Origin of the sequence: Variovorax robiniae (genome assembly GCF_037889955.1) — a bacterium.
GTDB lineage: Bacteria > Pseudomonadota > Gammaproteobacteria > Burkholderiales > Burkholderiaceae_C > Variovorax > Variovorax robiniae.
The window spans coordinates 452,184-506,873 of the sequence record NZ_JBBKZS010000003.1; the positions used below are offsets into that span (position 1 = coordinate 452,184).

Here is a 54,690-nt window from a genome sequence, read left to right on the forward strand (position 1 = left end):
ACGCCGATGAATTGCTTCGCAAATTTCCCGTTGATACACAGGTTTACAGGGAATATCGCGAGGGGTCAGCCGATGGTCAGTCGATAAGATCGCCGTTTTTGGCCATAGGGACACCCATGAAGCAACTGCTCGCCTTCACCGCCATCGCCGCCGCTGCGGTCACCGCCACCTTGCCCGCGCAAGCCCAGAACTTCCCCGATGGCAAGCCCATCACCATCATCGTGCCCTTCGCCGCCGGCGGCCCAACCGACCGTGTCGCACGCGACCTGGCCGAGGCCATGCGCAAGCCCCTCGATGGCGTCAGCATCATCGTGGACAACGCGGCCGGCGCCGGCAGCACCATCGGCAACGCCAAGGCCGCCCGCGCAAAAGCCGACGGCTACACCCTGCTGCTCACGCACGTGGCCATGGCCACGACACCGGTGCTCTACCGCAAGCTGCCCTACAACTACGAGACCGACTTCGAGTACCTGGGCATGATCAACGACGTGCCCATGACCGTCATCGGCAAGCCGCAACTGGAAGCGAAGAACTTCAAGGAACTGCGCGACTGGATCGGCAAGCAAGGCGGCAAGGTCAACCTGGGCAATGCCGGCATCGGCTCGGCCTCGCACCTGTGCGGCCTGCTGTTCCAGAGCGAGCTGAAGGCCGACATGACGCCCGTGCCGTACAAGGGCACCGCGCCAGCGATTGCCGACCTGATCGGCGGCCAGATCGACATCCTGTGCGACCAGACCACCAACACCACCAGCCAGATCGAGGCCAAGAAGGTCATTCCCTACGCCGTGACCACGTCCAAGCGACTGACCACCCCGGCGCTGAAGGACATCCCGACGCTGGACGAGTCGGGCATGAAGGGCTTCCAGGTCACGATCTGGCACGGCCTGTACGCACCCAAGGGCACGCCGGCCCCGGTGCTCAAGAAGATCAACGACGCACTGAAGGTGGCGTTGAAGGACCCCGAGTTCATCAAGAAGGAAGAAGGCCTGGGTGCCGTGGTCGTCAACGACAAGCGCATGGAACCGGCGGAGCACAAGAAGTTCGTGCAGGCGGAAGTGGCACGCTTCGGGCCGGTGATCAAGGCTGCCGGGCAGTACGCCGACTGATCGCCGTCGACACTCGCTGATCCATTGAAAAAGCCGCCGCAGCCCTCGGGCCGCGGCGGCTTTCTTGCGGGCAAGCCATGGGCCGCCCGCTGAAGCACCGGATGCTTACTTCGCCATCGAAGGCCTCACCGCATCCGCCGTGCCCTGGATGAATGCCTTGATGGCATCGATGTCCCCCATCGACAGCTTGCCCGTGAAGTCCGGCATGCCGCGGTCCGTCGCCGGGCCCTTCAGGATGAACTTGTCGAGGTTCTCGATGTACGCCGCGTCAAGGTAGGCGAGGTTGGGGATGGCGCCGCCGCGATCCACCGCAGGCACGCCGTGGCAGGCCAGGCAGTTGGCCACGTAGAGCAGCGTGCCGGCCTGGACCTTGGCAGGGTCGTACTTCACGCCCGCTACCAGCTTGTCGACCTTCTTCTGCACGTAGTCCGGGACCTTGGCCGTGCCGCCCACCGCAAAGGTGTAGACGGTGCCCGGCGCCTGCTGGTCGGTGTAACGCTGGACCATGCCGAAGTTCCCGCCCCAGCCCACCGCCACGGAGACGTACTGCTTGCCGTCGACCATGTAGGTCACGGGCGCGGCCAGCACGCCGGTGCCGACCGGTGAATCCCAGAGCTTCTCGCCGGTCTTGGCGTTGTAGGCGACCAGGCGGCCATCGACCGTGCCCTGGAACACCAGGTTGCCGGCCGTGGTGAGCGTGCCGCCGCTGCCCGGCCCCACATGCTCCACGCCCCAGGCTTCCTTCTGCGCGATCGGATCCCAGGCCACGAGGCGGCCTGACGGCTTGCTCTTCGGTTGCTCGACGTTCAGGAGTTCAGCCGTGTTCCAGCCCGTCCCGGATTGCGGACGGCCCGGCGCGGCCTCGTTGAACTTCCAGGTCTTGTCATCCATGATGTTCAGCGGGATGTTCTGCTGCGGGATGTAGGCCAGCCCGGTCTGCGGGTTGAACGACATCGAGTGCCAGTTGTGGCCGCCGTACGGGCCCGGGATGGAGTCGCGCGGCTTGCTGCCGTCGCGCGCGCCCGGGATGTCGATCGGCCGGCCGTTCTTGTCGTAGCCGGAGGCCCAGTTCACCTCGGTGAAGTTCTTCGCGGAAATGAACTTGCCGTTGGTCCGGTCGATGACGAAGAAGAAGCCGTTCTTCGGCGCGTGCAGGATCACCTTGCGCTGCTTGCCGTCGATCTTGAGGTCGGTGAGGATCATCGGCTGGGTCGAGGTGTAGTCCCAGTTGTCGCCCGGGGTTTCCTGGTAGTGCCAGACGTACTTGCCGGTGTCAGGGTTCAACGCGACGATGGACGCGAGGTAGAGGTTGTCCCCTCCCTTGGGGCTGCGCGCCTTGTGCGACCACGGCGAGCCGTTGCCGGTGCCCACGTACATCAGGTTGAGGTCCGGGTCGTAGGTGATCGAGTCCCATGCGGTGCCGCCGCCGCCATGTTCCCAGTACTTGGCCGAAGGATCCCAGGTCTTGGCGGCCTTGGCCATGGATGCGTCTTCGAAGGGCTTGGACGGATCGCCCGGCACCACGAACCAGCGCCACTTCTGCGCACCGGTCTTGGCGTCGTAGGCCGTCACGAAACCGCGCACGCCGAAATCGGCGCCGCTGTTGCCGATGACGACCTTGCCCTTGATCACGCGCGGCGCGCCGGTGATGGTGTAGTTGCCCTTCTGGCCTTCCACCGTGTTCTTTTCCCAGACCATCTTGCCGGTGGCCGCGTCGATCGCGATCAGGCGGCCATCGAAGGCGCCGAGGAAAATCTTGCCCTCGTACATCGCCACGCCACGGTTGACCGCGTCGCAGCAGCCCTTGTAGGCCTTGGTCTTGTCGACCTTGGGGTCGAAGGTCCAGAGCTTCTGGCCGGTGCGCGTGTCGATGGCGTGCACCACGCTCCAAGTGGCGGTGACGTACATGATGCCGTCGACGACCAGCGGCGTGGCTTCGACGCCGCGCGTGGATTCGAGGTTGTAGGTCCAGGCCAGGCCCAGTTGCTTGACGTTGCCGGCATTGACCTGGTCCAGCTTGCTGAAGCGGGCCTCGCTGTAGTCGAGGCCGTAGCTGGGCCAGTCGGCGGTCTTGCCCGCGCCGTTGGCGCGGATGAACTTGCTGTCGACACGCTTGGTGGCGTCGAGTCGGGCTTGCGTGCCTGGGTCTGTTGATTGCGCCTGGGCGATGGAAGCGCCCATGCCAAAGAACACCGCGAGTGACACCGCGGCGGCGAGTTTTTTCATCGATTGGTCTCCTGCATGAATCTCAAGGATCTTGAGATTTCGTTTCTTATTCACCTTCGGGTAATCCCGGAAGGCTCCCCTGTTCCAATTGGGAACATATCACAGAGTTTTTCGAGTCGATCGACGATGCCGCTATACATGCAATCAGCAACTACTGCGCCGTTGCAACTATTCACGAACACAAGGGTGCAGCGCGTGGCGCTGGCACGCAGGCAGTTCTTCGAGGAAGGGGTGCGTCCCTCCGGCTTGGTCGGCGAGGCCGTGCTCCAGTCGTGGATGCGTTGCAGCCGCAACCACAGCGACACGCATCGGCCGGTGCGGATCGAGCCGGTCAGCGGGAGCCGGCTGCATTCCGCGCTCAGGCGCAATCGCCAGTTGCTCGATGCCGCCCGTTCCGAGCTGTCGGCCATGGAAGACGCGCTGGGCGGCATCGACTGCCGCGTGGTCCTGACCGATCCCTCTGGCGTGGTGCTGCACGTCACCCATCGCCATGCGGGTGCGCACCAGGCGGTGCTGGGGCGCAACTCGCGCGTGGGGGTCAACATCTCCGAGCAGGTGATCGGCACCAGCGCGGCCGGCATCGTGGCCGCCACCGGCCAGGCCTGCGCCGTGGTGGGCGGGGAGCATTACTTCGAGGCGTTGAGCCAGATGCATTGCGCAGCCGCACCTGTGCGCGATGTCCATGGCCGCTTGGCAGGCGTGCTCGACCTCGTGACGGAAGTCCGGCATTTTCCTTTCGATGCGGCTTCGCTGGTGGCGCTGCATGCCACGACCATCGAGAACACCTTGCTCCAGGTGCAATCGAATGACCACCTGGTCCTGTGCTTCCAGGCCAGCCCGGCGCTGCTCGGCACGCCGCTCCAGGCGCTGGCCGGCATTTCCAGCGATGGCACTGTCGCCTGGCTCAACGATGCCGCCAGGCGGCTTGTCGGCGGGTCGGCGGAGGGCGAGCGCGATGTCGAACAGCTGTTCGGCCTGGACCTGGCGAGCCTGCTTCGGCTGGCTCGCCAACCCACGGCGCAATCGCTGCGGCTGGCCAACGGCCTGGGCGTCTGGGTGCGAGCCCGACTGTCGGCGGCGGACGGCATCGACTTCCGGCATGCCATCGCGCTTGGCGGGGAGTCTGCGGCACCGGGTGAGGCCGAATGCCCGAACGGGAACTCCGTCGCGCCTGCGCAGGAGCCGGAGGCGGTCGCGCAATTGGCGCACGAAGAAGCTGCGGCCAGCGACACCGGCAATTCCGGGACCTTGCTCGAACGCAATCGCAAGCTGATCGAGGCGACCCTGGCAAGTTGCGGCGGAAACCTGTCGGAAGCGGCCCGGCAATTGGGGGTGTCGCGCGGCACGCTGTATCGGCGCCTGCGGGGGACGGAGGCAACGCACGCGGCTCAGGGCCGGTAGACGCGACTGCCGGGTGCGGTCGCGTCTGGCGCGTCCCGCTTCGGCTCAAGCTCAGCGCACCGCCAGATGCGGGCTGGCCCGCTCGCGCCGCTCTACCGTGTTGGGATGCATCGGCCGCAGATAGTCGTGCAGGGCCAGTGCCGCCGCGCCCACGGCCGGCGCCAGCAGTCCACGCCGCGCGCCGCGCACCACGGGCGGCGGCATGCCGGCCGCATCGGCATAGCGATGCACCGTCTCGATGGCGCTCTGCAGGAACGCCGGATGATGGATGCAGGTGGAACCGCCGACCACGATCGCGCGCGGGTCGAAGGTGATCCACAGGTTCTGCAACAGCACGCCGAGCATCTCGCCCGCGCGACGGCCGTCGTCCGCCTTGTTGCCCAGCATGCGCGAGCCGAAGAAGGCCTCGGCGCAACCGCGCCGGCCGCAAGAGCACAGGGGCCCGTCGGCTTGCAGGATGGTGTGGCCGATCTCGCCGGCCATGCCCTGCGCACCGGTGAAGAGGCGATCGTTCAGCACGATGCCGGCGCCCACGCCCACATCGCAATCGACAAAGATCAGCGGGTCCTCGCCCTCGCCGTCGCAGAACTCGTATTCGCCGAGCGCGGCCACATCGGCTTCGTTCTGCAACTGCACCGGCACGCGCGGCAGGCCGGCCGCGGCGAAGGCCTCGGTGAGCAGCGGCAGCAGGTCGAGGCGGCGCCAGCCCAGGTTGGGCGCGAACAGAACGATGCCGGTCGCGTCATCGACCGCGCCTGGCACGCCCACGCCGATGCCGGTGATCTCGAGCCCGCGCGCCGCGATCTCGTGCCAGGCCTGTGCGCACATGGAGGCCGCTTGCGCGCAGGCGGCCGTCGGCTCCGTGCTGTGCAAGGGCTGCGCGTCCGACCGCAGCACCGTGCCGAGCAGCGATACACACACCACGCGCATCGTTTCCACGCCGATCTCGATGCCCACCAGCGCACGCACCTGGTCGTTGATGGACAAGGGCGTGGACGGCCGCCCGAGTCCGTCGACCACGGCCGCATCGGATTCGGTGAGCCAGCGGTCCTCGATCAGTTCGCGCACCAGGCCGCTCACCGTCGACTTGGTCAGCCCGCTCTCGCTGGCCAGCCGCGCCCGCGACAGCCCCGGTCGCGCACGCAGCAGCCGCAGCAGCACGCTGCGGTTGATGCGCTTGAGCAGTTGCTGGTCTCCGATCGTTTTCATATCCAGGTTGATCAAGCGTGTTCGGCCTGTGGTTTGCCCTCGGGCCGCTTGCCCGCAATGATCATCCCCAACACCTCGTCCTCGGTCACGTCCGCGGTGCGATACGTGCCCACCAGCTTCCCGTTCTTCATCACCGCCAGGCGATCACTCAGGCCGAACACATCGGGCATGTCGTGCGTGATCAGGAAGATGCCGACGCCATCGGCCTTGAGCTGCTTGACCAGCCCGCCGACCATCGCCGTTTCCTCCGGCCCGAGGGCCGCGCAAGGCTCGTCCATGATCAGGATGCGCGCATTGAAGTACAGCGCCCGCGAGATCGCCACCACCTGCCGCTGCCCACCCGAAAGCCCGCGCACCGGCACGCGGATGTTGGTGAAGTTCTTGTTGAGCCGGTTGAACACCTTGCGCGCCGCGCCTTCCATGAAGTGGTCGTCGAGCGTGCGCCACGGCGTGAGCTTCTCGCGGCCGAGGAACAGGTTCGACACCGAGTCCAGGTTGTCGGCCAGCGCCAGCGTCTGGTAGATGGTCTCGATGCCCTGTGCCTGCGCTTCGGACGGCGTGCGGATGTGGACCTTCTCGCCCGCGATGATGGTGTCGCCCGAGTCGATCGGATACGCGCCCGCGAGCATCTTCATCAGCGTGGACTTGCCCGCACCGTTGTGGCCCAGCAATGCCACCACTTCGCCGGGATAGAGGTTGACGCTGACATCGTCCACCGCATGCACGCCACCGAAGGCCTTGCGGATGTTCTTCAGCTCGACCAGCGGCTTGGATTTGTCGATCGATGCCATTTCAGCGGTCTCCGAATTTCTTGCGATAAAGGACGTCGAACACGACGGCAATGATCAGCACCTGCCCCACGATCACCATGCGCTTGCCGATCGCCACGTCCAGCAGCAGCATGCCGCTGTCGAGCGATTGCATGATCAGCGCGCCCAGCACCGAGCCGAAGATCGTGCCGCTGCCGCCGGCGAGCGCCGTGCCGCCGATGACGGCCGCCGCGATCACGTACAGCTCCATGCCCGTGCCCAGCGAATTGGTGCCCGCGTTGAGCCGCGCGATCGACACGATCGCCGCGATGGTCACCAGCACCGCCAGCAGCGCGAACAGCATCAGCGTGACGCGCTTGACCGGAATGCCCACCAGTTCCGCCGCATCCGGGTTGCCGCCCATCGCGAACACGTAGCGCCCGAAGCGGGTGCGGTGCACGAGGAAGGACAGCACGATCGCCACCGTCGCCCAGATCAGCACCGGGATCGGGATGCCCTGCGCCTCCGTCTTCGACGAGATCTGGTAGTTGTTCATCGCCCAGGCGAAGGCGGCCAGCACCAGGATCGGCACTGCGGTGAACATCAGGTCGATCGCGATCGGCTCGGTCGGCATCTCGTAGCGTTGCAGCGCCTTGCGCTTCTGGACCATGCGAAACAGCAGCACCAGCGCAACGATGCCCGTCAGCACCCAAGTCGCGCTGACGCCGATGCCGCCGTCATAGCCGCCGCCCAGCGTCTGGAAGAACTCGTCGTTGACCGGTTGCGTCTTGCCGTCGGCGACCAGGAAAGCCGCGCCGCGGAAAGACATCAGCCCGCCCAGCGTCACCACGAAGGACGGCACGCCCAGCACCGCCGTGAGCCAGCCCTGGTAGATCGACACCAACAATGCCACCGCCAGGCCCGCCAGGCATGCGGTGGGCCAGGACCAGCCCGAGGTGTATTGCAGGTAAGCGATCAGCACGCCCACGAAGCCCATCACCGAGCCCACCGACAGGTCGATGTGCCGCGCCACGATCACCAGCACCATCACCGTCGACACGATGCCCACCACCGCCGTCTGCTGCGCGATGTTGTAGAGGTTCTCGGGCGAGAGAAAGACCCCGCCCGACAGCACGTTGAAGACGACGCCCATGGCGATGAGAAGCACGCTCATGAGGATCAGCCGCAGGTCGACGCCGCTGCGGCGCCAGATCGGCAAAGGTTTGGTCATTTGGATTGACTCCCATCAAGAAGGATTGAGACCAGGGTCCGGGGACGGACGCTGCGCGGTATCGGCGGCAGGTGCTCGTTGCGAGGCCGTTGCCCTCACCCCAACCCTCTCCCAGGGGGGAGAGGGAGTGAAATCGCCAAAGCCCTGTGCCGAGTTAAATCGCGTGAAACACCGCGGAACCGGCTTTGCCGGGCCGCTGGTGTTGCCCCCTCGAGGGGGTGCGCCGCAGGCGCTTCAGGGGTGGGCGTTACTTACAGGCGGCAGGGGCCTTGTCGCCCGACACACCCTTGCACAACTCAGCCTTCTTGATCCAGCCAGCCTTCACCACCACGTCCAGGTTGTCCTTGGTGATCGGCACCGGCGTCAGGAAGCGCGATTGCAGCGCAATCTTCTTCTCGCCCTTGTCCCACGAGGTGGCCTTGTCGACCGGCTTGCCGGCGGCCAGCGCCAGGGCGGCATCGGCGGCTTCCTTGCCGAGTTCGCGCGAGTCTTTCCAGACCGACACCGTCTGCGTGCCCAGCGCCACACGGTTGAGCGCGGCGAAGTCGGCGTCCTGGCCCGACACCGGGATGCCCTTGATGCCCTTGGCGGTCAGCGCCGCGACCACGCCGCCGGCCGTGCCGTCGTTGGCCGCCACGACCGCGTCGACCTTGCCGCCGGCCTTGGTCAGGATCTGTTCCATGTTCTTCTGCGCGACTTCGGGCTTCCAGCCTTCGGTGTACTCGTCGCCGACGATCTTGATGTCGCCCTTCTTCACGGCGGCGTCGACCACCTCTTGCGCACCGGCGCGCAGGAAGTTGGCGTTCGGATCGGTCGGCGAGCCCTTGATGAACACGTAGTTGCCCTTGGGCGCGAGCTTGAACACTTCGCGGGCCTGCATGCGGCCGACTTCCACGTTGTCGAAGGTGATGTAGAACACGCCCGGCGCCTCGATCAGGCGGTCATAGGCGACGACCGGCACCTTCTGGCGCACGGCCTTGGTGACGGCCGGCAGGATCGCGTCCTTGTCCATGGCCAGCACGATCAGCGCCTTGGCGCCCTTGGCCATCAGGCCCTCGATGTCGCCGAGCTGCTTTTCCGGCGAGCCACCGGCATCCGCGCTGATGTACTTGGCGCCGTGCTTTTCAAGTTCCGCCTTGATGGCCGCCTCGTCGGTCTTCCAGCGCTCTTCCTGGAAGTTGGACCAGCTCACGCCGACCACGGTCTGGGCGCAGGCGCCGAAAGCAGCCAGGCCCAGGGCCACGGCTGTGAGAGTGCTCTTGAAGTGCATGTGGAAGTCTCCGCTTGAGGAAGTTGGTAAGTCACCGCTCAGTGATTAGTTCGGCTGACAAACTAACTATCCCATTGCCCGGACTTTTTGCACATCAGGGTATGCCCGAGGGCCGCCGTCCTCTCCGAAAGGGTGTCTCGCATGGCGCCGATCCGACCTCAGGCTCGGCGCGAGGGCGCCGCCGACCGATCCCGCCAGCGCCAACGCCCACCACTACTGCGGAAACTGGATCACCGGCCCCGCCGCCTTTGTGCCCGGCGGCACATACGCCGGTGCCGGCGCACCCGCCGTCCCCAGGGAACGGGTATAGGCGTAGATGGCCTTGAGGTCCGCATCGGTCATCGCGCGCACGTTGAACCACGGCATCGGCGGGCGAGGCTCCATGTTGCGGGCGTGCAGCAGCCATTGCTTCTCGCTCATGCCGGCCAGCAGCAGGCGCAGGTTGGTCGGATAGGTGGTGCCCCACGGGCCGGCCCAGCCCAGTGCATCCCCGGTGAGCCAGAGCTTCTCGTCAACCTTGCCGTTCTGCGGCGCGTAGCCGGGCGTGTGGCAATCGTTGCAGCCGCCGATCTGGACCAGGTAGCGTCCGCGCGCCAACTGGCCGGCCTTGGCCGACGCGGCGGTTTCGGCCAGGGCGACCGTGCAGGCGCTCGCGAGCAGCAGCGCAGCGATGGATGGCATGAGCGTCTTCATCATGGGGACTTCTCCTCTTTGGGGGTTGGCAAAGCAGCGTTGACCAGGGCACGAATGGCCCATCGGCGGACCTTGCGCGCCTCGGCATCGTCCAGGCGCAGCACGTCCTTGAAAACGATCATGGATTCCGTGCCCATCACCAGTGCCAGCGCGTGCTGGAGGTTGCGCAGGCCGGCGGGGCTGAAGCGCGCACGCGTGGGGCCGAGCGCCGCCTCGATCAGCGGCGAGCGGCGGTTCTGGCGCGCGGGCAACTGGGGGTCGACCTCCCCGCGCGCACTGCGCGCCAGCGACTGCGCCAGCATCATGCGCAAGGGCACTTCGTTGGCCGCCATCATCGCGTGCAGCGCGTCGTCAATGCGCTCCAGCCGCGCGATCGGATTGCCCGGCGGCACTCCGGCCAGCACCTGATCGGCCTGCGGCGTGTCGATGTCGATCGAGGCCTCCAGGTACAGCGTCTCAATCTTCGGAAAGTAGCGGTACGCCGTGGCGCGCGACACCAGCGCCTCTGCCGCGACCTCCTCCAGCGAGGGTCGGTCGCCCTGGCGCATGAGTTCCGATGCGGCTTGCAGCAAGGCCTGCCGGGTGCGCTGCTTCTGCTGGTGCCGCAGGTCCGGCGGCGTCATGCAGCGACGGCGGTTTCGTCCTGCGGCAGTTGCTGCAAAACGGCGGCCATGTCGATCCACACGTTCTCGCGCTTGATCTGGCCTGCATCGGTGAACTCGACCACGTGCAGCAGCCGGAAGCTCAGCGGCCGGCCGTGCCCGTCCAGGCCGAAGGGCCGCCCGGGCGCCTTGCCGCTCCACAGCGAATCGTCGACCATGAAGTTGTCGCCGTACAGGCGGCGCAGCGACTTCACCTTGCCGTCGGTGAGATCCGCGAACAGGGATTCATAGAAGGGCCGCGCGGCCTCGCGCCCATGGCTCGGGCCGGTGGGCCAGCCGACGATGTCGTGCTCGACGGTGGGCGCCAGCGTGGCCAGCACGCCGGCCACGTCGTCATGGGCCTCGAAACCGAAATGCTCGTCGAGCTTGCGGTCCATCTCTGCGGGGGTGAGCGACATGGGAACTCCTTTCAGGCTGGAAAGAGGCTCCCTGCTCGTGAGATCAAAATCTCATGACAAGAATGCTAGATCGCGAACATGCGTTTGCGAAGTGAACTGCGTCACTCCGGCGGGGCGCGAAATTCCACCTCGGGCTGGCAGTCGGATGCATGGACACCCGCTCAACAAACCGGCGCGAGCTACGATTTGTGGACACCTCCATTCACGTCACTTCAACGCGCCGGCCAGGCGCATCCGGGAAAGCGCCGCCATGTCACTCGTCACCTTCGATGTCGATGCAGGGATCTGCATTATCACGATCAACCGCCCGGAGAAGCGCAATGCCGTCGATGGCCCCACGGCCCTTGCGTTGCGCAACGCGTTCGAGCGCTTCGAGGCCGAGCCGGACCTGCGCGTGGCGATCCTGACGGGTGCCGGCGACAACTTCTGCGCTGGCGCCGATCTCACGGCGGTAGGCGACCCCGCGCTGCGCAACGAACTGGACCCGGACGGCGGCGGCAAGGGACCGATGGGCCCGTCGCGCATGGCACTGTCCAAGCCGCTGATCGCGGCCATCAGCGGCTACGCAGTGGCCGGCGGCCTGGAGCTCGCACTGCTGGCCGACCTGCGCGTGGCGGATCCGGACGCGGTCCTCGGCGTCTTCTGCCGGCGCTGGGGCTTCCCGCTGATCGACGGCGGCACGGTGCGCCTGCCGCGCATCGTCGGCATGGCGCGCGCACTCGACCTGATCCTCACGGGCCGCCCGGTGGACGCGCCGGAAGCGTTGGCCATGGGGCTGCTCAACCGCGTCAGCACCGCCGGCAAGGCGCTGGCCGAAGCCAAGGCACTGGCCCGCGACATTGCGGCCTTCCCGCAGCAATGCATGCTGACCGACCGCCACTCGGCTTACGCGCAATGGGACTTGCCGCTGGCGGAAGCGCTGCGGCAGGAAGGCGCGCGCGGCGTGCCGATCGTCGCGGCCGAAGGCAAAGCCGGCGCCGAGCGCTTCGCCAAGGGCGCAGGGCGCCACGGAAACTTCAGCGGCAATTGACTCAAGCCCCGAAGCCCCCGTCGATCGTCAGGCTCGCCCCCGTCACATAGCCCCCGTCCGGCCCGGCGAGGTACGCCACCATGCCGGCGATGTCTTCGCCCTTGCCGAAGTGCGGAATCGCCATCATCGAGCGCAGGCCATCCGCGTTCGGGCCGTCAGCCGGGTTCATGTCGGTGTCGACCGGGCCGGGCTGCACGTTGTTGATCGTGATGCCGCGCGGGCCAAGGTCGCGCGACAGGCCCTTCACCAGGCCGGTCAGCGCCGCCTTGCTCATCGCGTAGGCGCTGCCGCCGGCAAAGGGCATGCGATCGGCGTTCGTGCTGCCGATGTTGATCACCCTGCCGCCCTGCGCCATGTGCGCGGTCGCGGCCTTCGTGGCGACGAACACGGCCCGCACATTGACCGCCAGCGTACGGTCGAAATCTTCCACAGAGAACTGGTCGACCGTTCCGAGCAGCAGCACGCCGGCGCTGTTGACCAGGATGTCGAGGCGGCCGAGATCGGCGGCAACCTTGTCGATGCCTGCGGTGAGCGCAGCGGCATCGGCGCTGTCGATGCGCACGGCCTGGGCGCGACCGCCGGCGGCTTCGACGCTGCGCACCAGTTCATCGGCGGGCGCTTGCGACGCGGCATAGCTGAAGACGACGTTGGCGCCGTCGGCGGCCAGCCGGCGCACGATGGCGGCGCCGATGCCGCGCGATCCGCCGGTGACGAAGGCGACCTTGCCAGCGAGCGGGAGGGAGTTTGCAGAGGTGGTCATGAGGATCTTTCGAAGGGAATGTGTTGAACAGGCCTTCAGTTTCGGGATTTCCACCTGTTCCCGGTAGCCATCAAAAACATCAATGACTTGCAACCACGGGTTGAAAATGGCGGCCATGGAACCGCTCAGCCATCTCGAATCCTTCGTCCAGAGCGCCGAGTCCGGCAGCTTCTCCGCCGCCGCCCGGCGCCTGGGCCTGACGCCGGCCGCCGTCAGCAAGAACGTCGCGCGGCTGGAGGGCAGCCTGGGCGTGCGGCTGTTCCAGCGCAGCACGCGGCGCCTCGCGCTCACCGAGACTGGCGAGGCCTTCCTCCGCCAGGTGAGCGGCGGCCTGGCCACCCTGCAGGACGCACTGGCCAGCGTGGCCACCGTCGGCGGCCAGCCGGCCGGCACGCTCAAGGTCAGCATGGGCCAGGCTTTCGGCCGCGCCTACGTGGTGCCGCTGCTCGGCGAATTCCTCGCGCGCTACCCGGCCGTCGTCCCCGACTGGCATTTCGACAACCGCCAGGTCGACCTGATCGGCGAAGGCTTCGACGCGGCCATCGGCGGCGGCATCGAGCTCTCGCCGGGACTGGTGGCGCGGGAACTGGCGCGCGTCGACGTGGTGGCGGTGGCGTCGCCGCGCTACATGGCGGGTCGGGCCTCGCCAGTGCACCCCTCGGACTTGGCAGCCCTCGACGGCATCGTGCGGCGCTCGTCGCCGACCGGGCGTGTGCGCAGTTGGACCTTGCGCAACTCGGCCGGCGACGAAGGCGCTGCCGATCTGCGCGCGCGCATCGTGTTCAGCGATCCGGAGGCCATCGCCCAGGCCGTGCGCATGGACCTCGGCGTGGCACTGCTGCCGATGCCCTTTGCCGCACCCGGCCTGGCCAACGGCGAGTTCGTGCGACTGCTGCCCGGCTGGGCCGCAGACATGGGGCAGTTGTCCCTGTACTACCCGAGCAAGAAACTATTGCCAGCCAAGACACGCGTGTTCGTCGATTTCATGGTGGAGCGCTTCCGCGAGGCCGGCTTTGCGGCGCGGATGAAAGGTCGTTGACCATCGACCGGGCCGCCAGCACCGCTTGGGTAACTACGGGCAACGGATCGCTCGCTTCGCGCTTACAACGAGCGCGATGACTTTCCCGCAACCCACTTCCTCGAAAGCCGGCATGACCTTCCACTCCAAGCCGAATCGGCGCACCGCCCTGGCCGCCACCGCAGCAGCGGCCCTGCTGCTGCTCGCGGGCCCCGCCGCCGCGCAGGACAAATGGCCCAGCAAGCCGGTGCGCATCGTCGTGCCCTTCGCGGCGGGCGGCACCACCGACATCCTGGCGCGCGCCGTGGCGCCCGAGCTGTCGAAGGCCTTCGGCCAGCAGTTCATCGTCGACAACCGCGGCGGCGCCGGCGGCAACATCGGCGCCGAGGTCGTGGCCCACTCGCCGCCCGACGGCTACACGCTGCTGATGGGCACGGTCGGCACGCACGGCATCAACCGCGCGCTCTACAACAAGCTTCCCTACGACCCGATCAAGGACTTCGTGCCGATCACGCTGGTCGCCGCCGTGCCCAACGTGATGGAAATGAACGCCGACAAGGCCAAGGAGATGGGCATCAAGAATGTGGCCGACTTCATCAAGTACGCCAGGAGCCATCCGGGCAAGCTCAATATGGCGTCGAGCGGCAGCGGCACCTCGATCCACCTGTCGGGCGAGCTGTTCAAGAGCATGACCGGCAGCTTCATGACGCACATCCCGTACAAGGGCTCCGGCCCGGCCTTGATGGACATGGTGGCCGGCAATGCCGACGTGATGTTCGACAACCTGCCCTCGTCGATGCAGCAGATCAAGTCCGGCAAGCTGATCGCGCTGGCGGTGACGAGTTCGAAGCGTTCCGCCGCGCTGCCCGACGTGCCCACGATCGAGGAGGCCGGCGGCCCGGCGCTCAAGGGCTACGAGGCCAGTTCGTGGTTCGGCCTGCTCGCACCGGCCGGCACACCGCCCGAGATCGTGAACCGCGTCCAGCAGGAAGTCGCCAAATCGCTGAACACGCCGGCCATCAAGGAAAAGATGCTGGCCCAGGGCGCCATCCCGAGCGGCAACACGCCGGAAGAATTCGCCAAACTGATCGCGAGCGAGCACACCAAGTGGGCGAAGGTGGTGAAGGATTCGGGCGCGAAGGTGGATTGACCGCCGGTTCTGGTCGAAAACGGCACCGTAACTTGATTGCAAAGTAGTCAATCGCCGACAGCGTGAACCCCGGCCTTGGCACACAGTCCAAGGCTTGTTCAGTCAGGAGTGGGTTCATGACGACCGCTTGCGGTATCTGCGGAAAGCTCAATCGGAAGAATGCCAAGTTCTGCGTCGGCTGCGCCGCGCGGCTGGGTGTCGAGCCGGTGGGCACTTCCATTCCCGGGCCGGCGTTTGCGGATTCACGGCGCGATGTGGGCTTCGACTCGACGCGCACAGAGACGACCCGACCGACACCCTTGCACGCCGCGGCGCCCGCGCGCGAACCGGCCATGTTCTGGCTGCGCGCCGGGATTGCCGGCCTCGTGTTGCTGATCGGCTTCGTGGGATGGTGCATGTACGTGCTGACCTCGCACAAGGCGGTGGTGCCGTTGCAGGCGACGACGAATGCTTCGGTGCCGGCCGCCCAACCAGAATCGCAGCCGGTACCGCCAGTACCGACGGCCGCTGCGCCGGCCACCTCCTCGCCAACCGCGCCTGCGACGCCGGCAGCATCGAGCCGAATCGCAACAGTTGCGCCCGCAGCGCCCGCAGCACCTGCCGCCCCCGCGGCAAAGCCTTCGCCGGCAACAGGCACGGAGGCCGACGCATCCATCTCTGCACCTCACACCACGATCACCGGTGCAGCGCGCAGCCAGGCGCCTGCCGCGCCGCGCAGCTACGCGCGCGAGCGCACGCGCCGTCCGGACCCGCAGGACGCCGAGGCCAGCGGACTGCCGCCCACCTACAGTTGGACAGAGCCTTACCGCCAGCCGGCAAACACGCTGCATCCAGGCTACGCAGATCCGGGCCCGCCGGTGGTGCCGGGCCCCGGCCCGCGCTACGCCTCGTCGATCCCGTCGCCCGTGGAAGTCACGCCCACGTATGAGGGCGCAGTTCCCATCCGCGGGCCCGACGCAGGGCCGCCTATCGTTCCAGGCCCCGGACCACGCTATGACTTTTCAAGCCCTGGCGCCGTGCCAAGGTGAATCAGCGCAGGGGGCGAGTCTCCATTCGTGAAACACCGCGGAAGGCCGCTGCTGTTGCCCCGGTAGGGGTGCGAGCCGCGAAGCGGCGACCTGGGGCGAGCTTTATTTAGCTCCCCAGATCACATCCTTGCCATCCGCCTGCGAGTCTTTCAGCATGTGAATGATCGGCGCCGCGCGCTGGTGCAAGCCGATGTGCTGCCGCTCCGCTTCTTCCGCATGCCCTTCGACCGCGAGCGAATCGTGGTTGTGCTTGTTGGCGCCTTCATTGCGCACCGCCGCCTCCAGCGCGGCCAGCGCTGCCGGGATCTGCTCGACCGTGATGATGCCGCTCGCCCCTCCCGACTTGCCCATGATCTCGAGCAACTGCCGGGCATTGGCTTCGAGCATCACGACGTCTTGGGTCGCTTGTGATTTGAATTTGTAAAGCATGTGATCTCTTACAGGTAGATATGGTCCCGGACGAAAGGGTACGCCGAATGTGCGCCGGGCATCAAGCCCGTTTCCTTGTGGCCGTCCGGCTTGATGGCAAGGATCTGGTGCAGCGAGATCCAGCCCTGCTCGAAACTCATGGCCGATCCGGCCAGGTAAAGACGATAGGCCCGCAGGATGCGCTCCGCCCGCTCGCGGCTGCCGGTGGAGCGCTCCAGCACCGCGAGGGCCGCCTCCAGCTTGCTCTCAAGGCCGTCCGACCAATGCCACAGCGTGCGCGCATAGTGCGGTCGCAGGTTCTCCGTATCGACCATCTCCAGCCCCGCCATCGCCATCTCACGCAGCACATGCGTCACGTGCAGCAGTTCCCCGCCCGGGAAGATGTACTTCTCGATGAAGTCGCCCATGCCATTGCCGAGCTGGTCCTGGTCGAGCCGACCTGATGTGATGCCGTGGTTCATCGCGATGCCGCCGGGCACCAGCAGTTCGTTGATCCGGGCAAAGTAGGCCGGCATGTTGGCCGCACCCACATGCTCGAACATGCCGACGGACGCGATACGGTCAAAAGGCTTGCCGGCGGCCAGCTCCCGGTAGTCGCGCAGTTCCACGCGCACCCGCCCGCCCAGGCCCTTCTCGTCGATGAGCCGCTGCACGTACGCATGCTGGTTCTTCGACAGGGTGATGCCGGTCGCATCGACGCCGTAGTGCTCGGCGGCCCACATCAAGAGCGCGCCCCATCCGGAACCGATGTCCAGGAAGCGCTGCCCGGGCGCCAGCATCAGCTTGCGGCAGATGTGGTCCAGCTTGGCCTCCTGCGCCTGCGCCAGCGTCATGTCGGGCGTCTTGAAGTACGCGCAGGAATAGACCCGGCGCGGGTCCAGCCAGAGGGCGTAGAAGTCATCCGAGACGTCGTAGTGGAACTCGATCTGCGCCGCATCCTTGTTCATCGAGTGCGCCCCGCGCGACTTGGCCCGCCGCAGCAGCCGTCCCCACCAGCCCGTGTTGGTTTCGACCGGGTTGCCCGGCAGAAGACCGACGGCGACATCGGTGAGGTCGCGCATGGCGCCCTCGATCTGGATCTTGCCCTCGACGTACAACTCGCCGATCGCACCGATCTGGCTGGCCGCAAGCTTGGTAAGCCCTGACCAGTCGGAAAAGGCCAGCGTCACACGCGACCCCGGCTTTGCAACGCGCCGCCCATCCGGCAGCTCCAGCGCAATGGGCACGGCCAGCGTGTCCAGGCGCGACTCGATCTTCGGTATCAAGCTTTGCATGCGGAAGATTCTTGCGATGCGTCAATCGATCGTCAACTGACCCGGCCCGATGCCCTTGTAGTCCATTGACAAATGATTGTTTAAGCCTAAACTATTCGACCATGAATTGCCCAAAGCTGCCCTCTCCCGCCCTCCGCCGTGTGTTGTGCATCGGGGGTGGCCCCGCCGGCCTGTACTTCGCGCTGCTCATGAAAGCGCGCTGGCCCGACCTGGCCGTCACCGTCGTCGAGCGCAACCGCCCCTTCGACACCTTCGGCTGGGGCGTGGTGCTCAGCGACCAGACACTCGCCAACCTGGCCGCGGCCGACGCGCCCACCGCCGCGCTCATCGGCGACGCCTTCAACCACTGGGACGACATCGAGGTCTTCTTCAAGGGCCGCAGCGTGCGCTCCGGCGGCCACGGCTTCTGCGGCATCGGCCGCAAGCGCCTGCTCAACATCCTGCAGGAGCGCTGCCTCGAACTCGGCGTGGATCTCGTCTTCGAATGCGACGTCACCGACGACCAGGCCCTGGCCGCCCAATACGACGCCGACCTGGTCATTGCCAGCGACGGCCTCAACAGCCGCATCCGCACGCGCTACGCCGACGTGTTCCAGCCCGACATCGACACGCGCCAGTGCCGCTTCGTCTGGCTCGGCACCAAGAAGCGCTTCGATGCCTTCACCTTCGCTTTCGAAAAGACTGAGCACGGCTGGTTCCAGGCCCATGCCTACCAGTTCGATGCCGACACCTCCACCTTCATCGTCGAGACGCCCGAGGAAGTCTGGAAGGCCCACGGCCTCGACAAGATGGAGCAGCCCGAGGCCATCGCCTTCTGCGAAAAGCTCTTCGCGCCCTACCTCGACGGCAACGCCCTCATCAGCAACGCCACCCACCTGCGCGGCTCCGCCAACTGGATCCGCTTCCCGCGCGTGGTCTGCGGGCACTGGACGCATCGCGTCGATGTCGGCGGCAAGTCCGTGCCGGTGGTGCTCATGGGCGATGCCGCGCACACTGCCCACTTCTCGATCGGCTCCGGCACCAAGCTGGCGCTGGAAGACGCGATCGACCTGGCCAACACCTTCGCCCTGCATGGCGACGTCGAGCAGGTGCTCGAAGCCTATGAAGGCCGCCGCAGCGTCGAAGTGCTGAAGATCCAGAACGCCGCGCGCAACTCGACCGAATGGTTCGAGAACGTGACGCGCTACAGCGGCATGCAGATCGAGCAGTTCGCGTACTCGCTGTTGACCCGCTCGCAACGCATCAGCCACGAGAACCTGCGCCTGCGCGACGCAAAGTGGCTCGGCGGCTACGAGACATGGCTGGCTGGCGGCAAGCAACTTCCGCCGATGCTGATGCCGCTCACCGTGCGCGGCCTCACGCTGAAGAACCGCATCATCGTCTCGCCGATGGCCACCTACAGCGCGGTCGACGGCGTGCCGCAAGACTTCCACCTGGTGCACCTCGGCGCTCGCGCACTCGGCGGCGCGGCGATGGTGATGGTCGAGATGACCAGCCCCACACCGGAAGGCCGGATCACCCCGGCCTGCACCGGCCTCTACAACGACACGCAGCAGGCCGCGTTCAAGCGCATCGTCGACTTCGTGCATGCGCAGAGCAGCGCGCGCATCGGCATGCAGCTGGGTCACAGCGGGCCGAAGGGCTCGACCCAGGTCGGCTGGGAAGGCACCGACGAGCCGCTGCCGACTGGCAACTGGCCGCTGCTGTCGGCCAGCGCGCTGGCCTACGGCGAACAGAACCAGTTGCCCGCTGAAATGAGCCGCGCCGACATGGACCTCATGCGCGACCAGTTCGTCGCCTCCACCCGCCGCGCGGCCGAGTGCGGCTTCGACTGGCTCGAACTGCACTGCGCCCACGGCTACCTGCTCGCCTCCTTCATCAGCCCGCTGACCAACCTGCGCACCGACGAGTACGGCGGCGACATCGACGCGCGCTGCCGCTACCCGCTCGAAGTGTTCAAGGCCATGCGCGCTGCCTGGCCCGCCGACAAACCGATGAGCGTGCGCATCTCCGCCCATGACTGGGCGCCCGGCGGCAACACCGGCGACGACGCCATCGAGATCGCACGCCTGTTCAAGGCTGCGGGTGCCGATTTCATCGACGTCTCCTCGGGCCAGACCACGCGTGCCGCCAAGCCCGTCTACGGCCGCATGTACCAGACCCCGTTCGCCGACCGGATCCGCAACGAGATCGGCATCTCGACCATCGCCGTCGGCGCCATCACCGACGCCGACCAGGCCAACAGCATCATCGCGGCCGGCCGCGCCGACCTCTGCGCCGTGGCCCGCCCGCACCTGGCCGACCCGGCCTGGACGCTGCACGAAGCCGCCAAGCTGGAAAGCCGTGCGGTCGACTGGCCCAAGCAATACCTCAGCGGACGCGACCAGATGTACCGGGAGATGGCGAAGCAGAAGGAGATGGCTGCGGCCACGCAAGCGGTCGCGGCAAAGCCCGCGCCGGTGGAGTGAACACCATGGACCTCGAAGCCCGCGCCCACAGCGAACACCCCGACGAACTGCGCCTCTGGCTGCGCCTCCTGACCTGTACGCAACTCATCGAAAAGCAGGTGCGCAACAGCCTGCGCGAACAGTTCAGCACCACGCTGCCGCGCTTCGACCTCATGTCGCAACTCGAGCGCGCGCCCGAGGGCCTGAAGATGAACGAACTCTCGCGCCGCATGATGGTCACCGGCGGCAACGTCACCGGCATCACCGACCAGCTCGTCACCGAAGGCCTCGTCGAACGCGTCGACGTCGCCAACGACCGCCGCGCCTGGCGCGTGCGCCTCACGCCGCGCGGACGCAAGCTCTTCAACGACATGGCGCAGAAGCACGAAGCCTGGATCGTCGACGCCTTTGCCGGCCTCAACGCCAAGGAGATCTCGCAGTTGCACAAGCTGCTCGGCAAGGTCAAGCAAACCACACCCACCACGGAAATCGCATGAAGCACTACATCGGCGCCGGCAACCCCATGCACGCGCAATTCGAACCCAAGGCGTCGTATACCGCGAAGCACTTCGCCTGGTCCTTCGCCGACGGCATCGGCACCATCACGCTGAACCGCCCCGAGCGCAAGAACCCGCTCACCTTCGACTCGTATGCCGAACTGCGCGACCTGTTCCGCGCACTCAACTACGCCACCGACGTGAAGGTCATCGTCATCACCGGCGCGGGCGGCAACTTCTGCTCCGGCGGCGACGTGCACGAGATCATCGGCCCGCTCACGAAGATGGAGATGCCCGCGCTGCTCGAATTCACGCGCATGACCGGCGACCTGGTGAAGGCGATCCGCGCCTGCCCGCAACCCATCATCGGCGCCATCGACGGCATCTGCGCCGGCGCCGGCGCGATGATCGCGCTGGCCTGCGACATCCGCTACGGCACGCCTGCCACCAAGACCGCCTTCCTGTTCACCCGCGTCGGCCTGGCCGGCGCCGACATGGGCGCCTGCGCGCTGCTGCCGCGCATGATCGGCCAGGGCCGCGCGTCGGAACTGCTGTTCAGCGGCCGCGCCATGACCGCCGCCGAAGGCCACGCCTGGGGCTTCTTCAACGCGCTGCATGAAAGCGTCGCACTGTTGGAGGCCGCGACCACGATGGCACGCGAGCTCGCCGCCGGTCCCACCTTCGCCCACGGCATGACCAAGACCATGCTGTCGCAGGAATGGTCGATGACCATCGACCAGGCGATCGAAGCCGAAGCGCAGGCGCAGGCGATCTGCATGCAGACCGAAGATTTCAAGCGCGCGTACGAGGCCTTTGCGAACAAGCGCAAGCCAGCCTTCCAAGGCGACTGAGATGGCACGGAGGAATGCGGACTTGACCGTACGCAAAGGTCGCGAAGAAACGCAAAGGACGCGAAAGATGCGCACAGCCAGTTGCCATTTTTCGGTATTCCTTTCGCGTCCTTCGCGGAACCTTCGCGTCCTCTGCGTCCGGCTGTCGGCATTCGCTTCCGTCCTCGCCCCCGCTCCCGTTTTCGCCTCGGGATCCACGCCCGCTTCGGCCTGCATCCCGACGCCCCTCGTCCACCCCGTTCCCGTCCCCGCTTTCCTGACGACATGAACACACCACCGCCTACCCCGCCATCGATCGCGCATCTCGCGCTGCCCTTCTTCGACGACGCCCATCGCGCCCTCGCGCAAGGCCTTCTGCCGTGGGCCGCCGCACAGGACGTCGACGAGAGCGACGACCGCGCGGCATGCCGCGACTGGGTCAGACGCCTCGGTGACGGCGGCTGGCTGCGCTACTGCGTGCCCGCGGCCTCCGGCGGCGCGCTGGAGCGCCTCGACTCCCGCGCCCTCGTGCTGCTGCGCGAGACGCTCGCCTATCACTCGCCCCTCGCGGACTTCGCGTTCGCGATGCAGGGCCTCGGCAGCGGCGCCATCACGCTGGCCGGCAGCCCCGAGCAACAAGCGGCTTACCTCCCGGCGGTCGCCAACGGCAGCAAGATCGCCGCCTTCGCCCTGAGCGAGCCCAACGCCGGCTCCGACGTGGGCGCCATGGCCATGCGCGCCGACGCCACGCCCGACGGCTGGAAGCTCGACGGCACCAAGACCTGGATCAGCAACGGCGGCATCGCGGACTTCTACTGCACCTTCGCCAAGACCGACCCCACGGGTGGCACGCGCGGCATCACCGCCTTCATCGTCGACGCAACAAGCCAAGGCCTCGACACCTCGGGCCACATCCACGTGATGGCGCCGCACCCCTTGGCCACGCTGAAGTTCAACGACTGCATCGTGCCCCGCACCGCCCAGTTGGGCGACCTCCACGGCGGCTTCAAGCTCGCCATGCGCACCCTCGACATCTTCCGTGCGTCCGTCGCCGCCGCTGCCCTCGGCATGGCCCGCCGCGCCTTGGCCGAGGCCGTCGCCCACGCCCAGCGCCGCCAGATGTTCGGCCACCCGCTCGCCGACTTCCAGCTCACGCAGGCCAAGCTGGGCGACATGGCCGCGCTGGTCGACGCCGCCGCCCTACTCACCTACCGCGCGGCCTGGATGCGCGACGAATCCGAGCGCAGCGGGCAGAGGCCTTCCGGCGACCTCACCGCCGCCGCCGCCATGGCCAAGATGACCGCCACCGAGAACGCCCAGCGCGTCATCGACATGGCGCTGCAACTGCACGGCGGCATGGGCGTACAGGTCGGCACCAAGGTCGAAAGCCTGTACCGCGACATCCGGTCGCTGCGCATCTACGAAGGCGCGACCGAGGTCCAGCAACTCATCATCGGCAAGTCCGTCCTGAAGCACGCCTGAGCGCGCGCACAGCACAAAGGTGACGCAATGACCGCACAGATCGACCGCTTCGTCCACGACCGGCTGCCCCCACCGGATCAACTTCCGATCTTCCGCTACGACCTGCCGGAACTGCAGTTGCCCGACCAGTTGAACCTGGTCGAGGAACTGCTCGACAAGGCCCCGGCCAAGGGCTTCGCAAACAACCCCATGCTGCGTTCCCCCACGCGCACGCTCAGCTATGCCGAAGCGGCCGTCGAGGTCAACCGCATCGCCCAGGTGCTGACCGAGGACCTGCACCTTGTCCCCGGAAACCGCGTGCTACTGCGTGGCGGCAATTCGATCCAGATGGCCTTGTCCTGGCTCGCCGTCGTCAAGGCCGGACTGATTGCGGTCGCGACGATGCCGCTGCTGCGCGCCAAGGAACTTGGCGACATTATCGACAAGTCGCAACCCGTGGCCGCCCTCTGCGACGGCAAGCTGCTGGCCGAGCTGGAAGCCGCGCGCGCGGAGCATCCGGTGCTGAAGACCATCATCGCCTTCAACCGACCCGACCAACCCAGTTCGCTCGAGGCACGCGCCGCTTCCAAGGCCGGCACCTTCGAGCCCTGCCCCACCGCCGCAGACGACATTGCCTTGCTCGCCTTCACCTCCGGCACCACCGGCAAGCCCAAGGCGCCGATCTCCACGCACCGCGACGTCCTAGCCATTTGCGAGACCTGGCCACGCCACGTCCTGCGCGCACGCCCGAGCGACATTGTGCTGGGCTCGCCCCCACTGGCCTTCACCTTCGGCCTGGGCGGCCTGCTGATCTTCCCGATGTGGGCGGGCGCATCCGTCTTCTTCCCCGACGGCAGCTACACGCCCGAAGGCATGGTCAAGCTGATCAACGATTCCGGCGCCACCATCACCTACACCGCGCCCACCTTCTACCGCCAGGTCGCCCCCTTCGCCAAGAAGATCGGCGTCCCCAGCCTGCGCATCAGCGTGAGCGCTGGCGAAGCATTGCCCGATGCCACGCGCCAGCTGTGGAAGGACGCCACCGGCATCGAGATGCTCGACGGCATCGGCGGCACCGAGGTCTTCCACATCTACATCTCCGCCGCGCCCGAGGAAGTGCGCCGCGGCGCCATCGGAAAGGCCGTGCCCGGCTTCACCGCCAAGGTGGTCGACGACGATGGCAACGAGGTGCCGCGCGGCACCGTCGGCAAGCTCGCGATCATCGGCCCGGTCGGCTGCCGCTACCTGGACGACGCTCGTCAGGCCAACTACGTGAAGAACGGCTGGAACTACCCGGGCGACGCCTTCATGGAAGATGCCGACGGCTACTTCTTCTACCAGGCACGCGCCGACGACATGATCGTGTCGGCCGGCTACAACATCGGTGGCCCCGAGGTCGAGGACGCATTGCTGCAGCACCCTGCCGTCGCCGAATGCGGCGTCATTGGCAAGCCCGACGAAGAGCGCGGAATGATCGTCAAGGCCTTCTGCGTGCTCAAGCCCGGCCAGACCGGAGACGCCGAACTGGTGAAAGCCTTGCAAGACCACGTCAAGGCCACCATCGCCCCCTACAAGTACCCGCGCGAAATCGCTTTCGTCGACGCCTTGCCACGCACCGAGACCGGCAAGCTGCAACGTTTCAAACTGAGGAGTCTTTGATGACCATGATGCAAATCCTGCAACCCGCCGGCTGGTTGCCCCCAAAAGGCTATGCCAACGGCATCGCCGCGCGCGGCACGCAAGTGTTCGTGGGCGGCCAGATCGGCTGGGATGGGCAACAGCAATTCGTCTCCGACGATTTCATCGAACAGACCGGCCAGGCCCTGCGCAACATCGTCGAGGTCCTGCGCGAAGCCGGCGCCGGCCCCGAGCACATGGTCCGCATGACCTGGTACATCACGGACCGCGACGAATACAACGCCCGCCTGCGCGAGCTCGGTCCTGTCTACCGCGAAGCCATGGGCCGCAACTTCCCTGCGATGACCTGCGTGCAGGTGGCGGCGCTGGTGGAGAAGCGGGCGAAGGTGGAGATCGAGGTGACGGCTGTCGTGCCGGACTGAAGGACGGGCGTCGCTGAGGCTGAAGAATTCGGACAGCCGACGCAGAAGCCGCAAAAGAATGCAAAGAAATCTTTTGATTTTCTTTTGCGACTTTTGCGTAACCTTCGCGACCTCTTCGTTCTGCGGTCCGCTTCCGTATTCCACCCGGAAATGAAAAAAGCCCCTGATTCGAAAATCAGGGGCTTTCAATTGGTTGCGCGAGCAAGATTTGAACTTGCGACCTTTGGGTTATGAGCCCAACGAGCTACCAGGCTGCTCCATCGCGCGGCAAGATGGAATTATATACTATTTATTCGCCGGCTGCTTGGTCTTCAGCAGCTTCTTTCACTTCGGGGCGATCGACCAGTTCGACGAGCGCCATCGGGGCGTTGTCGCCCACGCGGAAGCCCATCTTCAGGATGCGGGTGTAGCCGCCCGGACGCGTCGCGAAGCGCGGGCCCAGGTCGTTGAACAGCTTCACGACGCTGTCGCGGTCGCGCAGGCGGTCGAATGCGAGGCGCTTGTTGGCAACCGTCGGCTTCTTGGCCAGCGTGATCATCGGTTCGATGACGCGACGCAGTTCCTTGGCCTTGGGGACCGTGGTCTTGATGGCCTCGTGCTCGATGAGCGAGTTCATCATGTTCTGCAGCATCGCGAGGCGGTGCGAGCTGGTGCGGTTGAGTTTGCGGAGGCCGTGACCGTGACGCATTTTTGATTTCCTTTTTCGAGGTTTGTAATAAAGGCAGCCGTATCAGGTACTGCCCTTTGCGGTTCAGCGCTGAATCAGCGCTTGTCGAGGCCGGCCGGCGGCCAGCTTTCGAGCTTCATGCCCAAGGTCAGGCCGCGGGAGGCGAGCACTTCCTTGATTTCGTTGAGCGACTTGCGACCCAGGTTCGGGGTCTTGAGCAGCTCGTTTTCGGTGCGCTGGATCAGGTCACCGATGTAGTAGATGTTTTCGGCCTTCAGGCAGTTCGCAGAACGCACCGTCAGTTCGAGTTCGTCCACAGGGCGCAGCAGGATCGGATCGAATTGCTGTGCGCTGCGCGGTGCCGGTGCATCGAATGCAGCCAGTTCGCCGCCTTCGAGCTGCGCAAACACGGCGAGCTGTTCAACGAGGATTTTAGCCGAGGCGCGGACTGCGTCTTCAGCGGTGATCGCACCGTTGGTTTCGATCTCGACCAGCAGCTTGTCCAGGTCGGTACGCTGTTCCACGCGGGCGCTTTCGACCGTGTAGCTCACGCGCTTGACCGGCGAGAACGACGCATCGAGGACGATGCGGCCGATCGACTTGGTCGGCTCGTCAGCGTAACGGCGCATCGTGCCGGGCACGTAGCCCCGACCCTTTTCCACCTTGATCTGCATGTCGAGCTTGCCGCCTTGCGACAGGTGCGCGATCACGTGATCGGGGTTGATGATCTCGACGTCGTGCGGCGTCTGGATGTCGGAAGCCAGCACCGGGCCTTCGCCGTCCTTGCGCAGGCTCAGCGTGACTTCATCGCGGTTGTGGAGCTTGAACACCACGCCCTTGAGGTTCAGAAGGATGTTGACCACATCTTCCTGCACGCCGTCGATCGACGAGTACTCGTGCAGAACGCCAGCGATGGTGACTTCGGTTGCCGAATAGCCAACCATCGACGAGAGCAGAACGCGACGCAGCGCGTTGCCGAGCGTGTGGCCGTAGCCGCGCTCGAAAGGCTCGAGCGTGACCTTGGCCTTGTTCGGCGCCAGTTGCTCGACCTGGATGGTCTTGGGTTTCAGCAGGGTGGTTTGCATGCAGGACTTCCTCTCAATACCCCCGGTTCGTTACACCGGTAAGGCTGGTGAAGCGCCCGGCGCACTTTGCGGGGCACGCCGAGAACGGGATAACAACTAAAAAAACAGCAACCCGCACCACGCGGTGCGGGCCATTCATCAACGCGAATACAGTTCGACGATCAGCGATTCGTTGATGTCGGCTGCGAATTCGTCGCGATCCGGCACCTTCTTGAACGTGCCTTCGCCCTTGTCGGCGTTCACTTCGACCCATGCCGGCATGCCGACTTGCTGGGCCAGTTGCAGTGCTTCGGCGATACGCGTCTGCTTCTTCGACTTGTCGCGCACAGCGATCACGTCGCCGGTCTTGACCAGGTACGACGGGATGTTGACCGACTGGCCGTTCACCGTGATCGCCTTGTGCGACACGAGTTGGCGTGCTTCAGCGCGGGTCGAGCCGAAGCCCATGCGATAGACCACGTTGTCCAGGCGCGATTCGAGGATGAACAGCAGGTTGGCGCCGGTGTTGCCACGACGACGGTCGGCTTCTTCGAAGTAGCGGCGGAATTGCTTTTCCAGCACGCCGTACATGCGCTTGACCTTCTGCTTTTCGCGCAGTTGCAGGCCGAAATCGGAAGTGCGCTGACCCGAGGTGCGGCCGTGCTGGCCGGGCTTCGAATCGAACTTCGACTTGTCCTGGATCGAACGACGGGCGCTCTTCAGGAACAGGTCGGTGCCTTCACGGCGGGAAAGTTTGGCCTTGGGGCCGAGGTAGCGTGCCACGTGATCTTCCTTTGTGTCATCTGCCGCAGTGGTTTCCTGCGGGAGCCGTCAGCGGCGTGCCAACGGCGGTGGGCTTGTTGAAAAAACAAAATGCGCAGCCGCCGTGAAGCGGGCTGCGCCGGGCGTCAGCGCTTAGATGCGACGACGCTTTTGCGGACGGCAGCCGTTGTGCGGCACGGGCGTCACGTCGGCGATCGAGTTGATGCGAATGCCCAGTGCGGCCAGGGCGCGCACCGACGATTCACGACCAGGACCGGGGCCCTTTATCTCGACGTCGAGGTTCTTGATACCTTGCTCGACCGCAGCGCGGCCAGCGACTTCCGAAGCGACCTGGGCTGCGAAAGGCGTCGACTTGCGCGAGCCCTTGAAGCCTTGGCCACCCGACGAAGCCCACGACAGGGCGTTGCCCTGACGGTCGGTGATCGTGATGATGGTGTTGTTGAACGACGCATGCACGTGGGCGATACCGTCGGCAACGTTCTTGCGAACCTTCTTGCGGACGCGCTGTGCAGCGTTGTTTGCAGGTGCTTTAGCCATGCTGTTCTATCCTTATTTCTTCAGGGACTGCGCAGCCTTGCGCGGACCCTTGCGAGTGCGGGCGTTGGTGCGCGTGCGCTGGCCGCGCATCGGCAGGCCACGGCGATGACGGAAGCCGCGATAGCAGCCGATGTCCATCAAGCGCTTGATGTTCATCGTCGTTTCGCGACGCAGGTCGCCTTCGATCGTGAAGAGAGCGATCTGGTCGCGGATCTTCTCGAGATCGCTGTCCGTCAGATCCTTGATCTTCTTCGAGTAGTCGATGCCGGTTGCTTCGCAGATCTTGCGAGCGCGCGTGCGACCGATGCCGAAGATGGCCGTCAGGCCGATTTCAGCGTGCTTGTGCGGCGGAATGTTGATGCCAGCAATACGTGCCATGTGCGTCCTCTGATGTTTCTCTAATCAACCCTGGCGCTGCTTATGGCGCGGGTCGGTACAGATCACACGCACCACACCCTTGCGGCGGATGATCTTGCAATTACGGCAGATGGTTTTGACCGAAGCCGAAACTCTCATATCAATTCTCCTAAAACTTTTCGTTGACCTGGCTTACGACGTCTTGAAGTTGGCCTTCTTCAGCAGCGATTCATACTGCTGGGACATCAGGTAGTTCTGCACCTGGGCCATGAAATCCATGGTCACCACGACGATGATCAAGAGCGACGTGCCACCGAAATAGAAGGGCACGTTGTACTTGAGGATCAGGAACTCGGGCAGCAGGCAGACGAAGGTGATATACACCGCGCCAGCCAGCGTCAGGCGGACCAGGATCTTGTCGATATAGCGAGCAGTCTGGTCACCCGGACGGATGCCCGGAATGAACGCGCCACTCTTCTTCAGGTTGTCTGCCGTTTCGCGGCTGTTGAAAACCAACGCCGTGTAGAAAAAGCAGAAGAACACGATGGCTGCTGCGTACAGCAACACGTAGATGGGCTCGCCGGGGCGCAGTGCGCTCGCAACGTCCTTGATCCAGCGGAAACCGCCTTCACCGGTACTGAACCAGCCGACGACGGTGGCGGGCAGCAGGATGATCGACGACGCGAAGATCGGCGGGATCACGCCAGCCATGTTCAGCTTCAGCGGCAGGTGCGACGATTGACCGCCATACACCTTGTTGCCGACCTGACGCCGCGCATAGTTCACGAGGATCTTGCGCTGGCCGCGTTCGACGAACACCACGAAGTAGGTCACCAGCACGACAACAGCCACGATGAACAACGCCACCAGCGGATTCATCGCACCTGTCGACACCAGCGAAGCCAGGCCACCGATCGCACCCGGCAAGCCGGCCGCGATACCCGCGAAGATCAGGATCGAAATCCCATTGCCCAGTCCACGTTCAGTGATCTGTTCGCCGAGCCACATCAGGAACATCGAGCCAGCCGTGAGGCTGACCGCTGCCGTCAGACGGAAGCCGAAACCCGGGTTGATCACCAGGCCAGCCGACGATTCCAGCGCCACAGCAATGCTGAACGACTGGAACAGCGCCAGGCCCAACGCACCGTAGCGCGTGTACTGCGTGATCTTGCGACGACCTGCCTCGCCTTCCTTCTTCATCTGCTCGAAGGTCGGCAACACGTAGGTCATCAACTGCATGATGATCGACGCGGAGATGTACGGCATGATGCCCAGCGCGAACACGGTGAAGCGCGACAGCGCCCCGCCCGAGAACATGTTGAACAGGCTCAAGATACCGCCCTTCTGGTCCTGGAACAACGCCGCCAGCTGGTCCGGGTTGATGCCCGGAACAGGAATGTGCGCGCCGATCCGATAGACCACGAGTGCGAGCAGCAAAAACACGAGCCGGCGACGCAGGTCACCGAACTTGCCAGTCTTTGCGAGCGTTGCCGCGTTGGTTGCCACTACAGCCTACTTTCCAGTGCCTGAGATTTACGCGACGCTGCCGCCGGCTGCTTCGATCGCAGCCTTGGCACCTGCCGTTGCACCGATGCCGGTCAACTTGACGGCCTTGGTGAGTTCACCGGTCTTGATGATCTTGACGACCTTGGCAATCTGGCCGACGAGGCCAGCTTGCTTCAGTGCCAGCAGGTCGACTTCGGCCAGGCCGAGGGCTTCCAGCGCGGTCAACGTGACTTCGGCGTTGTACTTGAGCGATTGCGACTTGAAGCCACGCTTCGGCAGGCGACGCTGCAAAGGCATTTGACCGCCTTCGAAGCCCACCTTGTGGAAGCCGCCTGCACGCGACTTCTGACCCTTGTGACCGCGACCCGCGGTCTTGCCGAGGCCGGAGCCGATACCACGGCCGACGCGACGCTTGTAGTGCTTCGCGCCGTCTGCCGGCTTGATGCTATTGAGTTCCATGTCAGTCTCTCTTACAGAACCTTGACCAGGTAGCTGATCTTGTTGATCATGCCGCGCACTGCGGGCGTGTCCTGCAACTCCGACACGGAGTTGAGCTTGCGCAGGCCCAGGCCGCGCACGGTGTCGCGATGTGCCTGCTTGGTGCCGATCGGGCTCTTCACCAGCTGCACCTTGACGGTTTGTTGTTGCGTCATGACGTTGTTCCTCAGGCGAAGATTTCTTCGACCGTCAGGCCGCGCTTTGCAGCGACTGCCGAAGCGGTGGTCGAGTTCTTCAGGCCGTCCAGGGTGGCGCGGACCATGTTGTAGGGGTTCGACGAACCATGGCTCTTGGCCACGATGTCGGTGATGCCCAGGACTTCGAAGACGGCGCGCATCGGGCCGCCGGCGATGATGCCGGTACCCTTGGGGGCCGGGTACATCACGACCGACGAGGCACCGTGGTGACCGGTCACCGCGTGGTGCAGCGTGCCGTTCTTGATCGAGATCTTGAACAGGTTGCGACGGGCTTCTTCCATCGCCTTTTGCACGGCAGCAGGCACTTCCTTCGACTTGCCCTTGCCCATGCCGACCTTGCCATCGCCGTCGCCGACCACGGTCAGTGCTGCGAAACCGAGGATACGACCACCCTTCACCACCTTGGTGACGCGGTTGATCGCGATCATCTTCTCGCGCAAACCGTCCTCAGGTCCTTCGTTCTGCGTTCTTGCTTGGATCTTTGCCATTTTCGAATTCCTTAGAACTGCAGGCCGGCTTCGCGGGCTGCATCAGCCAGCGCCTTGACGCGGCCGTGGTAGGCGAAACCTGCGCGGTCGAAAGCGACCTTCTCGACGCCGGCAGCCTTCGCCTTTTCAGCGATGCGCTTGCCGATCAGCGTGGCGGCGGCGGCATTGCCACCCTTGCCCGACGCGCCGAGCGAGCTGCGGACTTCGGCTTCGGCCGTCGACGCAGAGGCGAGCACCTTGGCGCCGTCGCCGGAGATGACGGTGGCGTAGATGTGCAGGTTGGTCCGGTTCACGGTCAGGCGTGCAACGCCTTGCGTAGCGATCCGGATGCGGGTCTGGCGCGAGCGACGCAGACGTTGTGCTTTTTTGGTCAACACCATTTTGCTGCCCCTTACTTCTTCTTGGTCTCTTTGATCACGATCTTCTCGTCCGAATATCGGATCCCCTTGCCCTTGTAGGGCTCGGGCGGACGAACAGCGCGGATCTCGGCGGCGATCTGGCCGACACGTTGACGGTCGGCACCCTTGATCAGGATTTCCGTCGGCGTCGGGGTGGCGACCGTGATGCCTTGCGGCATGTCGATGTTGACCGGGTGCGAATAGCCGACCTGGAGGTTCAGCTTGGCGCCCTGGGCAGCAGCCTTGTAGCCCACGCCGACCAGGTTCAGCTTCTTCTCGAAGCCCTTGGTGACGCCGACAACCATGTTGTTGACCAGCTGGCGCAACGTGCCGCTCATCGCATTCGCTTCACGCGAATCGTTGGCGGGAACGAAGCTCAGCTTGCCTTCTGCGTTGGTGACGTTGACCAATGCGTTGCGGGTCAGTGCGAGCGTGCCGCCCGTGCCCTTGACATTGATCTGGTCATCCTTGATCGACACATCCACGCCTGCGGGGATGACGACCGGTGCTTTACCTACTCGGGACATTTCTTGATCTCCTCGATTAGGCGACGTAGCACAGGACTTCGCCACCAACACCGTTGGCGCGGGCCTTGCGGTCCGTCATCACGCCCTGGGGCGTGGTCACGATGGCGACGCCAAGGCCGTTCTGCACTTGCGGGATCGCAGCGCTGGCCTTGTAGACGCGCAGGCCGGGACGGCTCACGCGTTCGATACGCTCGATGACCGGACGGCCAGCGTAGTACTTCAGCGAGATTTCGAGCTCGCTCTTGCCGGCTTCCGTCTTGACCTGGAAACCGTCGATGTAGCCTTCGTCCTTCAGGACTTGTGCGATCGCGACCTTCACCTTGGAAGACGGGACCGACACGGTGGGCTTCGCCACCATCTGCGCGTTACGGATACGCGTCAGCAGGTCGGCAATGGGATCACTCATGCTCATGTTGTTTGCTCCTGCCTGGCTTACCAGCTGGCCTTGGTGACACCGGGGATGTCGCCGTTGAAAGCCAGTTCACGGATCTTGGCGCGGGCCAGACCGAATTGGCGGAAGGTGCCGCGGGGACGACCGGTGATTTCGCAACGGTTGCGCTGGCGCGTGGGGTTCGCGTTGCGCGGCAGCTTTTGCAGGCCGAGGCGTGCAGCAGCGCGTTCTTCGTCGCTCTTCTTGGCGTCGTTCGCAATCGCCTTCAGTTCGGCGTGCTTGGCGGCGTACTTGGCGACCAGGTTGTCGCGCTTGAGTTCGCGCTGGATCAGGGATGCTTTTGCCATTGTCTCGCCTCAGTTCTTGAACGGGAAACGGAAGCCCGCGAGAAGCGCCTTGGCTTCTTCGTCGGTCTTGGCCGTCGTCGTGATGCTGATGTTGAGACCGCGCAGGGCATCGACCTTGTCGTATTCGATCTCGGGGAAAATGATCTGCTCTTTGACGCCGATGTTGTAGTTGCCACGGCCGTCGAAAGCGCGACCGGAGATACCACGGAAGTCACGCACGCGCGGCAGGGCCACGGTCACGAAACGGTCCAGGAATTCATACATCTGGACGCCACGCAGCGTGACCATGCAGCCGATCGGCTGTTGTTCACGGATCTTGAAGCCGGCGATGGCCTTCTTCGACTTGGTGACGACGGGCTTCTGGCCGGCGATCTTGGTCAGGTCGCCGACGGCGTTGTCCAGGACCTTCTTGTCGGCGACAGCTTCGCCCACACCCATGTTCAGGGTGATCTTGGTCAGGCGCGGGACCTGCATCGGCGAGGTGTAGCCGAACTTCTCGGTCAGGTCCTTGGCGACCTTTTCGCGGTAGTGTTGTTGGAGACGTGCCATGTGATTACTCCTCAGGCGATCTTGATTTCTTCGCCGCTGGACTTGTAAACGCGCACGCGCTTGCCGTCCGTGACCTTGATGCCCACGCGATCGGCCTTGCCGGTCGCGGCATTGAAGATCGCCACGTTGGATTGATGAATCGGCATGGTCTTTTCCACGATGCCGCCGGTCGTACCCTTCATGGGGTTCGGCTTGGCGTGCTTCTTGACGATGTTGATGCCTTCGACGACGACGTGCGAATCGTCCTTGCGCAGCGTCACGACGCCGCGCTTGCCCTTGTCACGACCGGCCAACACGATGACCTGGTCGCCTGTGCGAATCTTGTTCATGGCGTTGAATCCTTAGAGAACTTCGGGAGCCAGCGAGACGATCTTCATGAACTTCTCGGTGCGCAGTTCGCGGGTCACCGGTCCGAAGATGCGGGTGCCGATCGGCTCCAACTTGGCGTTGAGCAGCACGGCGGCATTGCCGTCGAACTTGACGAGCGAACCGTCGGCGCGACGGATGCCCTTGGCGGTGCGAACCACCACGGCGCTGTAGATTTCGCCCTTCTTGACGCGGCCACGGGGTGCAGCTTCTTTGATGCTGACCTTGATGACATCGCCAACGCTGGCGTAGCGACGCTTCGAGCCGCCCAGCACCTTGATACACAGGACGGATTTCGCGCCCGTGTTGTCGGCCACTTCGAGCCGGGATTCAGTTTGGATCATTGTTCGTAGTTCCCAACTTGTACCGTTGCCTTTCCCACCTTTTCAAAGTAGGTCAGCGCCAGTCAGTCTTGGGCCCGTCGTCCGCACCTCAAACCATTTGAGATGCATCCGTATGGGCGGAAAGCCTCGCCTTTTCAAGCGAAGCCCGCGATTGTGCCATGGTGTTTACGGTCCGTCAACTCACCTGCTTCGACTATTTCAAAGTCGCCTAGACTCGCGGGCGTGCCGACGCACCCTGATTTACCCCTATTTTCACGCCGGCGTCTGCTGGGCGGTGCCGCGGCGCTGGCGGGCGCGCTGGCCGGGTGCCATGCCCAGACCCCGCTTGCGGCGCCGGCCAGCCGGCTTCGGTTGCTGGCGGAGGCGCGATTGGCGCATTGGCAGCGATTCGAAGGCACCACCATCGGCGGGCTGTCCGGGATCGACTTCGATACCGCAAGAGGTGAGTACCTGCTTCTGTCGGATGACCGATCAACCCTGGACCCCGTTCGGTACTACAGCGCGCGATGGTCGGCCAACAGCGCACAGGCGCCGACCTTCTCCCAAGTCACTTCGCTGTTGCAGGCGGACGGAACAACCTGGCCCAACCGCCGCAATGCCCGCGACGGCATGCCGGTGCCCGATCCTGAAGCCTTGCGCCTGCGGCCCGACACTGACACCCTGCTCTGGGCGTCCGAGGGCGACGAGGGCCGCGGCTTCGGCCCCGCACTTTATGAAAGCCGGCGCGACGGCCGCCTGGTGCGGCAATTCGCGCTCCCCCCGATGTTCGAGCCAAGCAGCGACGGCCGGCGCGGCGCGCGCGACAACCTCGCTTTCGAAGGACTGGCGCTGACGCCGGACCATCGCACGGCCTGGCTCGCCATGGAAAACGCGCTGATCCAAGACGGCGCCAGACCGACCCTGGATTCTCCCGGCGGCCCCTGCCGCTTCACGGCGCTCGACCTGGACAGCGGTCGCGTGCTGCGCCAGATCGCCTATCTCAACGATCCCGTGCCGCTGCGGCCGCTGGTGCCCGGCACGCATGCCGAGAACGGCGTGAGCGAGATCCTGATGCTGGATGCCCACCGGATGTTGGTGCTCGAACGCGCCTATGCGGTGGGCACCGGCAATTCGCTGCGCCTCTATGAAATCGACACGCGTGGCGGCGACGACGTGCAGGCCATCGACGCGCTGGCGCCGGGCAAGCATCGCCCGGTCGCCAAGAAGCTGGTCGCCGACTTCGCCGCGCTGGGCCTGTCGCGCCTCGACAACACCGAGGGCATGTGCTGGGGCCCGCCGCTCGCCAACGGCCGACGCCTGCTGGTCGTGTTGAGCGACGACAATTTCAATCCGCTGCAGATCACGCAGTTCGCCGCCTTCGAGTTCACCGACCGACCATGACCCTCCAATCCACCCCTCCCTCCGACACTGCAGCGCTGCCACCGATCGGCTTCATCGGCGGCGGCAACATGGCCAGCGCGATCCTGGGCGGGCTGATCCGCCAGGGCGTGCCGGCTTCGGCGTTCGAGGTCGTCGAGCCTTTCGAGGAAGCGCGCCAGCGGCTGGCCCGTGACTTCGGCATTGCGGCGATGGCGCAAGCGGGTGCGGCGCTGGCACGCTGCGAACTGCTGGTCTGGGCGGTAAAGCCGCAGATGTTTGCCGAGGCCGCCCAGCCCGTGCGAGAACATGCCGCGGGCGCGCTGCACCTGAGCGTCGCGGCCGGCATTCCCTCGCAGAGCATCGCCCGCTGGCTCGGCAGCGAGCGCATCGTCCGCGCCATGCCCAACACGCCCGCGCTCATCGGGCAGGGCATGACCGCCCTCTTTGCCCGCGACGGGGTCGAAGGCGCCGCGCGGGGAATGGTGGAACAGGTTCTGGCGCCAACAGGCCAATTGCTCTGGGTCGATGCCGAAGGCGATCTCGACGCGGTGACGGCGATGTCCGGCTCCGGGCCGGCCTATGTGTTCTATTTCATCGAGGCGATGACGGAGGCCGGCATCGACATGGGCCTGACGCCGGAGCAGGCGCACCAGTTGGCGGTCGGCACCTTCACCGGAGCTTCCGCGCTGGCGAGCGGATCGGACGAACCGCCATCGGTATTGCGCCAGCGGGTGACATCGAAGGGCGGCACCACCTACGCCGCGATCACCTCGATGGAAGGCGCGCAGGTCAAGGAGAAGTTCAAGGACGCCATGCGCGCGGCGCAGGCGCGGGCGCGGGAGTTGGGCGAAGAGTTCGGAAAGTAGGACAGCTTCGGAATACGAGCACGTGCTGCCGCCGGCCATTGGCAGCTGTGGGCTTGCCGCACGTTGGGTCCATCAGCGCAACGCGTAGCCGATCACAATCCCAGCGAACACCGAGAAGCCCAGCCAGTGATTGAGCCGGAAGGCCTTGAAACAGCCTTCTCGTGTTCGGGTGCGGATCAGCCGCCAGTGCCAGGCCGCTTGCGCCACGGCCACAGCGATCGCCAGGAGAAAGGCGGCGCCGAGTTGATGGCTGTAGCCAATCCAGCCCCAGACCGCGATGAACACCGCGTAGCTGAACATTACCGCCGCCACGTCGAAGCGGCCGAAGGTGATGGCCGAGGTCTTCATGCCGATCTTCAGGTCGTCGTCGCGGTCGACCATTGCGTATTCGGTGTCGTAGGCCAGCACCCAGAACAGGTTGCCCGCCAGCAGCCACCAGGCCAACCCCGGAACGCTGCCCTGCACCGCCGCGAAGGACATCGGGATGCCGAAGCTGAAGGCAATGCCCAGCACCGCCTGCGGGATCGACACGAAGCGCTTGGCAAAGGGATATATCAGCGTGATTGCCAGCGCGCCGAAGGACCAGAGCACCGTGATGCGGTTGGTCGTGAGCACCAGCCCGAACGCCGCCAGCGCCAGCAGTGCGCCGAAGCCCAGCGCCTGCTTGACCGAGATGGCGCCGCTGGTCACCGGCCGCTGCGCGGTGCGCTTCACATGCCGGTCGAAGTCGCGGTCCGCCACGTCGTTGATGCAGCAGCCCGCGCTGCGCATGAGGATCGTGCCGAGCACGAACACGATGAGCAGGTGCCAACCCGGCCAGCCGTCCGCCGCAAACCACAGCGCGCCCAGCGTCGGCCAGAGCAGCAGCAGCCAGCCCGCGGGACGGTCCCAGCGGATCAGGTCCAGGTAGAGAGCAAGGCGACCACGCGCCGGCGGGGTTGACGACATCTCAGTCTTCCATGGCGCAGGACGCTACGACAGTCGCCGCACGCCCGGCAACTCGCACGCATAGATCGCGTTGCGCACCGCGGCGATCGCCTCGTAACGCGTGAAACTGCGTCGCCAGGCCAGCACCACGCGCCGCGTGGGCGGCTCGCCGCCGTGGGCATCGACGATGGGCAGGTAGCGCACGATGGGGTTCTGGTCCCGGGCGCGTGTCTTGCCCTTTGCGGGTAGCGCATCGGCCGGCACCGAGAGGCGCGGCACCAGGGTCACGCCCATGCCCGCGGCCACCATGTGCTTGATGGTTTCGAGCGAAGAACCCTCGAAGCTCTTGCGGATGCCTTCGGCGTGGCTCGAGAAGCGCGCGAACTCGGGGCACACCTCGAGCACATGGTCGCGAAAGCAATGACCGGTGCCGAGCAGCAGCATGGTCTCGTTCTTGAGTTCGTCCGAGGTGATCGATGCGCGCGAGGCCAGCGGATGGTGCGCCGGCAGCGCGGCCATGAAAGGCTCATCGTAGAGCTGTGCCATGGCCAGGCCGGTGTCGGGGAAGGGCTCGGCCATGATGGCGCAGTCGATCTCGCCCGCGCGCAGCATCTCCAGCAGCTTGGCGGTGAAGTTCTCCTGCAGCATCAGCGGCATCTGCGGCGTGCGCGCGATGTTCTGCCGGACCAGGTCGGGCAGCAGGTAGGGCCCGATGGTGTAGATCACCCCCAGCGTCAACGGGCCGGCCAGCGGGTCCTTGCCGCGCTTGGCAATCTCCTTGATGCTCGCGGCCTGGTCGAGCACGCTCTGCGCCTGCTGCACGATCTGCTCGCCCAGCGGCGTCACGGTCACTTCGCCGGCGCTGCGCTCGAAGAGCTTGACCTCCAGCTCGTCCTCCAGTTTCTTGATCGCCACGGACAAGGTCGGCTGCGACACGAAGCAGGCTTCCGCTGCCTTGCCGAAATGCCGCTCGCGCGCAACGGCGACGATGTACTTGAGTTCTGTCAGGGTCATGGGTCTTGCGATTATGCGCAGGGCCCGGAGGCCGGAATTTGGACAGCCGCAAACAGAGGACGCGAAAGAACAGCCGAAAGAATTACTTGGTATTCCTTTCGCGGCCTTTGCGTATCTTCGCGACCTTCGCGTCCGGTCAAGTCCGCTCTTTCAGGCTTTGAGGTATTCCGACTTGCTGCCCAGCCAGCGATCGACGTGCCGCTGTGCCAACTCGGGGTGCTGGTCCAGCATGCGAGGCGCGAGTTCGCGCGCCCAGTCGAGCAGCAGCGCGTCCTGCGTGAGATCGGCAAAGCGCAGCAGCGGCGCACCGGATTGGCGGACGCCGAGGAATTCGCCGGGGCCGCGGATCTCCAGGTCGCGTCGGGCGATCTCGAAGCCGTCGCTGGTCTCGGCCATGGCCTTGAGCCGCGCGCGGGCCGCCTCGCCGACGCGGCCGCCTTCGTTGGGCGCGTAGAGCAGCACGCACGCAGACGCCGCGGCGCCGCGCCCCACGCGACCGCGCAACTGGTGCAGCTGCGAGAGGCCGAAGCGCTCGGCATGCTCGATCACCATGAGCGACGCATTGGGCACATCGACGCCGACCTCGATCACCGTGGTGCTGACCAGCACCTGCATCTCACCCTTGGTGAAGGACTCCATCACGGCCTGCTTCTCGGCCGTGGGCATGCGCGAATGCAGCAGGCCGACCTTCGCGCCCTCGCCCAGTGTCCCGGCCAGTTCATCGCGCGTCTCGGTGGCGTTGCGCAGGTCCACGGCCTCGCTCTCCTCGATCAGCGGGCAGACCCAGTAGACCTGCCGACCCTGCTCCAGTTGCGCCTGGATGCGTGCGATGACTTCGTCGCGCCGGTGGTCGGCCACGACCTTGGTCACGATCGGCGTGCGCCCGGGCGGCAGTTCGTCAAGCGTGGACACGTCGAGGTCGGCGTAGTAGCTCATCGCGAGCGTGCGCGGGATCGGGGTGGCGCTCATCATCAGCAGGTGCGGCTCCTGGCCCTCGACCGCCTTGCCGCGCAGCGCCAGCCGCTGGGCCACGCCGAAGCGATGCTGCTCGTCGATGATGGCCAGCGCAAGGTTCTTGAAGCGGACCTTCTCCGAGATGACGGCGTGCGTGCCAATGACCAGCGCCGCCTCGCCGCTCTCGACGGCGGCGGACATCGTGTCGCGTTCCTTCTTCTTCTGGCTGCCAGTGAGCCAGGCCACGCGCATGCCGCGTTCGAGCAGCAGCGGATCGAGCCAGCCGACCAGCTTGCCGAAGTGCTGCGAGGCGAGGATCTCGGTCGGCGCCATCAGCGCGCATTGATGGCCCGCGTCGATGCACAGCGCGGCGGCGAGCGCGGCCACCACGGTCTTGCCGGAGCCGACATCGCCTTGCAGCAGCCGGTGCATCGGCACCGTGCGCGTCAGGTCGCGGGCGATCTCCTGGCCCACGCGGGCCTGTGCGCCGGTCAGGGCAAAGGGCAGCACGGCCAGCAACTGCGCATGGAGCGACGTGGGCGACTGGACGGCGTCGAGCTGCGGTGCACGCTGGGAGGCACGCTCTCGGCGGGCCTGCAGTTGCGAGAGTTGTTGCGCCAGCAGTTCCTCGGCCTTGAGCCGTTGCCAGGCGGGGTGGGTGTGGTCTTCCAGCGTGGCCATGGCCACGTCGGGCGTCGGGTAGTGCAGGAAGGTCAGCGCATCGCGCAGAGGCCACGCGCGATGCGGCAGGTGCTGGTGCGGAACGGTCTCGTCCAGCACCGCACGCGCGAGCCCGGAGCGCACCTCGCGCCGCAACACCGGCTGCGCCAAGCCGGCGATGGTGGAGTAGACCGGCGTCAGCGCCTGCGGCAGTTCGGTGCCCGCGGCCTTGACATTGGGCTGCATCATCTGCCGGCCCAGGAAGCCGCCTTTCATCTCGCCGCGCACACGGACGCGCGCGCCGACTTCGAGCTGCTTCTGTTGCGACGGATAGAAATTGAAGAAGCGCAGGATGCAGGTCTCGCTGCCGTCATCGAGCGTGACAAGCAACTGGCGGCGCGGCCGGTAGGTCACTTCGCTCGCGACCACCACGCCCTCGACCTGCGCCAGGTCGCCTTCGCGCGTGTCGACCAGGCGCACGATGCGCGTCTCGTCCTCGTAGCGCATCGGCAGGTAGAGCGCGAAGTCGATGTCGCGCAGCAGGCCGAGCTTGCGCAGGGCACGTTGCACGGCACTCAGGCCGGAGCCCGGCGGTGCGGCGGCAGGCAACGGGGTGGCGGCGGACTTGGCGGCGACGGGCATGGGACAATTCTGCCCTCCCACTTGGCACGGGTTCGTCCAACCCTCAAGCGCATGCGCAACTTCACCCTCTCCGATTTCGATTTCCACCTGCCGCCCGAGTTGGTGGCACAACACCCCGCTTCCGAACGCACCTCTTCCAGGTTGCTGGATGGCACCGGCCCCGAGCCGATCGACCGCATCTTCAAGACCCTGCCCTCGCTGCTGCGCACGGGCGACCTGCTGGTGTTCAACGACACGCGCGTGGTCAAGGCGCGCCTCTTCGGCGAGAAGCCGACCGGCGGCAAGCTTGAACTGCTGGTCGAACGCGTCTTGACCGGGCATGAAGTCGTGGCCCACATGAAGGTCAGCAAGAAGCCGCCGATCGGCACCGTGCTGCAGATGGTCGGCGGCTTTCGCGCCACATTGATCGGGCGCTGGCCCGATGCCAACGGCGCGCTGTTCCACTTCGCCTTCGAAAGCGATGCGGGCGAAGACCCCTACGCGTTGATGAGCCGCTGCGGCCATGTCCCGCTGCCGCCCTACATCACGCACACCGACTCAGCCGAGGACGAGAGCCGCTACCAGACCGTGTTCGCACGCGTGCCCGGCGCGGTGGCCGCACCGACCGCCGCGCTCCACTTCGACGAAGGCCTGCTGGCCGAACTGGATGCACGCGGCGTGCAGCGCGCCAACGTCACGCTGCATGTCGGCGCCGGCACCTTCCAGCCGGTGAAGGTCGAGAACATCGCCGAGCACGAGATGCATGCCGAGCGCTATGAGGTGCCCGAAGCGACGCAACAAGCGATCGCCGATTGCAAGGCCCGCGGCGGACGCGTGGTCGCGGTCGGCACCACGACCGTTCGCACGCTCGAGTCGTGGGCGAAGAGCGGCGAGGCCACCGGCGACACGCGCATCTTCATCACGCCAGGATTTGCCTTCGCGCACGTCGACCTGCTCATCACCAACTTCCACCTGCCCAAGAGCACGCTGATGATGTTGGTCAGCGCCTTCGCGGGCTACACGCGGGTCATGGCGCTCTACGCGCATGCGATCCGCGAACGCTATCGCTTCTTCAGTTACGGCGACGCGATGCTGCTGGCACGGGGAAGCACCTGCTGACCATCTCGATCATGCGAGTGCCCTCACCCTTCATGGCCGCCTTCATCCTCGGCGCATTGCTGCCGACAGGGGCCAGTGCGCGCGGCTACACGAGCTCATCGCTGTGCGGCGACTACGCCCGCCTCGACATCGCGACGCCACCCGGCCTGTGCGTGGCCCTGCTCGCCGACGAGGCCCAGGGCCTGCGTGCGCCGCGCCGCATCCTGGAAGTCTCGCCGAACCGCTATTGGGTCATCGACATGGGCTCATGGGAGCCGGATCGCGGACGCTTGCTGGAATGACGCTGCCCACCGAGGGCAATCCGCCGCGGCGCGCGAGCCTGAAAGTCATGGCCGAAAAATTCGACCGCCCCCTGGGCCTGGCGCTGGGGCCGGACGGCAAGGTGTACGTCGGCGAAGCGGGTCGCATCTGGCGCACGCCGATTCCTTCGCCGGGCGGTGCATTGCAGGCAGAAACCGTGATCGACGGCCTGCCGAAGGAAGGCACCCATCCGCTCAAGGAGCTGGCCTTCGGTCCCGTCACATCGGGCAAGCAGCAGGTCAGCCTCTTTGTGAACCTCGGCTCCGAGACCGATGCTTGCAAGGACAGCGCGAAGCAATATCCGGCGCCTTGTCCGGAGCGCGAGGGCGCGAAGCCGCGTGCTGCCGTCCATGAAGCCATCTTGGGCGGCGCGGACTATCGGCTGCAAAGCTTCAAGCCCTTCGCTATCGGCTTGCGCAACTCGGTGGCCTTGACCGTCCTGCCTGACGGCCCGGCCAAGGGCACCCTGCTGCAAGGCGAGAACTCGATCGACTACGAATCGCCTGCCCAGCCGCCCGAAGAACTCAACCTGCTCAAGGCCGGCCACGACTACGGCTGGCCCTATTGCGTCGGCAAGCAGCAGGCTGCCCAGGGCTACGACAACAGGCGCTTCGACTGCCGCGGCACCGACGCACCCCTGATGCTCTGGCCGGCCCACGCAGCGCCGTTGCAGATGATGGTCGGTCCGCCCGGCACGCTTTTCGCCGGCCAGTTGCTCGTCGCCTGGCGCGGCCACCAACCACCGGGCCACCGCATCGTCGGATTCAAGCTCGATGCACGCGGCCTGCCAGCCGGCAAACCTATCGACTGGCTCGCAGGCTGGACGCCCAAGGACGGCGTGCGCCCGATGGGCAAGCCCACCGGCATCACCGTCGACCGCCAGGGCCGGTTGCTGGTGGTGGAAGACTTCAACCGCAGCATCCTCATGCTGCTGCCGCAATCACCTGCGATGCCCGCCGACGCGCCGGCTCGCACGCCTGGAACCAAGCCATGACCGACACGACCACCTTGCCGCGCCTGAAATTCGATCTGCTCAAGACCGACCCGGACAGCCATGCCCGCCGCGCCACGCTCACGCTCAACCACGGCGTGGTGCAGACGCCGATCTTCATGCCCGTCGGCACCTACGGCACCGTCAAGGGCGTGATGCCGCGCAGCCTAGACGAGATGGGTGCGCAGATCATTCTCGGCAACACCTTTCACCTGTGGATGCGTCCCGGCCTCGACGTGATGGCCAGCTTCGGTGGCCTGCACCAGTTCGAGAAATGGGACAAGCCCATCCTCACCGACTCGGGCGGCTTCCAGGTGTGGTCGCTCGGTGCGATGCGCAAGATCAGCGAGGAAGGCGTGAAGTTCGCGTCGCCGGTGAACGGCGACAAGCTGTTCCTCACGCCCGAGGTCTCGATGCAGATCCAGACCATCCTCAACAGCGACATCGTCATGCAGTTCGACGAATGCACGCCCTACGACACCAAGGGCCACGTCACCACCGAGCGCGAAGCACGCACCTCGATGGAGCTGAGCCTGCGCTGGGCCAAGCGCTGCCAGCATGAATTCGCGCGGCTTGAAAACCCGAACGCGCTGTTCGGCATCGTGCAAGGCGGCATGTTCGAGAACCTGCGTGAAGAGTCGCTCGCGCAGCTGGTCGACCTGGACTTCCCCGGCTACGCGATCGGCGGCGTGAGCGTGGGCGAGCCCAAGGACGAGATGTTGCGCATCATGTCCCACACGCCGCACAAGCTGCCCGCGCACAAGCCGCGCTACCTGATGGGCGTCGGCACGCCGGAAGACCTGGTGCAGGGCGTGGCCGACGGCGTCGACATGTTCGACTGCGTCATGCCCACGCGCAATGCGCGCAACGGCACGCTGTTCACCCGCTTCGGCGACCTCAAAATGCGCAATGCCCGCCACAAGAGCGACCCGCAACCGATCGACCCCAGTTGCACCTGCCATGCCTGCGCGGGCACCTCGGGCGTGTCATGGAACGATGGCGGCCGCGAAGGCTTCAGCCGCGCCTACCTGCATCACCTGGATCGCTGCGGCGAGATGCTGGGCCCGATGCTCACGACCATCCACAACCTGCATTACTACCTGAACCTGATGGCGGAGATCCGCGCCTCGCTGGAGGCCGGCGAGTTCACCGCCTTCCGCGCCCGCTTCAAGGCCGAACGGGCGCGCGGCGTGTAGCCCGCCGCGCGCACAAAAAAGCCCGGATCGCACAAGGCGAACCGGGCATCGACGTCGCAGCGTCAGTCCGCTGCGATCAATCGCGCAATTCAGCCGGCACGGTTCCGCCGTTGGCGGCCAGCTTGGTCATCACCTGCCGATGCAGCCAGATGTTCATCTTGGCGCTGTCGCTGGTGTCTTCCGCGTAGCTCAGTTCGGCCGCGAGTTCCTTGCGTGCGGCCAGGCTGCTATCGAGGCCGAGCAGTTTCATCAGGTCGACGATCGAGGTACGCCAATTGAGGTTGGCGGCCCCGGGCATCGCATCGAGGATGGCCGGAACGTCACCCAGCGAGATCGCAGGCGGCGGCGCGGGAACGGCGGGTGCGGGCGGTGCGCCCGGCGTTGGCGCTGCTGCGACAGGCGCGGGTGCCGGTGCTTCCGCGGCCTTGGCGGATGGAAAGATCTTGGAAAAGATGCTGCCGAAAATGCTCATGGATGGATTCCCCGGAAATGGTTGGTCAACGCGGTTGAGGCACCGTGGGGCGGAACGCCCCCGGCTCGGATTGCCCGCCTTTGCGTGCAAACCAAGGTTCTATCACGCGATGGCCGGCACGGATGTGACGGGATGTGATGGCGGCGGCTCCTTTCCATGCGCCGCAGTGCCGCAACCATGGCAGAAGCGCGAGAACGCACTCTTGCGCGTGTCGCAAACCTTGCAACTGTCGATCAAGCCGATACCGCAGTGCGGGCAGAAGTCGATCGTCGTGTTCTTCAGGTCCACCGGCCGCTCGCAACCTGGGCACACGCTCTTGGCCAGGCGTGCCAGTGCCGTGTCGTAGCTCAGCTCTTCACGCCGCACCTGGTCGGGCTGCGCCTCCGCCAGCTTCTGTCGCGCGAGATAGCGGTTCAGCGCCAGGATCGCATAGCGCCCCACCAGCACCGTGATGACAATGCCCACGATGTAGCGCACATAGCCGCCATAGCTCGGCAGGTACGGCACCAGTTCGACGAAGAACGCGAACAGCGCAAAAAAGATGAAACCCCACACGAAGGGCCAGTACGTGCCCTTGCGCTTCTTCACGAACAGCCAACCCGCCACCACCAGCAAGGGCAGCGTGAGCGCCAGCCGGTAGCCGAACACCCGCAACTCGACACGTCGGTATTCGGCACGCAGTTTCTCGCGTGCATCGTCTTCGAGCACGAACAGCTTCTGCTGCGCGCGCTCCAGCGCCTGGCGCGCATCCAGCGCAACCTTGCGCTGCGCGTCCACGCTGCGTTGCTCGGCATCCACCTTCGCCTTGAAAGCATCCAGCGCCTTGGTGCGAGCGATGAGCTCGGCGTCCTGGTCCGGCTGCTGCGTGGCGCGGCGCGTGGCGAGCCAGTTGGAGAAGGTCTCGCGTGCGTTTTGGCTGACTTGCGACGCGGCCTGCAGTTGAAGTTCGGCCTGGTCCAGGTCGCGCCGCGCCTCCTGGCCGGCGCGCTGCGCTTCGGTGATCGCCGCGCGCAAGGGTTCGGCCGCGGCCTTGTCGATGAAGTCCTCGGTCGTCGATTGCCGCTCGACTTTCGGCAGGTCGCCCACCAGCGTTCCGCCGAGCCCGATCAGGAAGCCCGCGAACACCAGGGCCACCAGCCAAAGGCCCCGGCGAAACCATTTCTCAGACAAACGCAATGACTTGCTCATGTTCTCCTCACGTGATGAATGTTCAAAGCTTCAGCCGCACCGGCTGCGAGGCGAGTCCGGCCCGCGGCAACCAGGCGAACACCGAATCCACGCTGACCGTCTCGATGCGATCGCTGAAGCGCTTTTCGTTGGGGTGGTCGTCGAAGGCCACGTTGGCCGAACTGAGTCGCCCACCGAGCCGCGTCAACGCGCCAAGCCGCAGGGTCGTCGGCTCGTAGCCCTTGAACTGCAACCAGGCCTGCGCCTGCGCGCGGTTGCGGATGGTGGCGGGCTCCATCGCCGCGGCCATCGTCTCGATGGCCCACTGGTTCGACTGCTGGTACTTCTGCCCCCATGCATAGCTCACGATGCTGTAGGCCGGCGTATTCAGTCGCACGATGCCGGCCGAGGGACCTTGCAGCAGCGCCAGCAGTTGCGCCTGCACGGCGGGCGTCGGGATTTCCCAGGCGGCTTCGTAGTGCCAGAGGTCGTCCAGGAAGAACTCGCCAAGGCCCTGGCGATAGAGCGATGCGACAGCGGTACCGCACTGGTTCAGCTTGTGCACCACGCGCCAGGCGCCGTCGTTCGTCTTGTAGGCCAGGCCGAGGTGCGAATACTGCAAGCGATAGCGTTGCAGGTCCTGCCCGGCCCGGGCCAGCAACACCACGCGGGCGCCACTGGCGTCCAGCGCCGCCGACGTGCGTTCGGCCAGCTGCATGCCCTTGGTGATGACTTCTGCGGTCGGCTTGCGCGTTTCGCACGAGCGGCCGGCATGGGCATGCAGCGGGAGCATGCCCACGACGACGGTGACAACCGCCATCGCGACTGCGTTGACGAGACGCATGGACATTGAACGCGAGGCCACGTCAGCTCATCCGCTCGTTGTACAGAAGGGCCCGCCCGAGCGCATTCGGCACAAAGGCCAGCACTTCGCCCGCCGCCGACAGGATCACGCCACTGGCCATCACCGTGACGACCACCGTGCTGCCCACCACCACCGATGCGCCTCCCACTGCACGGCTGGCCACCTTGACGCTGGCACGCGCGCCGTCGGCGGCGCGTTCGAGCAGGTAGATGGTGCCGTCCACCGAGGCCTCCACGGCCACCACCGTGAGCACCGCGCCGCCGACCGACAGCGCAGCCGGCACAGCGACCACTGCGGCAGCCGCCGTGCTGGCCACCGAAGCGGTGCCGACCACGGAGGCGACCGGCAGCATCGAAAGGGCCAGCGAGGCTTCGCTCTGTGCGTGGGCCTGCATGGGTGCAGCCAGGGTCGCAAGGGACAAGCACGCGGCTGCTGCCAGCGTCGCGACGGACTTGTGGAACCGGTGGAACGGGAGGAGAGTCATGAGAGCCTCGCGGCGTAGTGAAGGTGTGCGGATGTTGTTCCGCATGCACTTCAAAGGCCTCGAATAACTGCACCAGTGGCGAGGCGCTGCGCCGGAGGTATCGCGCTTCGATACCGTGTGCAGGGATTGCCTATTCGCCTGGATTCAGGCGATGCAACGCCGCCGAATGGCCCTGCAACAAGTGCTCGCGCGTGTACACCTGATCCGTGTCGGCCAGCCACATCGCAATGACTTCGAGCATGCTTTGCGTGGGCGCCGGCGTGCCAGGCGACAGCATGGTCAACGGCAGCAGCAGGCCCAGCGCGACGAGGTAGGCCGGAATGCGCGAGTGCGGCCGCCCTTCCTGCAAGAGAAGGAAGGCCGCACTGGTCGCGACACCCAGCACCAAGCCGGTGATCACTTCAGACGCCGAGTGCGCGAACAGCGCGAGGCGCGACACACCAATGGCAAACGCCAGCCCCCAGCCCGCGAACGCCGCCGCAACCCGCACGCGATGGGTGCGTCGCGACGCCATCAACCAGAACACCACCGGCCAGACACTGCCCGACAGCGAGGTGTGCCCGCTGAAACCGGTGAAGTTGAAACGCGCGCTGCCAATGCCCCAGCCCAGGAAGGCCAGCTTGGAGCACATGACGACAAAGCCCGTCGTGCCGAACAGCACCACCCACAAGCGCGCGGTCGGCCAGGTGCGGCGCGAAAGCGAAAGCCACAGCGTGACCGAGGCCGCGGCGGGCAACAGCAGGCCGCTGTCACCCAGCCAGGTCAGCGCCAGCCAATACGATTGCGGAATGCGCTCGATGAACGCCCAGACCAGATCGCGCAGGAACCCCATCAGGTGGCGAGCAGCGTGCGAACGCGTTGCTGGAGTACGTCAGGCTGCACGTCCGCCGCCGCCACGGCAGGGCCCACATGCAGGCCCACGCTGCTGAAGAAACCACGGCGAAATGGCTTGGCCATCGCGATGGGTTTGCCGCCGCGCTGTTCGACGCGGCTGAAGAAGGAGCCCCAGAGATTGCTGAGCGCCATCGGAATCACCGGCACCTCGATGCCCTCCGTTCGCGCGCGCTCGACGATCTTCACCACGCCGCCCTTGAAGGGTGCCATCTCGCCGTCACGCGTGAGCGCACCCTCCGGGAAGATGGCCAGCAGGTCACCTTCGCGCAGCACCTGCGCCGCCTGGTCGAAGGCCCGGTCGTAGGCCACCGGGTCGTCCTTCTGCGGCGCGATCGGGATTGCCTTGGCCAGCTTGAACAGCCAGCCGAGCACCGGCACCTTGAAGATCTGGTGGTCCATGATGAAGCGGATCGGACGCGGGCTGGCGGCCATCAGCAGCACCGCATCGACCATGCTGACGTGGTTGCAGACCAGCACCGCCGCGCCGTCGCCGGGAATGTTCTGCTCGCCGCGCACCTTGAAGCGGTAGATGAAGTGCGACAGCACCCACGACACGAAGCGCAGCAGGTACTCCGGCACCAGCAGGAAGATGTAGGCGGCCACCAGCGCATTGGCGATGCCAGTGAACAGGAAGATCTGCGGAATGGTGAAGCCGGCCTTCAGCAGCGCGCCGGCGATGACCGAGCTGCCGATCATGAACAGCGCATTCATGATGTTGTTGGCCGCGATGATGCGGGCGCGGTGCGTCGGCTGGCTGCGCAACTGGATCAGCGCATACATCGGCACGCTGTAGAGGCCGGCGAACAGGGAGAGCAGCCCCAGGTCGGCCAGCACGCGCCAGTTCTCATGCATGTGCATGAAGGTGCCCAGCCCCATCTCCGCGACCGGCGGCAACGCGCGCGAAGCAAAATACAAGTCGATCGCGAACACGCTCATGCCGATCGCGCCCAGCGGCACCAGGCCGATCTCCACCTGCCGCCGCGACAGCGTCTCGCACAGCAGCGAGCCCACGCCGATACCGACCGAGAACACCACCAGCAGCAGCGAGGCCACATGCGCGTCGCCGTGCAGCACGTCCTTGGCGAAGCTCGGGAACTGGCTGAGGAAGGTCGCGCCGAAGAACCACATCCAGCTGATGCCCAGCAGCGAGCGGAACACCACGATGTTGCCGTGCGCCAGCTTCAGGTTGCGCCAGGTCTCGCTGACCGGATTCCAGTTGATGACCAGATTCGGGTCGGTGGCGGGCGCCGCCGGAATGGCCTGCGCGACGCCCCGGCCGACCAGCGCCAGCAGCACGCACCCCACCGCCACCGTCGTGTGGCCGATGCCCGGGATCGCAACCAGCAGCCCCCCCGCGACCTGGCCGAGCAGGATCGCCACGAAGGTCCCCATCTCCACCATGCCGTTGCCGCCGGTCAGCTCGCGCGAATCGAGCACCTGCGGCAGCAGCGCGAACTTGACCGGGCCGAACAGCGTGGAATGCAGGCCCATGAGGAACACGCAGCCCAGCAGCACGACGGCATCGGCCCGGATGAAGCCCCAGGCCGCGAGCAGCATGATCGCGATCTCGAAGTTCTTGACGAAGCGGATGATCTTCGTCTTGTCGAGCTTGTCGGTGAGTTGCCCGGCCGTGGCCGAGAACAGCAGGAAGGGCAGGATGAACAGCGCGCCGATCGCCAGGCCCGCCATCGCGGGCGGCATCCAGCTCAGTTGCAACTGGTAGGTCACCATCACGGTGAAGGCGAACTTGAACAGGTTGTCGTTCGCGGCGCCCGAGAACTGGGTCCAGAAGAAGGGAGCGAAGCGGCGCTGGCCGAGCAGCGCGAACTGGTTGGCGTGAGCTTCCGGCTCAGCGGTTCCGGGGGAATGGGCGGTAGCGACGGATGTGGTCATGCGAATGTCCCTTCCGGGCTCCTCAGGCCGTCGAGACGGCAGCGCCCGGATTGTGCCGCAGGGTTCGCGTTCCCACAGACTGCAATGCCATCAACACCGGCAAGCCGGCCAGCGCAGCCGTGAAATGTTTCAACGTGTGACCGGAAATCAGGTGATGCGTCGCCTCGTAAACGGCATGGTCGCCCAGTTCGAACAGCTTGGCGATCGCGTAGAAGAAGATGACCCAGCCCAGCTTGAGCCCGATGGCATGGGGCATCGGCTTGGCCAACGCCAGCGTGAGCACCAGCGCCATGCCACCGAACTGGACCACTGCCCAGGGGGTGACGTTGCCGGATTCGTGCCATGCCGCCACCGCGAGCAAGCCTGATGCCAGGGTGGCCCATGCGGCCACCCAGCCGGCGCGCGGGCTCACCTTTTCGCAGGCGGCGAGGCCGATCAGCCCGGCGAACGCGATGGCCATGCCGGCCCGGTCGGCGGCCAGCCGGAGCACGTCGGGTTGCAGGTGATAGAAAGTCGAGCCCGCGGCACAGGCCACCAGGCCGGCAAAGAAGATCCAGGCGCAGTCGAGTGCATTGGCATGTGGTTCCTGCGCCACAGAAGCCGCCGGGTCGTTCGAGCGATCGAGTTGGTGCAGCCACCGCAGGCCCCACAGGCCGATCGCCAGGAAGGGCAGGTTGCTCAGCACGTCCATTGCATTGGGCAACTGGTGCCAAGCGCGGTCGTCGGCAAACACCGACGCGCCGGCTTCCGCGCCCGTCAAGGCGGGGGCGAAGATCGCCACCAGCAGGAGCAGGAGAAAGACGGATAGAAGTCCGCGTTCGCGTCGGCTGAGGGTGGGTAGGTGCATGACAAGCTCCGGGGTTGGGTGGCTGAGGCGCGCAATTTAGGTTGGCAACCGGCCCCGGGGCATCGAAAATTGATACGGAGCATTTTCACACTCCTTTCAGTACCAGATTCCTATACCAAACACCGAGCAATGAGCACGACTGTCGACCTGGTCCTCGCCCTGAAGGCCGAACTCAAGAACGCCAAGATGACCTACGCCGACCTGGCGCGGTCCCTGGACATGGCCGAATCCAGCGTCAAGCGCATGCTGGCCAAGGGCGACATGCCGCTGTCGCGGGTGGATGCGATCTGCCGCGCGCTGAAGATCGACTTCGCCGAACTGGCGCGCCGGGTGGCCGATGCGCAGCCGCTCATCAAGGAGCTGACGCACGAGCAGGAAAAGGCCGTGGTCAAGGACAAGAAGCTGCTGCTGGTGGCCATCAACGTGCTGAGCCAGTGGACGCTGGAGCAGATCACCAGCGCCTATCGCATCACGGAGGCCGAATGCATCAGTTGCTTCGCGCAACTGGATCGCATCGGCATCATCGAGTTGAAGTCGATGAACCGCTATCGGCTCAAGCTGGCCAAGACCTTTCGCTGGCGGCCGAACGGGCCGTTCATGGAGTTCTTCCGCGACCATGTGGTGCTGGACTACTTCCGCGGCGGCTTCGACGGGCAGGCCGAGGGGCTGATGCTGGTGCATGGCACCGTGAGCCGCGCACTGGCGCCTTCGTTCCGCGAGCGCTTGCAGCGCGTGGCGCAGGACTTTGCGCAACAGCACCAGACGGACCAGAAGCTGGCGCCGAAAGACCTGGAGGGGTACACGCTGGTGCTGGGGATGCGGAACTGGGAGTTCGAAGGGTTCACGCGCCTGCGTCGCTGAACCGGCGCCAGGTCTACTCCGTCGTGAAGACGGTCAGCACGCCGGTGTAGCCATACAGGTGGTGCCGGGCGATTTCACCGGCGGCAAAGAATCCGACCAGCGGCACGTCGCCAAGGGCGTGTCGCACGATCTGCAACTCCGCGCCTGGCGCGCCGAAGTGCGGCCCCCCGCGTCCTGAGCAACTGACATATACCGCGCCCGCAATGCCGCGCGCCGGATGCGGTGCGGCATCGGCCTCGCCGGCCGCGATGGCAGTGGCGGTTTCCAGCGTTTGCTCCTCGGGTTCGAGTTCCTCGCGGATCTCGGCGCAGATGCGCATCAGGTCGGCCCGTGCGGCCTGGGCATTGCGGCGGCAGAAGCTCATGCGCATGCCTGCCTCGACATGGTCGGCAATCGCGATGCCGCGGCGCGTCGGGTCGAGGCCGATGATGTGGCGCACCACCACGTCGGCGCCGAGATCGCCGGTACGACGCACGCCGTCGCTGCCAGCGTCCACCAGGCCGACCAGCGTCGCGCGCACCGCGTCGATGGCCTCCTGCGGCTGGTCCAGCGAGACGGCGAGTTCGGCCAGCAGCACGTCCAGCGCCGGTTCGCCGTCGAGCATGAAGATCACGTTGCCATCGGCGTTGGTGATCTCGCGCTCGCGGCCGGCGCCGCCGCCCAGCGGCTGGCAGCCTTGCGTGACGCGCGACACCACGCGCACGCCCTGGCCGAACACCACGCCGGACAGGCCGCCACTGAACACGCCGCCGGCCGCGCCGTGGCCCTTGATGTTGCCGTTGCCGCTGATCGCGAACTGGAGCGAGCCGGCGCGGCCTGAGGAGAGGCCGCCGAACAGGTAGCCGGTGTCGGTGCGTACCGCGAGGTCGCCGATGAGGTCGGGCAGGTCGGGCGTCTCGGGGTCGGCATGCACCAGCGCGGTGTGCGCCTCGAAGCCGGCCATCTCGGAGCCGGCCAACGGCGACACGCCGGAGAACACGCGGTACTGGTCGCTGGGCAATTCGCAAAGCATCACGCTCAAGGCGGGCTCGTCGAAGTACTCGGCGTTGTTCGCCGAGACGCCGACGCCGACGGTGCCGGCCCAGTCGGTGACCTCGGGCAATTCGGCGCCGAGGTGGTCGAGGATGTCCTGCGCCTCGGCGCTGTAGTGGTCGGTGATGTAGAGAAGGCCGAGCGTCGGCGACTGGGCATAGTCGCCCAGGGCCATTTGCGCGCGCAGCTGGGCCAGCACGAGGCCGGCCGCCATGCGCCATTGGGGGTGGGTCGCGTGACCGGATGGAAAGAGCTTCATGTCATTGCTCCTTGCCGCTGAGCATCCTCGGGCCGATCTCCGGGCCGCGACGCGCGCGGCTTCAGCGTCTCTTCGGGGCAGCAGCGCGCTTGGCACCCGCCGAGCCACGCTTTGCAGGAGCCGCGGCCTTCTTGCCCGCAGCCTTGGTCTTGGTGGCGGCCTTCTTCGGCGCGGCGGTCTTGCCGGCGCTCGCGACCACCTTCTTCGCCGCGCCGGTGGCCAGGTCGACGGTCGACTGGAGCGGCGTGGGCACCTTGATGTTGGCAGCCTCGCGCAACGCGCTGCTGGCGATCTGTTCGAACTGCTGCGTGAGCGCGCCCCACCATTGCAACGGGTCGACGACGCCGGCGGTCGATTCCTTGGCCGCCTTGGCCTTGCCGGCTTTCGCGCTCCTGGCGGGGGCCGGGGCTTCCGCTTCTTCCTCGACCTCCTCCGCCTCGACCTCTTCTTCCTCTTCCTCCTCGTACGCCTCCTCGGGCTCAGGCGCGGGCTCCGGGGCAGGCGCCGGGGCGGCCGGCGGGGGCGGCGGCGTCATCGAGGGGGTCATCGAGGCGGCGCGCGTGAACGAGCTGGCCAGGTCTTCCATGCGCACGTTCATCCCGCGCAGGGTCGACAGCGTCATCTTCTGGACTTCGAGCGCCTGGATCGTGGCCTTGAGCGCGGTGAGGTTCTGCTCGAGCCAGAACTGGACCGTCTTCAGTTCCCGGATGCGCTTGTCGACTTCCTCGACGCTCAGCGTGGGTGCGACCCAACTCGCGAGGCCTTGCAATCCGGGTACGGCGGCGGACGCACTGCTTGCGCTGCCGGCGGCGAGATTCTTGAGAAAGTCGAAACCGGGCACGAAGCTGCCGAAGTTGAAGGGCTTGCCTGCGTCGCTCATGAGGGCATCTCCTGGAGAGGTTTTCTTGTGTGCTGGCAGCTTACTCCAAGCAAAGCGCGATTTGGCCGGGGGTCAGCGCGTATGCGTATGGTTGTGCGCCCCTGCATCCGCGCCGGCGCCGCCGGGCGGCATGCCCACAGGCACCTGCAGCGTGAGGCTGCTCTTCACGCCCTTGGCATCCTCGAACTGCAAGGTCATGGGCGCGACGCCGCCAGCGGTCACCGGCTGCTTCAGGTCCATCAGCATGAGGTGGTAGCCGCCGGGCTTGAGTTCGACGGTCTGGCGCGCGGGCAACTCGAGGCCGCCGGCCACGGCGCGCATCTTCATCATGTCGCCTTCCATCTTCATCTCGTGGACTTCGGCAACGCCGGCCACGGGCGTCTGCACGCCGACCAGGCGCGCGCCCGAGGGTGCGCTGAGCTTCATGAAGGCGCCGGTGCCGCTCTGGCCGGGCACGGCCGGGCGCACCCAGGCGTCCTTGACATCGACGGCGGCCACGCCGGGTGCGAGCACGTCCAGTCGGGCGGCCGGGTATTCGAGCTTTTCGCCCGCGGCGCCGGTGGGCAGTTGGGCCCAGTCGGCGCTGCCGTTGTCGCAGGTCTGCAGCACCTTGAAGTAGAGCGGGCCCGGCGTGGCGGTGAGCTTGCCGCGCAGGATGAATTCGGTGCGCTCGGCGGTGGGCAATGCGGTGTCGGCGCTGTCGGCGGTCCAGCGCACTTCGGCGTCGCCGGACTTGCGCACGTCGAGCTTCCAGCCCTTGCGCGCCTGCGCATCGGACAGGGTGAAGCCCTTGGGCAGGCGCACGGTCACGCCGGTGGTGGCCTTGGCGCCAGCGCAGGCATGGCCGACGCGGAAGGCGGCTTCGTAGTCGCTACCGGCAGTGGCGCCGCCCGGTGGCAGGGTGATGTGCGCGAAGGATGCCGAGGTGCCGGCGAAGGCCGCGACGGCGGCGAGGGTCTTGAGGGTGACGGTGGTGTTCATGATGGCCTTTGCGAATGTCAGAGGTCGAACTTCAGTTCGGCGACGAAGGTGCGTTGCGGGTACGGGTGGAAGGCCCAGTACTTGTCGTTGTTCAAGTTGT

The 54,690-nt window shown here is 65.9% G+C and carries 61 protein-coding genes and 1 tRNA gene (1 of these 62 cut by a window edge); 19 read left to right on the plus strand and 43 right to left on the minus strand.

Annotation, left to right across the window (positions count from 1 at the left end; genetic code table 11):
• Positions 1-116: 116 nt before the first annotated feature.
• On the plus strand, positions 117-1,106 hold the full coding sequence (locus WKW79_RS10300; RefSeq protein ID WP_340335047.1) for a tripartite tricarboxylate transporter substrate-binding protein: 990 nt from the start codon (positions 117-119) through the stop codon (positions 1,104-1,106).
• 105 nt (positions 1,107-1,211) lie between these two features.
• On the opposite strand, the gene WKW79_RS10305 is transcribed toward WKW79_RS10300, so the two are convergent.
• A complete protein-coding gene (locus WKW79_RS10305; protein ID WP_422823859.1) occupies positions 1,212-3,332 on the minus strand; it encodes a PQQ-dependent dehydrogenase, methanol/ethanol family in 2,121 nt (706 codons plus the stop codon).
• A 138-nt stretch (positions 3,333-3,470) separates the two neighbouring features.
• On the opposite strand from WKW79_RS10305, the gene WKW79_RS10310 reads away from it, so the two are divergent.
• Positions 3,471-4,733, plus strand: coding sequence for a helix-turn-helix domain-containing protein (locus WKW79_RS10310; protein ID WP_340335048.1), 1,263 nt, complete (start codon positions 3,471-3,473; stop codon positions 4,731-4,733).
• A gap of 51 nt (positions 4,734-4,784) precedes the next feature.
• On the opposite strand, the gene WKW79_RS10315 is transcribed toward WKW79_RS10310, so the two are convergent.
• The 7 genes from WKW79_RS10315 to WKW79_RS10345 form a co-directional block, all read right to left on the minus strand.
• Positions 4,785-5,942 carry an ROK family transcriptional regulator gene (locus WKW79_RS10315; RefSeq protein ID WP_340335049.1) on the minus strand — a complete coding sequence of 386 codons (1,158 nt, stop codon included), beginning with the start codon at positions 5,940-5,942 and terminating at the stop codon, positions 4,785-4,787.
• A gap of 11 nt (positions 5,943-5,953) precedes the next feature.
• Positions 5,954-6,733 (minus strand): ATP-binding cassette domain-containing protein, encoded by a 780-nt coding sequence (locus WKW79_RS10320; protein ID WP_340335050.1) that lies wholly within the window; start codon positions 6,731-6,733, stop codon positions 5,954-5,956.
• A gap of 1 nt (position 6,734) precedes the next feature.
• Complete coding sequence (locus WKW79_RS10325) at positions 6,735-7,922, minus strand: sugar ABC transporter permease (protein WP_340335051.1); 1,188 nt, start codon at positions 7,920-7,922, stop codon at positions 6,735-6,737.
• 247 nt (positions 7,923-8,169) lie between these two features.
• Positions 8,170-9,192: a D-xylose ABC transporter substrate-binding protein gene (xylF, locus tag WKW79_RS10330; protein ID WP_340335052.1), complete on the minus strand. Its 1,023-nt coding sequence runs from the start codon at positions 9,190-9,192 to the stop codon at positions 8,170-8,172.
• A gap of 213 nt (positions 9,193-9,405) precedes the next feature.
• Positions 9,406-9,888 (minus strand): c-type cytochrome, encoded by a 483-nt coding sequence (locus WKW79_RS10335; protein WP_340335053.1) that lies wholly within the window; start codon positions 9,886-9,888, stop codon positions 9,406-9,408.
• Positions 9,885-10,508, minus strand: coding sequence for a TetR/AcrR family transcriptional regulator (locus WKW79_RS10340; RefSeq protein ID WP_340335054.1), 624 nt, complete (start codon positions 10,506-10,508; stop codon positions 9,885-9,887). Before WKW79_RS10340 ends, WKW79_RS10335 begins: the two co-directional genes overlap by 4 nt.
• Positions 10,505-10,945 (minus strand): ester cyclase, encoded by a 441-nt coding sequence (locus WKW79_RS10345; RefSeq protein ID WP_340335055.1) that lies wholly within the window; start codon positions 10,943-10,945, stop codon positions 10,505-10,507. The genes WKW79_RS10340 and WKW79_RS10345 overlap by 4 nt, the downstream gene beginning before the upstream one ends.
• A 250-nt stretch (positions 10,946-11,195) precedes the next feature.
• Here WKW79_RS10345 and WKW79_RS10350 point away from each other — a divergent pair, with 250 nt between their 5' ends.
• Complete coding sequence (locus WKW79_RS10350; protein WP_340335056.1) at positions 11,196-11,975, plus strand: crotonase/enoyl-CoA hydratase family protein; 780 nt, start codon at positions 11,196-11,198, stop codon at positions 11,973-11,975.
• 1 nt (position 11,976) lies between these two features.
• On the opposite strand, the gene WKW79_RS10355 is transcribed toward WKW79_RS10350, so the two are convergent.
• Positions 11,977-12,735: an SDR family oxidoreductase gene (locus tag WKW79_RS10355; protein ID WP_340335057.1), complete on the minus strand. Its 759-nt coding sequence runs from the start codon at positions 12,733-12,735 to the stop codon at positions 11,977-11,979.
• Between the two features lie 115 nt (positions 12,736-12,850).
• On the opposite strand from WKW79_RS10355, the gene WKW79_RS10360 reads away from it, so the two are divergent.
• The 3 genes from WKW79_RS10360 to WKW79_RS10370 all read left to right on the plus strand — a co-directional run bounded on the left by WKW79_RS10360 (position 12,851) and on the right by WKW79_RS10370 (position 15,931).
• Entirely contained in the window at positions 12,851-13,774 is a 924-nt protein-coding gene (locus WKW79_RS10360; protein WP_340335058.1) for a LysR family transcriptional regulator, read from the plus strand.
• A 112-nt stretch (positions 13,775-13,886) separates the two neighbouring features.
• Entirely contained in the window at positions 13,887-14,903 is a 1,017-nt protein-coding gene (locus tag WKW79_RS10365; RefSeq protein ID WP_340335059.1) for a Bug family tripartite tricarboxylate transporter substrate binding protein, read from the plus strand.
• 116 nt (positions 14,904-15,019) lie between these two features.
• Complete coding sequence (locus tag WKW79_RS10370) at positions 15,020-15,931, plus strand: hypothetical protein (protein WP_340335060.1); 912 nt, start codon at positions 15,020-15,022, stop codon at positions 15,929-15,931.
• Positions 15,932-16,033: 102 nt separating this feature from the next.
• Here WKW79_RS10370 and WKW79_RS10375 read toward each other — a convergent pair whose 3' ends face one another.
• Together WKW79_RS10375 and WKW79_RS10380 are read right to left on the minus strand one after the other, a co-directional pair.
• Positions 16,034-16,360: a DUF1840 domain-containing protein gene (locus WKW79_RS10375; RefSeq protein WP_340335061.1), complete on the minus strand. Its 327-nt coding sequence runs from the start codon at positions 16,358-16,360 to the stop codon at positions 16,034-16,036.
• 8 nt (positions 16,361-16,368) lie between these two features.
• On the minus strand, positions 16,369-17,634 hold the full coding sequence (locus WKW79_RS10380; RefSeq protein ID WP_340335062.1) for a class I SAM-dependent methyltransferase: 1,266 nt from the start codon (positions 17,632-17,634) through the stop codon (positions 16,369-16,371).
• 101 nt (positions 17,635-17,735) lie between these two features.
• On the opposite strand from WKW79_RS10380, the gene WKW79_RS10385 reads away from it, so the two are divergent.
• From WKW79_RS10385 to WKW79_RS10410, 6 genes are all read left to right on the plus strand, one after another.
• Entirely contained in the window at positions 17,736-20,102 is a 2,367-nt protein-coding gene (locus tag WKW79_RS10385; protein WP_340335063.1) for a bifunctional salicylyl-CoA 5-hydroxylase/oxidoreductase, read from the plus strand.
• A gap of 5 nt (positions 20,103-20,107) precedes the next feature.
• Positions 20,108-20,578, plus strand: coding sequence for a MarR family winged helix-turn-helix transcriptional regulator (locus WKW79_RS10390; protein WP_340335064.1), 471 nt, complete (start codon positions 20,108-20,110; stop codon positions 20,576-20,578).
• Entirely contained in the window at positions 20,575-21,429 is an 855-nt protein-coding gene (locus tag WKW79_RS10395; protein WP_340335065.1) for an enoyl-CoA hydratase family protein, read from the plus strand. The genes WKW79_RS10390 and WKW79_RS10395 overlap by 4 nt, the downstream gene beginning before the upstream one ends.
• Positions 21,430-21,693: 264 nt before the next feature.
• Positions 21,694-22,890: an acyl-CoA dehydrogenase family protein gene (locus tag WKW79_RS10400; protein WP_340335066.1), complete on the plus strand. Its 1,197-nt coding sequence runs from the start codon at positions 21,694-21,696 to the stop codon at positions 22,888-22,890.
• Between the two features lie 27 nt (positions 22,891-22,917).
• Entirely contained in the window at positions 22,918-24,528 is a 1,611-nt protein-coding gene (locus WKW79_RS10405; RefSeq protein WP_340335067.1) for an AMP-binding protein, read from the plus strand.
• A gap of 5 nt (positions 24,529-24,533) precedes the next feature.
• Positions 24,534-24,929 carry a RidA family protein gene (locus tag WKW79_RS10410; protein ID WP_340335186.1) on the plus strand — a complete coding sequence of 132 codons (396 nt, stop codon included), beginning with the start codon at positions 24,534-24,536 and terminating at the stop codon, positions 24,927-24,929.
• 190 nt (positions 24,930-25,119) lie between these two features.
• Here the strand turns inward: WKW79_RS10410 and WKW79_RS10415 are convergent.
• The 18 genes from WKW79_RS10415 to rplN all read right to left on the minus strand — a co-directional run bounded on the left by WKW79_RS10415 (position 25,120) and on the right by rplN (position 33,948).
• Positions 25,120-25,196 (minus strand) — tRNA-Met (locus tag WKW79_RS10415).
• A gap of 22 nt (positions 25,197-25,218) precedes the next feature.
• Positions 25,219-25,617 carry a 50S ribosomal protein L17 gene (rplQ, locus tag WKW79_RS10420; protein ID WP_340335068.1) on the minus strand — a complete coding sequence of 133 codons (399 nt, stop codon included), beginning with the start codon at positions 25,615-25,617 and terminating at the stop codon, positions 25,219-25,221.
• A gap of 74 nt (positions 25,618-25,691) precedes the next feature.
• On the minus strand, positions 25,692-26,681 hold the full coding sequence (locus WKW79_RS10425) for a DNA-directed RNA polymerase subunit alpha (RefSeq protein ID WP_093059385.1): 990 nt from the start codon (positions 26,679-26,681) through the stop codon (positions 25,692-25,694).
• Positions 26,682-26,819: 138 nt separating this feature from the next.
• Positions 26,820-27,443 (minus strand): 30S ribosomal protein S4, encoded by a 624-nt coding sequence (gene rpsD, locus WKW79_RS10430; protein ID WP_340335069.1) that lies wholly within the window; start codon positions 27,441-27,443, stop codon positions 26,820-26,822.
• A gap of 132 nt (positions 27,444-27,575) precedes the next feature.
• Positions 27,576-27,980, minus strand: a complete 405-nt coding sequence (gene rpsK / locus WKW79_RS10435; RefSeq protein ID WP_009124825.1) for a 30S ribosomal protein S11 — start codon at positions 27,978-27,980, stop codon at positions 27,576-27,578.
• 12 nt (positions 27,981-27,992) lie between these two features.
• Positions 27,993-28,358, minus strand: a complete 366-nt coding sequence (gene rpsM / locus WKW79_RS10440; RefSeq protein WP_340335070.1) for a 30S ribosomal protein S13 — start codon at positions 28,356-28,358, stop codon at positions 27,993-27,995.
• A gap of 24 nt (positions 28,359-28,382) precedes the next feature.
• Positions 28,383-28,496: a 50S ribosomal protein L36 gene (gene rpmJ / locus WKW79_RS10445; protein WP_038201958.1), complete on the minus strand. Its 114-nt coding sequence runs from the start codon at positions 28,494-28,496 to the stop codon at positions 28,383-28,385.
• Between the two features lie 33 nt (positions 28,497-28,529).
• A complete protein-coding gene (secY, locus tag WKW79_RS10450) occupies positions 28,530-29,843 on the minus strand; it encodes a preprotein translocase subunit SecY (RefSeq protein ID WP_340335071.1) in 1,314 nt (437 codons plus the stop codon).
• Positions 29,844-29,870: 27 nt separating this feature from the next.
• Entirely contained in the window at positions 29,871-30,302 is a 432-nt protein-coding gene (gene rplO, locus WKW79_RS10455) for a 50S ribosomal protein L15 (protein ID WP_340335072.1), read from the minus strand.
• An 11-nt stretch (positions 30,303-30,313) separates the two neighbouring features.
• Positions 30,314-30,496, minus strand: coding sequence for a 50S ribosomal protein L30 (gene rpmD, locus WKW79_RS10460; RefSeq protein WP_213958257.1), 183 nt, complete (start codon positions 30,494-30,496; stop codon positions 30,314-30,316).
• An 11-nt stretch (positions 30,497-30,507) separates the two neighbouring features.
• A complete protein-coding gene (gene rpsE / locus WKW79_RS10465) occupies positions 30,508-31,026 on the minus strand; it encodes a 30S ribosomal protein S5 (protein WP_340335073.1) in 519 nt (172 codons plus the stop codon).
• Between the two features lie 11 nt (positions 31,027-31,037).
• Positions 31,038-31,403: a 50S ribosomal protein L18 gene (gene rplR / locus WKW79_RS10470; protein WP_213958300.1), complete on the minus strand. Its 366-nt coding sequence runs from the start codon at positions 31,401-31,403 to the stop codon at positions 31,038-31,040.
• Between the two features lie 14 nt (positions 31,404-31,417).
• The gene (rplF, locus tag WKW79_RS10475; protein WP_213958258.1) at positions 31,418-31,951 is read right to left on the minus strand and encodes a 50S ribosomal protein L6; all 534 of its coding nucleotides are present in this window, start codon (positions 31,949-31,951) and stop codon (positions 31,418-31,420) included.
• A 16-nt stretch (positions 31,952-31,967) separates the two neighbouring features.
• Complete coding sequence (gene rpsH, locus WKW79_RS10480) at positions 31,968-32,363, minus strand: 30S ribosomal protein S8 (protein ID WP_340335074.1); 396 nt, start codon at positions 32,361-32,363, stop codon at positions 31,968-31,970.
• Between the two features lie 20 nt (positions 32,364-32,383).
• Positions 32,384-32,689, minus strand: a complete 306-nt coding sequence (gene rpsN / locus WKW79_RS10485) for a 30S ribosomal protein S14 (protein ID WP_038118843.1) — start codon at positions 32,687-32,689, stop codon at positions 32,384-32,386.
• A 9-nt stretch (positions 32,690-32,698) separates the two neighbouring features.
• Positions 32,699-33,238, minus strand: coding sequence for a 50S ribosomal protein L5 (gene rplE / locus WKW79_RS10490; RefSeq protein ID WP_340335075.1), 540 nt, complete (start codon positions 33,236-33,238; stop codon positions 32,699-32,701).
• A gap of 11 nt (positions 33,239-33,249) precedes the next feature.
• On the minus strand, positions 33,250-33,567 hold the full coding sequence (gene rplX, locus WKW79_RS10495) for a 50S ribosomal protein L24 (protein WP_340335076.1): 318 nt from the start codon (positions 33,565-33,567) through the stop codon (positions 33,250-33,252).
• Between the two features lie 12 nt (positions 33,568-33,579).
• Positions 33,580-33,948, minus strand: a complete 369-nt coding sequence (gene rplN, locus WKW79_RS10500) for a 50S ribosomal protein L14 (RefSeq protein ID WP_009124801.1) — start codon at positions 33,946-33,948, stop codon at positions 33,580-33,582.
• 222 nt (positions 33,949-34,170) lie between these two features.
• On the opposite strand from rplN, the gene WKW79_RS10505 reads away from it, so the two are divergent.
• Both WKW79_RS10505 and proC read left to right on the plus strand, forming a co-directional pair.
• Complete coding sequence (locus WKW79_RS10505) at positions 34,171-35,328, plus strand: esterase-like activity of phytase family protein (RefSeq protein WP_340335077.1); 1,158 nt, start codon at positions 34,171-34,173, stop codon at positions 35,326-35,328.
• Entirely contained in the window at positions 35,325-36,173 is an 849-nt protein-coding gene (gene proC / locus WKW79_RS10510) for a pyrroline-5-carboxylate reductase (protein WP_340335078.1), read from the plus strand. The genes WKW79_RS10505 and proC overlap by 4 nt, the downstream gene beginning before the upstream one ends.
• A 72-nt stretch (positions 36,174-36,245) precedes the next feature.
• On the opposite strand, the gene ubiA is transcribed toward proC, so the two are convergent.
• From ubiA to recG, 3 genes are all read right to left on the minus strand, one after another.
• Positions 36,246-37,121, minus strand: coding sequence for a 4-hydroxybenzoate octaprenyltransferase (gene ubiA / locus WKW79_RS10515; RefSeq protein ID WP_340335079.1), 876 nt, complete (start codon positions 37,119-37,121; stop codon positions 36,246-36,248).
• Between the two features lie 24 nt (positions 37,122-37,145).
• The gene (locus tag WKW79_RS10520) at positions 37,146-38,114 is read right to left on the minus strand and encodes a LysR substrate-binding domain-containing protein (RefSeq protein WP_340335080.1); all 969 of its coding nucleotides are present in this window, start codon (positions 38,112-38,114) and stop codon (positions 37,146-37,148) included.
• 150 nt (positions 38,115-38,264) lie between these two features.
• On the minus strand, positions 38,265-40,370 hold the full coding sequence (recG, locus tag WKW79_RS10525; RefSeq protein ID WP_340335081.1) for an ATP-dependent DNA helicase RecG: 2,106 nt from the start codon (positions 40,368-40,370) through the stop codon (positions 38,265-38,267).
• 51 nt (positions 40,371-40,421) lie between these two features.
• On the opposite strand from recG, the gene queA reads away from it, so the two are divergent.
• From queA to tgt, 4 genes are read left to right on the plus strand one after another with little or no spacing between them, the layout of a single operon-like run.
• Positions 40,422-41,468 carry a tRNA preQ1(34) S-adenosylmethionine ribosyltransferase-isomerase QueA gene (queA, locus tag WKW79_RS10530; RefSeq protein ID WP_340335082.1) on the plus strand — a complete coding sequence of 349 codons (1,047 nt, stop codon included), beginning with the start codon at positions 40,422-40,424 and terminating at the stop codon, positions 41,466-41,468.
• A 17-nt stretch (positions 41,469-41,485) separates the two neighbouring features.
• The gene (locus WKW79_RS10535) at positions 41,486-41,749 is read left to right on the plus strand and encodes a hypothetical protein (protein ID WP_340335083.1); all 264 of its coding nucleotides are present in this window, start codon (positions 41,486-41,488) and stop codon (positions 41,747-41,749) included.
• Complete coding sequence (locus WKW79_RS10540; RefSeq protein WP_340335084.1) at positions 41,746-42,762, plus strand: PQQ-dependent sugar dehydrogenase; 1,017 nt, start codon at positions 41,746-41,748, stop codon at positions 42,760-42,762. Before WKW79_RS10535 ends, WKW79_RS10540 begins: the two co-directional genes overlap by 4 nt.
• On the plus strand, positions 42,759-43,955 hold the full coding sequence (gene tgt / locus WKW79_RS10545) for a tRNA guanosine(34) transglycosylase Tgt (RefSeq protein WP_340335085.1): 1,197 nt from the start codon (positions 42,759-42,761) through the stop codon (positions 43,953-43,955). The genes WKW79_RS10540 and tgt overlap by 4 nt, the downstream gene beginning before the upstream one ends.
• 76 nt (positions 43,956-44,031) lie before the next feature.
• On the opposite strand, the gene WKW79_RS10550 is transcribed toward tgt, so the two are convergent.
• From WKW79_RS10550 to WKW79_RS10580, 7 genes are all read right to left on the minus strand, one after another.
• Positions 44,032-44,427: a DUF3597 domain-containing protein gene (locus tag WKW79_RS10550; RefSeq protein WP_340335086.1), complete on the minus strand. Its 396-nt coding sequence runs from the start codon at positions 44,425-44,427 to the stop codon at positions 44,032-44,034.
• Between the two features lie 102 nt (positions 44,428-44,529).
• A complete protein-coding gene (locus WKW79_RS10555; protein WP_340335087.1) occupies positions 44,530-45,615 on the minus strand; it encodes a serine endopeptidase in 1,086 nt (361 codons plus the stop codon).
• Between the two features lie 22 nt (positions 45,616-45,637).
• On the minus strand, positions 45,638-46,444 hold the full coding sequence (locus WKW79_RS10560) for a DUF2145 domain-containing protein (RefSeq protein WP_422823860.1): 807 nt from the start codon (positions 46,442-46,444) through the stop codon (positions 45,638-45,640).
• 16 nt (positions 46,445-46,460) lie between these two features.
• Positions 46,461-46,943 (minus strand): hypothetical protein, encoded by a 483-nt coding sequence (locus WKW79_RS10565; protein ID WP_422823861.1) that lies wholly within the window; start codon positions 46,941-46,943, stop codon positions 46,461-46,463.
• Between the two features lie 130 nt (positions 46,944-47,073).
• Entirely contained in the window at positions 47,074-47,775 is a 702-nt protein-coding gene (locus tag WKW79_RS10570; RefSeq protein WP_340335088.1) for a phosphatase PAP2 family protein, read from the minus strand.
• Entirely contained in the window at positions 47,775-49,730 is a 1,956-nt protein-coding gene (locus tag WKW79_RS10575; RefSeq protein WP_340335089.1) for an MFS transporter, read from the minus strand. Before WKW79_RS10575 ends, WKW79_RS10570 begins: the two co-directional genes overlap by 1 nt.
• Before the next feature lie 22 nt (positions 49,731-49,752).
• Complete coding sequence (locus WKW79_RS10580; protein WP_340335090.1) at positions 49,753-50,577, minus strand: hypothetical protein; 825 nt, start codon at positions 50,575-50,577, stop codon at positions 49,753-49,755.
• A 129-nt stretch (positions 50,578-50,706) separates the two neighbouring features.
• Between WKW79_RS10580 and WKW79_RS10585 the strand changes: the two genes are divergently transcribed.
• Positions 50,707-51,438 carry a helix-turn-helix domain-containing protein gene (locus WKW79_RS10585; protein WP_340335091.1) on the plus strand — a complete coding sequence of 244 codons (732 nt, stop codon included), beginning with the start codon at positions 50,707-50,709 and terminating at the stop codon, positions 51,436-51,438.
• A 13-nt stretch (positions 51,439-51,451) separates the two neighbouring features.
• On the opposite strand, the gene WKW79_RS10590 is transcribed toward WKW79_RS10585, so the two are convergent.
• The 4 genes from WKW79_RS10590 to WKW79_RS10605 form a co-directional block, all read right to left on the minus strand.
• Positions 51,452-52,729: an FIST signal transduction protein gene (locus tag WKW79_RS10590; RefSeq protein WP_340335092.1), complete on the minus strand. Its 1,278-nt coding sequence runs from the start codon at positions 52,727-52,729 to the stop codon at positions 51,452-51,454.
• 61 nt (positions 52,730-52,790) lie between these two features.
• Positions 52,791-53,609: a PhaM family polyhydroxyalkanoate granule multifunctional regulatory protein gene (locus WKW79_RS10595; protein ID WP_340335093.1), complete on the minus strand. Its 819-nt coding sequence runs from the start codon at positions 53,607-53,609 to the stop codon at positions 52,791-52,793.
• A 72-nt stretch (positions 53,610-53,681) separates the two neighbouring features.
• A complete protein-coding gene (locus WKW79_RS10600; RefSeq protein ID WP_340335094.1) occupies positions 53,682-54,590 on the minus strand; it encodes a copper chaperone PCu(A)C domain-containing protein in 909 nt (302 codons plus the stop codon).
• A gap of 17 nt (positions 54,591-54,607) precedes the next feature.
• Positions 54,608-54,690 carry the end of a TonB-dependent receptor gene (locus tag WKW79_RS10605; protein WP_340335095.1) on the minus strand. Its footprint extends 2,263 nt past the window's final position, so the window shows 83 of its 2,346 coding nt (coding positions 2,264-2,346); its start codon lies off the right edge, out of view — the gene reads right to left on this strand; its stop codon occupies positions 54,608-54,610.

Coding starts and splice junctions, on each gene's coding strand:
- WKW79_RS10300 (WP_340335047.1), top strand. CDS start 117: ATGAAGCAACTGCTCGCCTTCACCGCCATCGCCGCCGCTGCGGTCACC.
- WKW79_RS10305 (WP_422823859.1), bottom strand. CDS start 3,332: ATGAAAAAACTCGCCGCCGCGGTGTCACTCGCGGTGTTCTTTGGCATG.
- WKW79_RS10310 (WP_340335048.1), top strand. CDS start 3,471: ATGCAATCAGCAACTACTGCGCCGTTGCAACTATTCACGAACACAAGG.
- WKW79_RS10315 (WP_340335049.1), bottom strand. CDS start 5,942: ATGAAAACGATCGGAGACCAGCAACTGCTCAAGCGCATCAACCGCAGC.
- WKW79_RS10320 (WP_340335050.1), bottom strand. CDS start 6,733: ATGGCATCGATCGACAAATCCAAGCCGCTGGTCGAGCTGAAGAACATC.
- WKW79_RS10325 (WP_340335051.1), bottom strand. CDS start 7,922: ATGACCAAACCTTTGCCGATCTGGCGCCGCAGCGGCGTCGACCTGCGG.
- xylF (WP_340335052.1), bottom strand. CDS start 9,192: ATGCACTTCAAGAGCACTCTCACAGCCGTGGCCCTGGGCCTGGCTGCT.
- WKW79_RS10335 (WP_340335053.1), bottom strand. CDS start 9,888: ATGATGAAGACGCTCATGCCATCCATCGCTGCGCTGCTGCTCGCGAGC.
- WKW79_RS10340 (WP_340335054.1), bottom strand. CDS start 10,508: ATGACGCCGCCGGACCTGCGGCACCAGCAGAAGCAGCGCACCCGGCAG.
- WKW79_RS10345 (WP_340335055.1), bottom strand. CDS start 10,945: ATGTCGCTCACCCCCGCAGAGATGGACCGCAAGCTCGACGAGCATTTC.
- WKW79_RS10350 (WP_340335056.1), top strand. CDS start 11,196: ATGTCACTCGTCACCTTCGATGTCGATGCAGGGATCTGCATTATCACG.
- WKW79_RS10355 (WP_340335057.1), bottom strand. CDS start 12,735: ATGACCACCTCTGCAAACTCCCTCCCGCTCGCTGGCAAGGTCGCCTTC.
- WKW79_RS10360 (WP_340335058.1), top strand. CDS start 12,851: ATGGAACCGCTCAGCCATCTCGAATCCTTCGTCCAGAGCGCCGAGTCC.
- WKW79_RS10365 (WP_340335059.1), top strand. CDS start 13,887: ATGACCTTCCACTCCAAGCCGAATCGGCGCACCGCCCTGGCCGCCACC.
- WKW79_RS10370 (WP_340335060.1), top strand. CDS start 15,020: ATGACGACCGCTTGCGGTATCTGCGGAAAGCTCAATCGGAAGAATGCC.
- WKW79_RS10375 (WP_340335061.1), bottom strand. CDS start 16,360: ATGCTTTACAAATTCAAATCACAAGCGACCCAAGACGTCGTGATGCTC.
- WKW79_RS10380 (WP_340335062.1), bottom strand. CDS start 17,634: ATGCAAAGCTTGATACCGAAGATCGAGTCGCGCCTGGACACGCTGGCC.
- WKW79_RS10385 (WP_340335063.1), top strand. CDS start 17,736: ATGAATTGCCCAAAGCTGCCCTCTCCCGCCCTCCGCCGTGTGTTGTGC.
- WKW79_RS10390 (WP_340335064.1), top strand. CDS start 20,108: ATGGACCTCGAAGCCCGCGCCCACAGCGAACACCCCGACGAACTGCGC.
- WKW79_RS10395 (WP_340335065.1), top strand. CDS start 20,575: ATGAAGCACTACATCGGCGCCGGCAACCCCATGCACGCGCAATTCGAA.
- WKW79_RS10400 (WP_340335066.1), top strand. CDS start 21,694: ATGAACACACCACCGCCTACCCCGCCATCGATCGCGCATCTCGCGCTG.
- WKW79_RS10405 (WP_340335067.1), top strand. CDS start 22,918: ATGACCGCACAGATCGACCGCTTCGTCCACGACCGGCTGCCCCCACCG.
- WKW79_RS10410 (WP_340335186.1), top strand. CDS start 24,534: ATGATGCAAATCCTGCAACCCGCCGGCTGGTTGCCCCCAAAAGGCTAT.
- rplQ (WP_340335068.1), bottom strand. CDS start 25,617: ATGCGTCACGGTCACGGCCTCCGCAAACTCAACCGCACCAGCTCGCAC.
- WKW79_RS10425 (WP_093059385.1), bottom strand. CDS start 26,681: ATGCAAACCACCCTGCTGAAACCCAAGACCATCCAGGTCGAGCAACTG.
- rpsK (WP_009124825.1), bottom strand. CDS start 27,980: ATGGCTAAAGCACCTGCAAACAACGCTGCACAGCGCGTCCGCAAGAAG.
- rpsM (WP_340335070.1), bottom strand. CDS start 28,358: ATGGCACGTATTGCTGGCATCAACATTCCGCCGCACAAGCACGCTGAA.
- rpmJ (WP_038201958.1), bottom strand. CDS start 28,496: ATGAGAGTTTCGGCTTCGGTCAAAACCATCTGCCGTAATTGCAAGATC.
- rplO (WP_340335072.1), bottom strand. CDS start 30,302: ATGGAACTCAATAGCATCAAGCCGGCAGACGGCGCGAAGCACTACAAG.
- rpmD (WP_213958257.1), bottom strand. CDS start 30,496: ATGACGCAACAACAAACCGTCAAGGTGCAGCTGGTGAAGAGCCCGATC.
- rpsE (WP_340335073.1), bottom strand. CDS start 31,026: ATGGCAAAGATCCAAGCAAGAACGCAGAACGAAGGACCTGAGGACGGT.
- rplF (WP_213958258.1), bottom strand. CDS start 31,951: ATGTCCCGAGTAGGTAAAGCACCGGTCGTCATCCCCGCAGGCGTGGAT.
- rpsH (WP_340335074.1), bottom strand. CDS start 32,363: ATGAGCATGAGTGATCCCATTGCCGACCTGCTGACGCGTATCCGTAAC.
- rpsN (WP_038118843.1), bottom strand. CDS start 32,689: ATGGCAAAAGCATCCCTGATCCAGCGCGAACTCAAGCGCGACAACCTG.
- rplE (WP_340335075.1), bottom strand. CDS start 33,238: ATGGCACGTCTCCAACAACACTACCGCGAAAAGGTCGCCAAGGACCTG.
- rplX (WP_340335076.1), bottom strand. CDS start 33,567: ATGAACAAGATTCGCACAGGCGACCAGGTCATCGTGTTGGCCGGTCGT.
- rplN (WP_009124801.1), bottom strand. CDS start 33,948: ATGATCCAAACTGAATCCCGGCTCGAAGTGGCCGACAACACGGGCGCG.
- proC (WP_340335078.1), top strand. CDS start 35,325: ATGACCCTCCAATCCACCCCTCCCTCCGACACTGCAGCGCTGCCACCG.
- ubiA (WP_340335079.1), bottom strand. CDS start 37,121: ATGTCGTCAACCCCGCCGGCGCGTGGTCGCCTTGCTCTCTACCTGGAC.
- WKW79_RS10520 (WP_340335080.1), bottom strand. CDS start 38,114: ATGACCCTGACAGAACTCAAGTACATCGTCGCCGTTGCGCGCGAGCGG.
- recG (WP_340335081.1), bottom strand. CDS start 40,370: ATGCCCGTCGCCGCCAAGTCCGCCGCCACCCCGTTGCCTGCCGCCGCA.
- queA (WP_340335082.1), top strand. CDS start 40,422: ATGCGCAACTTCACCCTCTCCGATTTCGATTTCCACCTGCCGCCCGAG.
- WKW79_RS10540 (WP_340335084.1), top strand. CDS start 41,746: ATGACGCTGCCCACCGAGGGCAATCCGCCGCGGCGCGCGAGCCTGAAA.
- tgt (WP_340335085.1), top strand. CDS start 42,759: ATGACCGACACGACCACCTTGCCGCGCCTGAAATTCGATCTGCTCAAG.
- WKW79_RS10550 (WP_340335086.1), bottom strand. CDS start 44,427: ATGAGCATTTTCGGCAGCATCTTTTCCAAGATCTTTCCATCCGCCAAG.
- WKW79_RS10555 (WP_340335087.1), bottom strand. CDS start 45,615: ATGAGCAAGTCATTGCGTTTGTCTGAGAAATGGTTTCGCCGGGGCCTT.
- WKW79_RS10560 (WP_422823860.1), bottom strand. CDS start 46,444: ATGTCCATGCGTCTCGTCAACGCAGTCGCGATGGCGGTTGTCACCGTC.
- WKW79_RS10565 (WP_422823861.1), bottom strand. CDS start 46,943: ATGACTCTCCTCCCGTTCCACCGGTTCCACAAGTCCGTCGCGACGCTG.
- WKW79_RS10570 (WP_340335088.1), bottom strand. CDS start 47,775: ATGGGGTTCCTGCGCGATCTGGTCTGGGCGTTCATCGAGCGCATTCCG.
- WKW79_RS10575 (WP_340335089.1), bottom strand. CDS start 49,730: ATGACCACATCCGTCGCTACCGCCCATTCCCCCGGAACCGCTGAGCCG.
- WKW79_RS10580 (WP_340335090.1), bottom strand. CDS start 50,577: ATGCACCTACCCACCCTCAGCCGACGCGAACGCGGACTTCTATCCGTC.
- WKW79_RS10585 (WP_340335091.1), top strand. CDS start 50,707: ATGAGCACGACTGTCGACCTGGTCCTCGCCCTGAAGGCCGAACTCAAG.
- WKW79_RS10590 (WP_340335092.1), bottom strand. CDS start 52,729: ATGAAGCTCTTTCCATCCGGTCACGCGACCCACCCCCAATGGCGCATG.
- WKW79_RS10595 (WP_340335093.1), bottom strand. CDS start 53,609: ATGAGCGACGCAGGCAAGCCCTTCAACTTCGGCAGCTTCGTGCCCGGT.
- WKW79_RS10600 (WP_340335094.1), bottom strand. CDS start 54,590: ATGAACACCACCGTCACCCTCAAGACCCTCGCCGCCGTCGCGGCCTTC.